We start from the raw sequence: 57,671 nt of genomic DNA on the forward strand, positions 1-57,671 counted from the left end.
GGCCATGATGGTGCGGCTTGCCAACAGCGGCGTGTGGGCCCGCTTCATCGATCAAGAGGTTTCGATGTATCGCGTCCAGGCGGACTCCGTCACCAATGCGGGCCGCGGCATGGATGTCCACCTTTACTACGAATTCACCAGGCAGCTCCGGGTACCGCCTGAGGGAACCGCGCTGAAGCAGGTCAGAGCCTCGCGCATCGCCCCGGTGGCAACGATTCGCTATGCGAGGGACGGCGACCGTCTCCATGCATGGAAATGCTATGTCTCGCGCGACTGGACCTGGCGCCAACGCCTTTCCAGGAGCGGCGTGATGGCCTTGATGGCGTTGTCGATGCCTCGGGCACTCTGGACCTGGGCGCTGCGCAACCGGGATTAGCGGCCCGCGGTGAAATCGGGAGCATGCGCCACCGTGCGACAAGTCTCTCCGCCGGGTTGAGCGAGCGACCCTTCGGACCGCGGTCAGCCATTGGTCAGCCTGACGGCGGCGCAGGCGTCAATCCGCTGGGATTCACGCCGTCAGCCGGATTTGGCTGACCCCAACATCGAGGCCCGTGTGCTAGGACTGCGCCCATGGCACAAGTCGTCGGGCAGCGCGCGGAGTTGGCGGTCAAGCTCGGCCTGCTGGCGGTGTTGGCCTGCACAGCATTCGCGCTGGTCCTGCTGTTGTGGCGCGGGCAGGAAGACACCACGCGCAATGAAGTGGTGACGCAGCCCATTCCGTTCAGCCACAAGCACCACGTGGGCGACGTGGGGCTGGATTGCCGGTTCTGCCATGCGCAGGTCGAGCGTTCCGCTTCGCCGGGCTTTCCTTCGACACAGGTGTGCCTGGGCTGTCACTCTCAATTGTTCGCGGGGCAGGCGATGTTCGAGCCGCTGCGCGAGAGCGCACGCACGGGAGCGCCCGTGGCATGGAAGCGCGTGCACAGGCTGCCGGACTTCGTCTACTTCGACCACAGCATCCATGTGGCCAAGGGCGTGGCCTGCATCGATTGCCATGGCCGTGTCGACCAGATGCCGCTGATGCGCCGCGTGTCCTCGCTGCGAATGGACTGGTGCATCGACTGCCATCGAAATCCGCAGCCGCACTTGCGCGACCCTTCGCATGTGTTCGACATGCGTCCCCTGGGCGCCGACGACATGGCCAGCGTGCAGATGCTGAGCCGCTTGCAGAGCCAGCAGCGGCTGACTGATTGCTCGACCTGCCACCGATGAACAAGCGACCGACGCCATGAAGCCCATCCAGCGTGTGATCGAGATCGTGCCGGCCCAGGGCGCGGCGCGGGAGGGCTTGACGCGGCGCCAGGCCCTGTCGTGCATGGCGGCTTCGATGGCGCTGGCGAGCGCTGGCTGCACGCGGCCCGACCCGGGCGAGGCGCATCCCTTCGTCCGCATGCCCGAGGCCGGCTACGGCGGTGAAGCGCTGTACTACGCGACGAGCTTCGTGCGTGACGGTTTTGCGCATGGCGTGCTGGTGGGTACGCGCGAGGGGCGGCCGGTGAAGGTCGAGGGCAATCCCGTGCATCCGGCAAGCCTGGGGCGAACCGATGTGTTTACGCAGGCCTCGGTGCTGGGGCTGTGGGACCCGGATCGGTCGCAGGTCGTGCTGCAACGCGCCGCCGGTGCGGGCGCCGCCGTGCCGTCCACATGGAGCAGCTTCGACGCGGCGTGGCAGCGTCAGGTGCACGACCTGCGTGCGCGCCAAGGTGCCGGGCTGCGCGTGCTGCTCCCGGCGAGCACTTCGCCCACCCTGAATGCCCAGCTCATGACGCTGAAGGAGCGCTTTCCGGAGTCGCAGTTGCATCGGCACGCGCCCCTGGCCGCGGCGCATGCGCCCATGCTGGTGTCGGGCCATGTCGGCCGTGCGGTGCCTGCTATCTCGCGGGCCGCGCTCGTGGTGGCTTTCGACGCGGACCCTTTCAGTGGCGGTGCGGACAGCGTGCGCTGTGCAGCCGACTGGGCGAGCGCCCGCGAAGCCGCGCCCAGCGGTGGCGCGACGCGACTGATCGCCATCGAGACCACGCCCGGCCTGTTCGGAGCACGCGCCGACGACCGGCTCGCGTTGCCGCCCGCGGCAATCGACGCGGTGATCGAGCGCCTGGCGCTGGCCTGCGGCGTGCCGGGCGCGGGCAACATCGCCATGGCCGACCCGCACCAGGCAGCTTTCGAGAAGCGGCTGCTCGCCGCCGTGCGGGCGGCCGGCCCCAACACCTTGTGCTTCGCCGGGCCTGCCCTTGCCGAACACAGCCATGCCCTTTTGCATGCACTGCACCGCCGGCTCGGCGCGGTGGGGCACACGGTCCGCCATATCGCCACACCCGAGGGCGACGCCCTGCCCGGCTTGCTCGCGCTGCGCGAGGCCATCGAGCGCGGGGAGGTCGACACGTTGCTGATCCTGGGCGGCAACCCAGCCTACGACGCGCCCGGCGCGCTGCGCATCGGCGACGCGCTGTCCCGCGTGCCCTTCAGCGTGCACCTGGGCCTCCACGCCGATGAAACCGCGCAGTGCTGCCGTTGGCACCTGCCGATGAGCCACATCTACGAGCAATGGAGCGACGCGCGCGCCTTCGACGGCACGGCCTCGTTGATCCAGCCGGTGATCGCGCCGCTGTACGACACGCGCTCCGTGCACGAGCTGCTCGCCTCGATGCTCGATGACGAGACGCGCAACGGACGGGAACTGTTGCGCCGCCAATGGCGCCGCGAAGGCCAGGACAGCGCGGGCTTCGAGGCCTTCTGGCGCGCCAGCCTGCGCAGCGGCGTGGTCGATGGCAGTGCCTTCGCCGATGAAGCGCTTGCAGACGCTTCACTGCCTTCCGCGCAACCAGCGCATCCAGCGCACGAGGCCGGCACGCTGACCGCCGTGTTCGTCTCCGACGCCGCGACCGCCGACGGCAGCTTCGCCAACAACGGCTGGCTGCAGGAACTCCCTCGTCCCTTCACGCAGATCACCTGGGGCAACGCGCTGCACCTCGGCCCGGGAACCGCTGCATCGCTCGGCCTGCGCAGCGGTGACGTGGTGCGCGCAAGCGCCGCCGGGCAAACGGTCGAGGCCCCCGTGTGGGTGCAGTCCACCCATGCCGAGGGCGCGGCGACCTTGCCGCTGGGCAACGGCCGCAAGGCCGGCGGGACGGTCGCGCGCGGCATCGGCTTTGACGCATACGCGCTGCGGCCCGACGGCCAGGCGACAGTGCAACTCACGTTGAAGCCGACCGGCCGGCATGTCGACTTCGCGCGAACGCAGCTCACCCTGTCGCAGGAGGACCGCGAACTCGCCCGCACCGTGCTCGCTTCGCGGCCCATCATCCAGCGCGAGGAAGTCGCGCCGACGCTCTACCCGCCCAAGGACGGCAAGCCCGCGCACGCCTGGGCCATGACCATCGACCTCGACGCCTGCACCGGCTGCAACGCCTGCACCGTGGCTTGCCAGGCCGAGAACAACATTCCCGTGGTGGGCGCCGAGCAGGTCGCGCTCGGCCGCGTCATGCACTGGATCCGCATCGACCACTACGAGGCCCCGCCCGATGCGGCACCCGGCGCGAGCGGCGTGTTCCAGCCCGTCCCCTGCATGCATTGCGAGAACGCTCCCTGCGAGATCGTCTGCCCGGTCGGCGCCACGGTGCATGACAGCGAGGGGCTCAACGTGCAGGTCTACAACCGCTGCGTCGGCACGCGCTTCTGTTCGAACAATTGCCCGTACAAGGTGCGGCGCTTCAACTTCCTGCAGTACAGCGACGAGGACACGGCCGCCTTCGCTGCGCAGCACAACCCCGATGTGACGGTGCGCGTGCGCGGCGTGATGGAGAAGTGCACCTACTGCGTCCAGCGCATCTCGCGCGCGCGCCTCATGTCCGAGAAGAGCGGCAAGCCGCTCGCCGACGGCGACGTCGTCACGGCTTGCCAGTCTGCCTGCCCGACCGCCGCGATCCACTTCGGCGACCTTGCCGACCCGGCGAGCGACGTGACGCGCACCAAGGCCTCGCCACGCCACTACGCGCTGCTGGGCGAACTCAACACGCGACCGCGCACCACCTACCTCGCGCGGGTGGTGCGGGACGACAGCAAGGACGCGGCATGAGTGCCGCACGGCCGCCCGAAGACACTCTCACCGCAGTGCGCAGCGCGGAGGCCTGTCCATGAGCGAAGCCGCTTCCGTCCTGCGCGGCCGCTGGGGCTATGCCAGCATCACCGACCACATCGCCGACCGCGTGCTGACGCAGCCGCCGGGACTGCTGTGGCGCCTCGGGTTCTGGGGCACCTTCTGCGGCATGGTGGTTTTCATCGCGGCGACCGTGCACCTCATGCGAACGGGCGTGGGCATCTGGGGCATCGACATCCCGGTCGGCTGGGGCTTTGCGATTGCCAACTGCGTCTGGTGGATCGGGATCGGCCATGCGGGCACCTTCATCTCGGCGGTGCTGTTGCTGCTGCGGCAGAAGTGGCGCACTTCCATCAACCGCTTTGCCGAGGCGATGACGCTCTTTGCGGCGACGATGGCCTCGATCTTTCCGCTGCTGCATCTGGGCCGCGCGTGGAAGGCCTACTGGCTCGCACCCTACCCGGACACGATGGGCCTGTGGCCGCAGTGGCGCAGCCCGCTGGTGTGGGACTTCTTCGCGATCGCGACCTACATCATCGTGTCCTTCCTGTTCTGGTACCTGGGCATGATCCCGGACCTGGCGACGCTGCGTGACCGCGCGCAGGGCCGCGTGCGCCAATGGGTGTTCGCGCTGGCGGCCCTCGGCTGGCGTGGCGAGGTGCGTCAATGGATGCACCACGAGCGCCTCTATCTGCTGCTGGCCGGTCTCGCGACGCCGCTGGTGGTGTCGGTGCATTCGGTGGTGTCGCTCGACTTCGCCATCGGCAACACGCCGGGCTACCACTCGACCCTCTTCCCGCCCTACTTCGTGGCCGGCGCCCTGTTCTCGGGTTTTGCGATGGTGCTCACGCTGGCCATTCCGCTGCGGCGCGCCTTCGGCTTGCAGGACTTCATCACCGAGGTGCACCTGGACCACGCGGCCAAGGTGATGCTCGCCACCAGTTCGCTGGTCGCCTATGGCTACCTCTGCGAGGTCTTCATGGCCTTCTACAGTGGCGACCGCTACGACATCGCCATGACCGTCGACCGCTGGACCGGCTTCTACGCGCCGGTGTACTGGGCCATGCTCGGCTTCAATGTGCTGGTGCCGCAGCTGTTGTGGTGGCGCCGGTGCCGCCGCAGCGCGCTGCTGCTCTTCGTGCTGAGCCTGGTGGTCAACCTCGGCATGTGGATGGAGCGCGTCCTGATCGTGGTGTCGAGCCTGCACCGCGACTACCTGCCGTCGGCGTGGGGCTACTTCATTCCCACGGCGTGGGACTGGACCTTTCTGTTCGGCTCGATCTGCACTTTCGCTTGGTTGTTCCTGGGCTTCATCCGCGTGCTGCCCGCGCTGTCGATCTCCGAGATGCGCGAACTCGCGCATGAAAAGCACGAGGCGACGGCGTGACCACCGCGAGCGCGCACCTGCCTTGGGCCCTGGCCGCCGAGTTCGCAGGCGCCGATGCCCTGCTGGCTGCGGCCCGTGCGGCGCGTGCGGCCGGGTATCGGCATGCGGAGGCCTATGCGCCCTTTGCCGTCGAGGGCCTGCCCGAGGCCCTGGGGCTGCGATCACGCGGCGTCGCGGGCGCCTGCCTGATCGGCGCGATGCTGGGTGCGCTGGGCGGCTTCTTCATGCAGTGGTACGCGGTGGCGGTGTCTTACCCCATAGACATCGGCGGGCGGCCCACGTTCAGCTGGCCGATGTTCGTGCCGGTGAGCTTTTCGCTGGCTGTCCTGTGCAGCGCTTTTGCAGGCGTCGGCATGATGCTCTGGCGCGCCGGCATGCCGCGCCTCTATCACCCGATCTTCAACATGCCGGACTTCGATCTGGCCACGCGCAACCGCTTCTTCCTGGCGCTGCGCAGCGACGATCCCGCATTCGATGCGCAGGCAACCCGGGCGCTGCTGCTGCGGCTCGCGCCGATGCGGATCTGCGAGGTCTTCCCGTGAAGCCGCGGGTGCCATGCGTGATGCTGGGCCTGCTGGTGGCGGTGGGCCTCGCCGCCTGCGACCGCTCGCGTTTCGACATGCTCACGCAGCCCAGGCTCGGCCCCGATGCGTCCAGCCCCTTGTTCGACGACCGCAAGGCCACGCGTGCGCCGCCGCCCGGCACTGTGGCGCATGCGATGGGCGATGCGGCACTGGTCAGCGGCGGTCGCAACGGCACGCAAGCCCTGCGTGCGCGCGACGAGGCCGAGGCCCGCGAGGCGCTGCCCGACCGCCCGCCCCGCGCCTTGATGCTGCGCGGGCAGGAGCGCTATGGAATCTATTGCATGCCCTGCCACAGCCCGGTCGGCGACGGCGACGGCCCGGTGGTGCGGCGCGGCTTTCCGGCACCGCCCTCCCTGCATGAGGAGCGCTTGCGCGCCGTGAGCGACCGCCACATCTACGACGTGATCTCGCAGGGCTTCGGCATCATGTACCCATTCGCTGACCGTATCGAGCCGGAGGACCGCTGGGCCATCGTCGCCTTCGTGCGTGCGCTGCAATTGAGCCGGCATGCGCCGATGGCCGAGCTGGCGCTGGCGCCCCAGCCTCCCACGGGGGCCAGTGGCGCCGCGCAATGGCACGCGGTTGTGCCACCTGTGGCGGAGACGACGCGATGACTGCGACCCTCCGTTTCGCCCGGGCCGCCGCGCAGCTGGACGTCGTGGGCGTACTGCTGCTCGCCATCGCACTGGCCTGCGGCGGATGGGCCGCACCGCGCGTGATGCTGGCTTGCTGGCTCGCCGCGTGGTGGTGTGCGTTGGGGCTGGTGATGGGGACCTGCATGACGCTGTGGATCCACGCGCTGACGGGCGGTCGCTGGGGCGCGTCCTTGCGCCCCGCGGCGGCGCTGCTTGTGCGTCGGCGCATGGTCCTGCTGCCACTGTTCATCCCGGTTGTGCTGGGCCTGCGCGTGCTCTATCCGTGGGCTGCCGCGGACGGCCACGCCTTCGACGCGCTCGATGTGCCGGACTTCGCGCGGGTGTGGTATAGCCTGCCGGCAGTGGCGTGCCGCGGCATCGTCTATGCCATCGCATGGTACTGGCTTGCCGGCGGCGCACTTCAACCAACGATCTCGCGCACGCAGGCCGCGCGGGGGCTGATCGTCCATGGGCTGCTGGGCTCGCTGGCCTCGGTCGATCTGCTGATGACGCTGGTGCCCGGATGGCGCAGCACCGGGTTCCCCTTGCTCGCGCTGGTGTCGCAGGCACTCGGCGGCGCCTGCGCGCTGGTCGCGTGGACGGCGTTCCGGCGACCGGGACTGCTGTCCGTCGAGGTCGCGCCGCGCGTGCCACTGGCGCGCGACCTGGGCAATCTGCTGTGGATGCTCGTGATGGTCTGGGGGTACCTCGGCTTCATGCAGTTCCTGGTGATCTGGGCCGAGAACCTGCCGCAGGAGATCAACTGGTTCGTGCCGCGCCTGCAGACCGGCTGGCATGCGGTGGGCATGGTGCTGGTGGCGACGCAGTTGGCGCTGCCGCTGGGGGCGCTGCTGTTCCGTCGAATCAAGGACCAGCCCCTGCGCCTGGCTGCCGTGGCGATGGTGGCACTCGCGGCACACGCACTGGACACCGTGTGGGTCATCGTGCCCTCGGTCGATGCCCACACGCTGTCCACATGGTGGCTTGCCCCCCTGTGCATGGCGGGCATGGGCCTCGTGATGTTCTCGCCGATGCTGGCGGCGGAGGACCGGCATGTCCGCGCTTGACTCGGCGCCCCGCCGCGCAGTGGCCGCATTGTGTGGTTTGCTCGTGCTCGCCGGCTTGGCCGTTGCCTGCGTGATGTGGCTGCTGCACCCGATGCGCGGCACTGCCACGGCCGATGCGCCGGTGCGCGACGATGCATCGCAGCCTGCCCTGCAGAGCGCACCGCAGCTCGACCTGACCGGCTACCGCGCGCAGAAGCAACGCGAGCTGGACAACACCGGCCCGGTGCCCGGTGAACCGGGTTACGCGCGCATTCCTTTGGCACAGGCGATGGACCTCATCGCCGCGCGCGGTTTGCATGCCGCGTCATCGGCAGACGCAAGGGCCAGGCCATGAGGCGCGCCATGGGGATCGCGACGGTGCTTCTGGCGTCCTGCCTGCATGCCGCGCCGCTGGCCTTGCCAGCGCCGCCCGGCGTCGCCCTCGCGCAGCACCTCGGCACGCTGCTGCCACTGGAGCTCGCCGTCACCGACAGCGACGGCATGCCGACTTCGCTGCGCGAAGCCTTCGGCACCGGCCGCGCCGTCGTGCTCGTGCCCGGCTACTACACCTGCGCCCGACTCTGCGGCCTCGTGATGCAGGGCGTGCTCGAAGGGCTGGCCGATAGCGGGCTTCCCCCATCGACGTACCGCGTCATCGGCTTCAGCATCGACCCGGCCGACACGCCGGCGAGCGCACGCCTGCGCGCCACCGACTATCGCGACTACGCCGCTGTCGTGGCGCAACGCCACGGCGCCGGTGCGCCGGTCATCGGCGTCGACCTGTTCACCGCGAGCAGCGATGTCTCTGCACGCCTCACCCACGCGCTCGGTTACGCCGTGCAGCCGACCCAAGGCGCCACCGACCCGCTAGCCCACAGCGCCGCCGTCATTGTGGCCACACCCGACGGGCGCATCGCCCGTTACTTCCCCGGCGTGCGCTTCGACGCCCGCGACCTGCGCGAGGCCATCGTCCAGGCCAATGAAGGCCGCGTGGGCAGCGCGACGGAACGCATCGCCTTGCTGTGCGGCCACTACGACCCGGTCACCGGCCGCTACGACGTGGCCGTGATGACGTGGCTGCGCCTGCTCGGCACAGTCGGTGCGGGCGCGCTGGCCCTCTGGATCTGGCGTCGCCGACGCGCCCCGCACGAGGCCGCTCCATGAACGACCAGCCCGCGCGCCTGGCCGATCCCGGCCTGCATCTTTTCAACGCGGCCTCGTCGGCGGCCGACGCCACCGACACGTTGTTCGTCGCCATGCTGCTCCTGTGCGGCGTGATGGCCGTGCTGCTGGCCGGCTTGATCCTCTGGATGTGCATCCGCTATCGCGCCGGCGCAACGGTTGACCGGAGCAATGCCCCCAATGACGCCGGCGGCCTCGAAGCCGCGTGGACCATCGCGCCCCTGCTTCTCTTTCTCGGCATCTTCGCGTGGGCCGCACGGGACTTCCTCGCCGAGCACCGCGCGACGCCCGACGCCCTGCCGATCCACGTGGTCGGCAAACAATGGATGTGGAAGCTCGAACATGGCAACGGCCGACGCGAGATCAACGAACTGCACGTACCACAGGGCCAGCGGGTCGAACTCATCCTGGCCTCCGAGGACGCGATCCACAGCTTCTACGTGCCGGCCTTCCGCCTCAAGCAGGACGCCGTGCCCGGCCGCCTCACGCACCTGTGGTTCACGGCGACCCGGCTGGGCGAGTTCCGGCTGTTCTGCTCCGAGTTCTGCGGCAGCGAGCATGCCGGCATGGTGGGCAAGGTCACGGTGATGCCCGCCGCCGAGTACGCCCGCTGGCTCGACGCCGGCCCGGCCGAACCGGGCATGGTGCAGCAGGGCTTCGCGCTCTACCGCAGCAGCGGATGCAGCGGCTGCCACGAGGCAGGCTCGACCGTGCACGCGCCGCTGCTCCAAGGCCTCTATGGCCGCATGGTTCCCTTGCAGGACGGCCGCAGCGTGACCGCCGACGACAACTACCTGCGCGACTCGATCGTCCTGCCCGCGCGCGACGTGGTCGCCGGCTTTGCGCCGGTGATGCCCAGCTATGCCGGGCAGTTCAGCGAGGAGCAGCTGCAACAGCTGGTCGCGTACTTGCGGGCGGGTGCGCCACCGGCCAACGCTCCGGAGCAGCCGAAATGAAGCGCCCGGTCACCACGCGCGGAGCGCCATGACGATGAACAGCTACCTCACCGACGGCCTCACGCTGCGCTCGTGGCTCACCACCCACGACCACAAGCGCATCGCCATCCTCTACGCGGTGGCGATCACCTTCTTCTTTTTCATCGGTGGCGCCGCCGCCACGCTGATCCGCCTGCAACTGGCCACGCCCACCGGCACCCTCATGGGCGCCGACAGCTACAACAAGGTCTTCACGGCCCACGGGGTCGTGATGGTCTGGTTGTTCCTGATCCCGTCGATCCCGTCGGTGATGGGCAACTTCCTGCTGCCGCTGATGATCGGCGCGCGCGACCTCGCGCTGCCGCGCATCAACCTGCTGAGCTGGTACCTCTACATCATCGGTGGCGTCATCACGCTGCTGGCCCTCTTCTTCGGTGGCGTCGACACGGGCTGGACCTTCTACACACCCTACGCCACGATGTTCTCCAACGGCTACGTCGTGCTCACGCTGGTCGGCATCTTCATCACCGGCTTCTCGTCGATCGCCACCGGGCTCAACTTCATCGTCACGGTGCACACCATGCGCGTCGCCGGCATGGGCTGGTTCAAGCTGCCGCTCTTCGTCTGGGCCATGTATGCGACCAGCGTCATCCTTGTGCTGGCCACGCCGGTGCTGGCGATCACGACCGTGCTGGTGGTGGCCGAGCGGCTGTTCCAGGTGGGCGTGTTCGACCCGGCCCATGGCGGCGACCCGCTGCTGTTCCAGCACCTGTTCTGGTTCTACTCGCACCCGGCCGTCTACATCATGGTGCTGCCAGCCATGGGCGTGGTCAGCGAGATCATTCCGTGCTTCGCCCGTCGGCGCATCTTTGGCTACCGGCTGATGGCGTATGCGATGCTGGCCATCGCGGGCTTCGGCTTCCTCGTGTGGGGGCACCACATGTTCGTGAGCGGCCAGTCGGTGGCGGCCAGCCTGGTGTTCTCGCTGCTGAGCTTCATGGTGGCCGTGCCCTCGGCCATCAAGGTCTTCAACTGGACCGCGACGCTCTACAAGGGCTCGATCCGCTTCGACGCGCCGATGCTCTACGCGCTGGGCTTCGTCGGGCTGTTCACCATCGGCGGGCTCACGGGGCTCTTCCTCGCCTCGCTGCCGCTGGACGTGCACCTGACCGACACCTACTTCGTGGTCGCGCACTTCCACTACATCATGGTGGGCGGGGCGGTGATGGCGTACTTCGGTGCGCTGCATTTCTGGTGGCCCAAGGTCACTGGGCGCACTTACCACGAGCTGTGGGCGCGCATCTCGGCGGTGCTGGTCTTCGTCGGCTTCAACCTCACCTTCTTCCCGCAGTATCTGCTCGGCGTGATGGGCATGCCGCGGCGCTACCATGCCTATCCGCCTGAGTTCCAGGTGCTCAACGTGATGTCCTCGGCCGGCGCGGGCGTGCTCGCTATCGGCTACCTGCTGCCCATCTTCTATCTCGCGTGGTCGCTGCGGCGTGGCGAGCGGGCCGGCGGCAATCCGTGGGACGCGCGCGGGCTCGAATGGCAGACCCCATCGCCGCCGCCCACCGACAACTTCGAGATGCCACCGCATCCGCCGGGCGAAGCCTACGACTACACGCCGCCATCGAGCGCGGAGGTGGCGCGGTGAACACCCTGGCCCGTGAAGCGCCGATCTCTCCAGAAGCGCCGCAGCGTGAGGCGATGGGCATGTGGGTCTTCATCGCGAGCGAGATGCTGTTCTTCGGCGCGCTGGGCGTGACCTACGCCTACGGCCGCGTGCTGTGGCCCGAGGGCTTCGCCGCCGCGAGCCGCCACACCGACGTGGTGCTGGGCACGCTCAACACCGCGCTTTTACTCACCAGCAGCCTGTGCGTTGCGCTGGCGGCCGAGGCGCCACGGCGCATCGCGGCACGCCTGCTGGCCGCCACCGCGTTGCTGGGCGTGGTGTTCCTCGCCATCAAGGGCATCGAGTACCGCCATGAATGGCAGGAGGGCCTGTTCCCCGGGCCGGCTTTTCAGCTCGGCGAGGGCGAAGCCGTCCCGCAAGGTGCGCAGCTCTTCTTCGCCTTCTACCTTGTCGCCACCGGCCTGCATGCCTTGCACGTCGGCGGTGGCATCGGATGGATGGGCGTGCTCGCATGGGGGCGCTCGAAAGGACGCGCATGGGCCAACGACGACGTGGTGCACGTGGCCGGGCTGTACTGGCACTTCGTCGACGTGGTGTGGATCCTGTTGTACCCGGCGCTCTACCTTGTGAGCCGGCATTCATGAACGCCAATGGAACATCGAGCGACTTCAGGCGTGCCGCGCGGCGTCTGTTGGGGGTGTGGCTCGCCCTGTTGCTGCTGCTTGCGGCGAGCCTTGGCAGCGCCTACCTGCGCCTGGGCGTGTTCAACACGGTCGCCAGCTATGGCATCGCATTGATCAAGATCGCCCTGGTCGTGGCCATCTTCATGCGCTGGCGGCGCGCCGATGGCTGGAGCCGCGCGGCGGGCTTCGCGGCCGCCTGCGCGCTCACGCTCCTCGCCGGCCTGACATGGTTCGAAAGCCGCACGCGCGAGCCTGCATCCGTGCCATGGCAAGCACCCGCACAACTGCCCCCGCTGCGCGCCGGTTCCGCAGCGTTGCAGGACAGAAGCACGACGCGGCAGCTTCCTACGCCGCCAGCAAAGGCCGGTCCCTACAGTTCACGATGAAACAGCCCGAAGGGCACGACCATGACGAAGATGACGATCGATCGCCGCCGCTTTCTCATCGGCGGCGCGGTGGCGGGAGTGATCGGTGCCAAGGCATCGGCGGACATCCATGACGGCGAGCTCGGCGCGCCGCCAGCCACCTACCGCGGCGAAGTCCCCTGGCAGGAAGGCGCTGCCGACAGTCCCCCGGCCGTGACCGATGCTGAAAGGGGATGGGTCTTCTTCACCCCCGCCGAGCAAGCCTTCGTCAACGCCGCGCTGGCCCGGCTCATTCCCAACGACGAGGTTGGCCCGGGCGCGGTCGAGGCCAACGTGCCCTTCTTCCTCGACCGGCAACTGGCCGGCCCGTATGGCCGCGGCGACCACTACTTCCTCGGCGGCCCGTGGCCCAAGGGCACCCCGCAGCAGGGCTACCAGAGCCGCTTCAGCCCCGCGCAGTTGTACCGCGCGGCCATTGCCGCGATCGAGCGCCATGTCGGCGCGAGCTTCAACGGCGCAACATTTGCCCGGCTCGGCGCTGATGAGCAGGACAAGCTCCTCAAGGGCCTGGAAAGCGGCGACGTGCTGCTTGGCGATGGCGTCGACAGCAAGGGCTTCTTCACGATGCTGCTGCAGAACACCAAGGAGGGCTACTTCGCGGACCCGATCTACGGCGGCAACAAGGACATGGGCGCGTGGAAGATGATCGGCTTTCCCGGCGCGCGCTACGACTACAAGGAATGGGTCACGCGCCACGGCGAGGCCTTTCCCAATCCACCGGTCGGCCTCATGGGCCGGCCCGGCTGGCGCGAGAAGGTTTGAGCATGGCCACGCCACTGCCCCCTGTGGACGCGGTGCTCGTCGGCTTCGGCTGGACCGGTGCCATCATGGCCCAGCAACTGTGCGACGCGGGCCTCAACGTCATGGCGCTGGAGCGCGGCCCGTGGCGCGACACTGCGACCGACTTCGCCACCGGCTTCGCGCAGGACGAGCTGCGCTACATGTGGCGCCACCACTTGTTCCAGAACGTCAGCTACGACACCCTCACAGTGCGCAACAACACGCGCCAGGACGCCTTGCCGATGCGGCACCTCGGCTCCTTCCTGCTGGGCACCGGCGTCGGCAGCGGGGGCGTGCACTGGAACGGCCAGATCTGGCGCTTCCTGCCCTCGGACTTCCAGACGAAAAGCCAAAACGAGCAACGCTACGGCAAGGATGCCGTGTCGAAGGACGAACTCACGGTGCAGGACTGGGGCGTGACCTACGAGGAACTGGAACCGTGCTACGACCAGTTCGACAAGCTCTGCGGCACGAGCGGCAAGGCGGGCAACCTGAACGGCAAGATCCAGTCCGGCGGCAACCCCTTCGAAGGCGCGCGCTCGGCCGAATACCCGAACCCTCCCATGGCGCAGACCTATGCGCCGACGCTCTTCGGCCAGGCCGCGGCGGGACTGGGGCACCACCCCTTTCCGCATCCCACCGGCAACCTCTCGCAGCCCTACACCAACCCGCTCGGCGCACAGCTGGGCGCCTGCACCTACTGCGGCTTCTGCGAGAAGTTCGGCTGCGGCAACTACTCCAAGGCCAGCCCGCAGACGACCGTACTGCCTTACCTCCTGCGCAAGCCCAATTTCACGCTCAAGACCGAGTGCGAGGTGCTGCGTGTGGAACTCACTTCAGACAAGAAGCGCGCCACCGGCGTCACCTGCGTCAACAGTGCCGGCGAGGAATTCTTCCAGCCGGCCGAGATGGTGGTGCTCTCCGCCTACGTGCTCCAGAACGTGCGCCTGTTGCTGCTGTCGGGCATCGGCAAGCCCTACGACCCCACGACCGGCGAAGGCGTGGTCGGCAAGAACTACGCGTACCAGACCATGTCCTCGGTCAATGTGTTCTTCGACGACAAGATTCTCAACCCCTTCATCGGCGCCGGCGCGCTGGCCACGGTGATCGACGACTTCAACGGGGACAACTTCGACCACGGGGGCCTCGGCTTCATCGGTGGCGCCTACATCGCCGGCATGGTGACGGGCGGGCGGCCCATCGAGATGATCTACACGCCACAGGGCACCCCCGACTGGGGCCTGCAATGGAAGCACGCCGCCGCGAAGAACTACCTGCGCTCCTTCTCGATCAGCGTGCATGGCTCGTGCATGAGCCACCGCGGCAACTACCTCGACCTGGACCCGACATATCGCGACATTCACGGCCGACCGATGCTGCGCATGACCTTCGACTTCGGCGAGAACGAGCACAAGATGTCCGACTACCTCACCGACCGCGCAGCCGAGGTCGCCAAGGCCATGAATCCGCGCGAGATCAAGCTCAACCGCCGAACGGGCTCGTGGAGCGTGACGCCCTACCAGACCACGCACAACACCGGCGGCGCAATCATGGGCGACAACCCGTCGACGAGCGTCGTCAACAAGTACCTGCAATGCTGGGACGTGCCGAACGTGTTCTCGCTTGGCGCGGGTGCGTTTCCGCAGAACGCGGGCTACAACCCGACCGGCACGGTGGCGGCGTTGACCTACTTCTCGGCGCGCGAGATCGTGGGGCGCTACCTCAAGAGTCCCGGTCCCCTCGTGCAGGCCTGACGCGATGCGACGTCCACGATCACGCTTCGCACTCGCAGGCCTCGCGGCGGCGCTTGGAGCGCTCGGCTTGGCCGCCCTGGCTGCAAGCGCCATCGGGCCGGCTTTGCCTGCGCATCCGTCGACTGCCATCACGCCGACGAGTCTGCTGACGCAAAGGATCGCCGACAGCACGCCCGACGCCGCGCGATTGCGCCGTGGCCAGTACCTCACGGCAGTGGGCGACTGCATGTCCTGCCACGTGCGCGCGGGTGGCGAGCCGCTGGCGGGCGGGCTCGGGTTGAACACGCCCTTCGGCACCATCTACTCGTCCAACATCACGTCGGACAAGGACACCGGCATCGGCGCCTGGAATCCCGATCAGTTCCACCGCGCGATGCACGATGGCATCGGCGCGCATGGCGAGAACCTGTATCCGGCCTTCCCGTATCCGTGGTTCCGCCGCGTGAGCCGCGAGGACACGGATGCGCTGTTTGCCTTCCTGCAGTCGACACCGGCCGTGCACTACACACCACCGCCCAACGACCTGCCCTTCCCTCTCAAGTTCCGTTGGATGGTCAAGGCGTGGAACCTGTTGTTCCTCAAGTCGGACACCTACCAGCCCGTGGCCGCGCAGTCGGCCGAATGGAACCGCGGCGCCTACATCGTCGAAGGCCTCGGCCATTGCGGTGCCTGCCATACGCCGAAGAACATGCTCGGCGCCGACAAGTCCGGGCAGGACTTCCACGGCGGCACGCTGGACAACTGGGTCGCGCCGGACCTCACCGGCAACACGCGCACGGGCCTCGGCCAATGGAGCGCCGAGGACATCGCGGCTTACCTGCACACCGGCCGCAACGCACGTGCCGGCGCCGGCGGGTCGATGGCGGACGTCGTGAACTACTCGGGTTCGCTCATGAACGATGCCGATGTGCATGCAGTGGCGGTGTACCTCAAGGGTCAGCCGGCCCGGCCCGACGAAGCGCCACGCACGCCGCCCGACTCGGGCGCGATGCGGCGCGGCGCCGCCATCTACTCGGACGTGTGCGCCTCCTGCCACCTGGAGAACGGCATCGGGCAGCCGAGGTACTTTCCGCCGCTGGGCCACGACGCGATGCTCCAGCAGACGGACTCCACCGGCCTGCTGCACATGTTGCTGGCCGGCTCGCGCATCGGCACCAGCAACGCCTTGCCTTCGCCCATGACCATGCCCGCCTTCGCATGGAAGCTCGGCGATGCCGAAATCGCCGACGTATCGACCTACATCCGCAACAGCTGGGGCAATCAGGCCGCCGCCATCGACGCGGCTTCGGTGGCCGACATGCGCAAGAAGCTGGACCTGATGCAAGCTCGGCTCACCGTGAATTCGGGCGACCGGAGGTAGCGGCGACGCGCTGTCCCGCGACCAGGCAGCATGCGGCGGCAACCCATAATGCGGTGCCCATGTCACAAGCTACGCAAGAATGAGTGCCGCAGATTTTCTCCTTGCGCCTGAGGTGCAAAAGCTCTTGAGGGTCGCGTACGCGGCACCCGGACAGCGATTCCCGACAAGTGAACTTGCCCAGCGTGCGAAGCTCGACGCGGACGACGTATCACGCACCCTGGAGCACCTCGTCAAGAGCGGCATCCTGAAGTGGAACAAGCCGAAGTCGGACTTGCCCGCAACCGTCGAGGTCGATCGTTCGTTTGTGTTCCACGACGAGCTGCGCAGCATCGCGCTGAAGTCGTTCGCCGCTGCAGAACCGATCCGGGCCATGCTGCGTTCCAGATTCAAGGAGTCGGTCTTGCGCGCTTTCGTGCTGGAAGAGGACGAGGACGCCAGCGTCGAGGTGTTGATAGTGCACGGCCAGCTGATGCCCGATGAAGCAGAAATGACCACCGCTTGTGAAAAGCTCTCGAAGACAATCGGCCGGCATCTGGAGGTGCACGTCATATCGAACGCCAGGTTCGGCAGACTCACGTCGCGCGATGCGCTCACGGCAAAGCTGGCGGCAGATTCGGCGCATGAGATCGTCGCGCTCGGAGATACCAAAGCAAAGTTGCCCGTTGAGCGGGCCGGCCTGATACAAAGCGCGGCGAGGAAATTGGCGACGCTCTACGGTCCGACCGCGTGAACGCGCGCATCCACCGCACGGAAGACATCAAGATCGCATTGGTCACGGCTCTCAACTGTCGGAACCATTGCCGCCCGGTTTCCTCCCGTTGGGTGGAAGGCTCCCGCTGCTGCCGTTCGTGGCAGGCGTGTCGGTCAGGTGCAGTTGCTGGCGCAACGAGATATACCCAGGCGATTCGCGCAGCAGGCGACCGCCGAGTGCACGCAGGCGGTCGATGGCTTCGTTGTCCAGGAAGAACGTGGTGGGAAGGTTCATGAAATACGCGCGCTCGGTCGGATCCTCGATGGCGTCGAAGCTCACGTCGATGGCGTCGACGACGAGGTTCGGCGCCGCCGCCTGCGCTTCGCTGACCGACATGCCGCTGAGCCTGTTCTCCGCGATCTCTAGGCGCCGGCGGTCGGCCCAGCGCTGCGCGATGTCCTTGAGCAGTTCGACGGACTCGTAAGAAAAATGATCGATAGGCACGCTGGAGGACTGCAGGATCTGGGCGATCGGGCCGGGCGGCGTCGCGCTCTTGTCCCAGTCGGTCACCGGCGCCGAGCGGGAGTTGACGACGACCACCACGATCCTGCGCAGCGACCGGAAGTCGATCTCGCGCTCGAATGCCGGGCTGGCTTCCACTTCTTCCAGCGCTTCCACCACGCCCCGCAGCCCCAGGTTGTCCGACACGCCGCCGTCGACCACGTGGATGTAGGGACGATTGGCGCTGTCCTGGTAGTTGCGGATGTCGCGCAGCCGCAAGAGAGCGCGTCCGGCGGGCCGGGCACCGGCGCTCACGTCCTGCGTCCAGACCGGTGCGCGCGCCCCGCAGGTGCCGCCGTAGTTGGCATAGGTGACGGGCGACAGCACCGCCGGCACGGCCGACGAAGTCGCTGCGGCACGCGACAGGCGAACCTTGCCCAGGTCCGAGCACAGCAGGTCGAATTGATCCTGCGAGAAAGCGAAGCGCGCGCCGGTGGAGATATCGGTGCCGGTGATCGCGGTGGCCGGCGTGGGCTTGGTCATCAGGTCCGAAAAGGTCGCGCCTTCGAAGAGGATCTCGTCGTAGTAGTCGGCCGCCAGCTCGGACCGGCCCCAGCCGCCGCTCGCGAGCTTGAGCCAGTTCAGCGGATTGAGCGCACGCTGGATCAGGTCGGCCTGTACATTGCGCTTGAGGAAGCGGCGCTCGTATTCGCTGAAAAGCCGGTCGCCGTAGAGCGCATAGGCCAATGCGGTGAAGCTGCCGCCTGAGACGCCCGCGACGATGTCGACCTCGTCCAGCACATTGCGCGTCTTCCCGCCCATCACAAACGCCTGCCGGCGCAGTTCCTCGAGCACGCCGTACGAGAACGCCGCAGCGCGCGTACCGCCGCCCGAGAAGGTCAGGATCGCCAGTGTCTCGGGGTTGTTCTTCGCCGGGCGAGTGCGCTTGAGCAGATTGACCGCGCGGTAGCCGCCATCCGGGTCGACTTGAGTGATCCGGGGATTGACGGGCGCCATCGACTGGCATCCGGCCAGAAGCCACGCCGAAGCACACGCAGTGGCCCATTGCACGATCCGGATCCGTCCACAGTCCATACGTCTCATCGAATGTCCTTCTGCGGCCCTCGCCGAGCCGTTACCTTGAGCGTTCAGTGCACCCTGCGCCGGACATGCCGGCTATCGGCCACGGCGCAATATCCATGCCGCGCAGCGTTCCTCTTCGACGCCCTGCGCTGATGCGCTCAGGAGATCCGGAGAACGTCTTCTGCGTCAACTGCCCTGCCAGGCAGGCAGTACCACGACCTCGACGCCGCGGAGGCGGCGGAGTCCGATCACAGCTTCCCGCGCCCCGACGCTTGCGGGTCGCGCACAGTTTGCGTGCCGCGATCCAGATCCACCAGCATGCCCGGCACTGTGGGCAGACGCTCGGCGTTGATCAATGTGTACTGTTGGTCGCCTGTCTCGAAGCGGATTTCGAAAGTGCCGATCCGGACCGCATCGCCATGCGCCAGGACCTGCCGGTCGATGCGCACGCCGTTCACGAAGGTGCCGTTGCTGCTTCCAAGATCCTCGATCGTGACAAAGGTCGGCTCCACCGTGATGCGCGCGTGTTTGCGGCTCGCACTCGACGAGTCGATGACGACGTCGCTCGTCGGCAGCGTCGCCACCGGATTCTGCGGCATGCTCCGCGGGCTTTCAAGCGCTCGAGAAGCTCGAAGACGGGATGCAATGGAGGATTCAACCACCCTTCATTCGTGTCCTGGGCTTCTTCGTCGATGCATGCGCAAGCGCGATGGCATCGAGCCCCGCGAGCACATAGCGGCACAGATCGTCGACCAGCGCCTGCGGATCGCTCGTCACGGCGGGCAGGACCTTCCCGATGATCTGCCGTGGCGCGATCAGCATCACGAGGCCGGGAAGGATGCACATGACCGCCGCCCGCTGCACCACGGGATCCTCGGGCGGCAGTCGCAGGATGCGGCCGAGCAAGCCCAGCACGAGCTGCGCCTTCGGCAGCACGGCCTTTTGCACCAGTGCCGGCACCAGTGCCGACGGCGACATGATTTCCCTCAACATCACCCGGACGCCCCAGGGCGGCGAGGTCGACGTCGCCAATCCGACGACGTGGGTCAGCAGCGCCCGCAGGTTCTCGCGCGGGTCGTCGAACTGCTGGGTCAGCGCCTGCAATTGCTCGATCCCGACGAGTTGACCATGGGCCTCCACCAGCACCGCCTCGTACAGCGCGTCGCGGCTGCCGAAGTGGTAGTTGATCGACGCCATCGGCGTACCCGCTCGCTCGGCGATGGCCTTGGTGGTGCCGTCCGCGAAGCCGCGTTCGGCGAACACCTGGCCCGCGATGTCGAGCAGGTGCTGGCGCGTGGCCTGCCCATGGGCTCGGGTGGCCCTGGCATTTGAGGGCCGTGCGGCGGGCTTGGCGGATTTGCGTGAGGTGGGCTGCATGGGACTGTCCCTGTCGGTGTCCGGGAAACGCGATTGGGGAAACAAATTCTGACTTGAATTTGAATTCACATTCAATCAAAATTCAGTCTACTTCAACGCCTGGATGCTTTCAAGTCCATCCCCCGGGTCCACCATGAACAAGAAACCCCTCATCGCCGGCGCCGTCCTGCTCCTCGCGGTGGCCGCTGGCGCCTGGTGGTACACCGGCCGCAAGCCCGCCGACACCAGCACGCTGCTGCTCTACGGCAACGTCGACTTGCGCCAGGTGTCGCTCGCCTTCGACCAGGCCGAGCGCATCGACAAGGTCACCGTGCAGGAGGGAGACCACGTCAAGGCCGGCCAGGTGCTGGCCACGCTGGACACGCGCAGCCTGCAACTGCGCGTCGCGCAGGCACAGGCGCAGATCCGCGTGCAGCAGCAGGCGCTCGGACGGCTCCAGTCCGGCAGCCGCCCCGAGGAGATCGCGCAGTCCCGTGCGCAGGCTGACGCGGCAACGGCCGATGCGGCGCTGGCGCGCCAGCAACTGGAGCGCCTGCAATCGATCCGCCAGACCACGGCCGGCCGCGCGGTGAGCCAGCAGGACCTCGACAGCGCGCAGGCCCGGGTGAAGGTCGCCCAAGCCCAGCTCGACAGCGCACGCAAGGGGCAGCAGCTGGTCGTCTCCGGTCCGCGCAAGGAAGACATTGCGCAGGCACAGGCGCAGCTGGACGTGTCGAACGCCGCGCTCGCATTGCTCAACCACCAGCTCTCGCAAGCCGAACTCAAGGCGCCGATCGACGCGGTGGTGCGTGCGCGCCTGATGGAACCGGGCGACATGGCCTCGCCGCAGCGGCCGGTCTTCACGCTGGCCATCACCGATCCGAAATGGGTGCGCGCCTATGTGACGGAAACCGACCTGGGCCGCATCAAGCCGGGCATGGCGGCCACGATCGCCACGGACAGCCATCCGGACGAGACGCTCAACGGCAAGGTCGGCTACATCTCCTCGGTCGCCGAGTTCACGCCCAAGACCGTGCAGACCGAGGAACTGCGCACCAGCCTGGTCTACGAGGTGCGCGTGCTGGCCGACGATGCGGCGGACAGGTTGCGGCTTGGCATGCCGGCGACGGTTCGCATCGCACTGGCGCCACGCGCCGACACGGCCTCGGCTGCCAATGGGGGAGCCAGGCCGTGAGCTCCGACGGCGCCGCGGCGCTCATCGCGACGAATCTGCACAGGCAGTTCGCCGTGAAGGGTCGCGCACCCGTCGTCGCACTCGACGACCTGTCGATCACCGTGCCGTCCGGATCGCTCACCGCCCTGGTCGGCCCGGACGGTTCCGGCAAGACGACATTGCTTCGACTGGCCGCCGGCCTGCTGCTGCCCGACAGCGGCGCGTTGCAGGTGCTGGGCGTCGATGTCGCGAAAGACCCGCAGGCCGTGCAGGACCGCATCAGCTACATGCCGCAACGCTTCGGCCTGTACGAGGACCTCAGCGTGCAGGAGAACCTCGACCTGTATTCAGACCTGCACGGCGTGCCGCTAGACGTGCGGCGCGAGCGCTACGCGCGCCTGCTCGGAATGACGGACCTCGCGCGCTTCACATCCCGCCTGGCCGGCAAGCTCTCGGGCGGCATGAAGCAGAAGCTCGGCCTCGCCTGCACGCTGGTGCGGTCGCCCGAATTGCTGCTGCTCGACGAACCGACCGTCGGCGTCGATCCGCTGTCGCGCCGCGAGCTGTGGGAGATCGTGCAGCAGTTGGTCGATGCGGAGCGCCTGAGCGTGATCGTGAGCACCGCCTACCTCGACGAAGCCGAGCGTTGCGCGCAGGTCTTCGTGATGCGCGAATCCAGGCTGGTGGCCGAGGGAACGCCCGGCCAGATCCGTGACAACGCGAAAGGCCTGTGCTTCGTCGCGAGGCCGAAGGAAGGAATGCACGCGCGCACGTTGCAGGCGCGGCTGCTCGATGCACCTGAGGCAGTGATCGACGCGGTGCCCGAAGGCGGCGAGGTGCGCTTCATCCGCCGGCCGGACATCGAGATGGGCGCGATCGAATCGTTGCTCGACGGCGCGCAAATCAAGCCGGCGCCTGCGCGGCTGGAGGACGGCTTCATGGTGTTGCTGCGCACGCAGCAGACCAACGAGAAGGCACCGAGGAATCCCGCGGCGCTGAACACCGTCGCAACGACGCCCGCAGCCGACAAGCAAGAGGTCGTCATCGAGGTGAAAGACCTGGTGCGCACGTTCGGCGATTTCACCGCCGTCGCCAGCACCAGCTTTGATGTGCGCCGCGGCGAAATCTTCGGCCTGCTCGGCCCCAACGGCGCAGGCAAGACGACGACCTTCCGCATGCTCTGCGGGCTGCTGCCCGCAAGCAGCGGCTTCCTGCAGGTAGCGGGTGTCAACCTGCGCCACGCCAGGGCGCAGGCGCGCGCAAAGATCGGCTACGTCTCGCAGAAGTTCGCGCTCTACGGCAACCTGACCGTGGCTGAGAACCTGAGCTTCTTCGGCGGCGCCTATGGCTTGCGCGGCAAGCGGCTGGCCGAGCGCATGCGCGCCGTCGTGCATGAATTCGACCTGGCGGGGCAGGAAGACGCCGCCAGCGGCCAGTTGCCCGGCGGCTTCAAGCAACGCCTGGCGATGGCAACCAGCCTGCTGCACGAACCGGAAATCCTTTTCCTCGACGAGCCCACCAGCGGTACCGATCCGCTCGCGCGGCGCGAATTCTGGCGGCGCATCACCGCGCTCGCGGCGGCCGGCGTCACCATCATCATCACCACGCACTTCATGGAAGAAGCGGAATACTGCGATCGCATCGTGATCCAGGACGCCGGCAAGCTGCTGGCCATCGGCACGCCGCAGGAAGTGCGGTCGCGTGCCGGGACCCAGGCCGGCAACATGGAGGACGCCTTCATCGGCATTGTCGAGCAGGCGCGTGAGAAGACCCGAGAGACGGCGCGCGAGAAGGCGCGCGCGCCGCAGGAGGCCGTTGCATGAGCCGCGGGGCGGGCGCGCGCCTCGTCGCGCTCACGCGCAAGGAAACGCGGCAACTGCTGCGCGACCCGAGCAGCCTGGCCATCGGCATCCTGCTGCCCATCCTGCTGATCCTGATCTTCGGCTTCGGCCTGTCGCTCGATGTCAAGAACGCGCCGCTGGCGGTGGTGATGGAAGACAGCTCGCCCACTGCCATGCAGGCCGTGTCGGGCCTGCAGCTCACGCCGTACCTTTCGCCCGTGTTGCTCGGCTCGATGAAGGAGGCCGAGGTATTGCTGGGCGCCCACAAGGTGGACGGCATCGTGCGCGTGCCCTCCGATTTCGCGAGCAGGTTGGGCGAAGGCCGTGCGCGCATTCAGGTGCTGGTCAACGGCGCGGACGCGGCCAAGGCCTCGATCATCCTGCGCTACGCCACCGCCGCGCTGGCACAGAACGCGGTGCGCCAGGGCGATTTGGACGGTGTGGCCGCGGGCGCGCCCAACGCGTCGGGCATCGGCGCGGTCACCATCGACGAGCGGCTGTGGTTCAACAGCGCCAACACCAGCACCTGGTATCTGGTGCCGGGGCTCATCGTGCTCATCATGACGCTGGTCGGCGCCTTTCTCACGGCGCTGGTGATGGCGCGCGAATGGGAGCGCGGCACCCTGGAGGCCTTGTTCGTCACGCCCGTGCGACCGGTGGAGATCCTGCTGGCCAAGATCATTCCGTACTTTGGCATCGGCATGCTGGGGCTCGCGCTGTGCCTGCTGGCGTCGAAGTTCCTCTTCCACGTGCCGATGGTGGGCTCGCTGGCCGTGCTCGTGTTCAGCTCGATGCTGTACCTGATCGTGGCGGTGGCGGTGGGGCTGGTCATCTCGTCGGTGACGCGCAACCAGTTTCTCGCGAGCCAGGTGGCGCTGATCTCCAGCTTCCTGCCTTCGCTGATGCTGTCGGGCTTCCTGTTCGACCTGCGCAACGTGCCCACTGTCGTTCGCATCGTGGGACAGGCCCTTCCTGCGACCTACTACATGGAGCTGATCCGCTCGCTCTTCCTCGCCGGCAACATCTGGCCGATGGTGGCGCGCAACTGCGCCATCCTGCTCGTCTATGCGGTGGGCCTCCTGTCCGTCGCGCGCTTCGTCACGCGCAAGCGCCTTGACTGAGGACAAACGCCATGGACTTTCAGGCCTTCAAATTCGATCACGTCCAGCGAAGGGGTGAAGGCGCCGTGCACCCACTGCTTTTTCCAGGCTGACCCATGTCCTCCTCGCTCATCGATTTCATCCTGCGTGTGGCCAACCTGTGCCGCAAGGAACTACTGGCCATCCTGAAGGACCCCGCCACGCGCGTGATCCTCATCGTGCCCTCGATCATGCAGAGCCTGCTGTTCGGCTATGCGGCCACCTACGACCTGAGCCGCATCGACTACGCGCTGCTCGACCAGAACCACAGCGGCGCGTCCACTGCGCTCATCGCCAAGCTCGACGGAACGGGCGTGTTCCATCGCACCATGACGCTGCGCACGCAGGCAGAGATCGCCGAGCCGGTCAACGCCGGCAAGGTGCTGCTGGTGGTCGGCATCGGCCCGCGCTTCGAGCAACAGTTGCAAGCCGGCGAGAACGTGTCGATCCAGCTCATCGTCGACGCGCGCAACTCCAACACCGCCGGTTCCGCCGTGGGCTATGTGTCGCAGGTCGTCAACTCCTTCAACGCCGAATGGCGCGAGCGGCACGGCGCCGGCCCGCCGCCGGTCAGCATCGAGACGCGCGCCTGGTACAACCCCAACCTCACGACACGCTGGAACTTCATGCCCGGCATGATCGCCGCGCTCAGCATGATCCAGACGCTGCTGCTCACTGCACTTTCGGTGGCGCGCGAGCGCGAGCAAGGCACCTTCGACCAGTTGCTGGTGACGCCGCTATCGCCCACCGAGATCATGATCGGCAAGGCCATTCCGCCCGTGCTGATCGGGCTGCTGCAATCGACGCTGGTGCTGCTGGTGACGGCGCTGTGGTTTCGCATACCGATGGCCGGCTCGCTCTTCACGCTGTACGCGGGCCTGGCCTTCTTCACGGTGGCCAGCGTGGGCATCGGCCTGTCGATCTCCGCCGTGTCGGCCAACATGCAGCAGGCCATGCTCTACACCTTCGTGCTGATCATGCCGATGATGCTGCTGTCGGGCCTCACCACGCCGGTGAGCAACATGCCTGCTGCACTGCAGATCGCCACCATGGCCAACCCGCTGCGCTTTGCGATCGACCTGGTGCAGCGCGTGTACCTCGAAGGCGTCGGCATGGCCACGGTGTGGACCAACCTGATTCCGCTTTTCATCATTGCAGTCATCACGCTGCCTTTGGCGGCGTGGCTCTTTCGCAATCGTCTCGTCTGACGAAGGTATGAATATTTCTACTGCGGCCTCGCTACGAAATCTTCACACCTTCTCGCGCCAGGAGAACCATCATGAATCCTTACATTCCTCTCTTGCGCGCCGTGAGCCTGGCGGCGCTCGTGCTGGCCGCCGGCTGCGCCGTGGGACCCGACTACAAGGCAGCGGCCGCCGACGCGCCTGCTGATTTTTCGGTGTGGCACGGCGGCAGCGCCGAGCTTGCCGCCGCGCCGCAACAGACGTCTGCCGCTCCATTCAGCTGGATCAGCTTTGCCGACCCAACGCTCGATGCCCTGCAAGCCAGGGCCATGGCCGCCAACAACGATCTGAAGACTGCTGCCCTGCACTTCGCCCAGAGCCGCGTGCAGGGCGATGTGGCGCGTTCGCAGCAATGGCCGCAGGTGAATGGAAGCGGCAGCGTGCAGCGTGTTCGCGAGAGCGAGAACGGCGACTTCCGCCGCATCATCGGTACGATCAATCCGGGCTCCGTCGATGAATTGGTCAAGGTGTTGAGCGACCCGCACGATATGTTCCAGGCCGGTTTCGATGCGTCGTGGGAGCTGGACTTCTGGGGCCGGGTGCGCCGATCGATCGAGGCCGCGACGGCCGACGAAGCCGCGTCGAAGGCGATGCTGGCGCAGGCACAGCTCAGCGTGCAAGCCGAGCTGGCGCGCCACTACTTCCAACTGCGCTCGGTGCAGAGCCAGCTGCGCATTGCGCGCTCCGATATTGCCGCAGGCGAGGAGACGCGCAGGCTGGTCTCGGCGCGGGCGGATGGCGGCCTCACGACCGACCTCGACGTGACGCGCCAGGACGCGCAACTCGCCGACATTCGCGCCCGCTTGCCGCAACTGCTGTCGCAGGAAGCGCTGGAGATCAACCAGATCACCCTGCTGGTCGGCGAGCGCCCCGGCGCCTTGCAGGCAGAACTGGCAGCGCGGCCCGACACGGTCGGTGCTGCTGCTGCGGCGCTGCCTGACCTGTCCCTGGGCCTGCCATCGGACGTGGCGCTTCGCCGTCCCGACATACAACGTGCGGAAGCACAGTTGCATGCAGCCACCGCCAGCATCGGCGTCGCCGTGGCGGACCTGTATCCGCGCATCACCATCGGCGCCAGCGCCGGACTCAGTTCGGTGGACGCGAGCACCTTCACCGACTGGGGCAGCCGGCAATGGTCGATCGGACCGAGCCTGCAACTGCCCGTCTTCGACGGCGGCCGCCGACGCGCCACGGTGACGCTGCGCAAGCTCCAGGAGCAGGAGGCGGCCGTTGCCTGGCAGCAGACGGTGCTGAAGGCGTGGCACGAGATCGACGATGCGCTGAGCGCGTACACGGCAGAGCGCCAACGCAACGCCCAGCTCGCCCTGAAGGAGCGCAGCAGCCGCGATTCGTACCAGCTCGCCAGCGTGCGCTACGAACACGGGCTCACTGACTTCCTGGTTCAGTTGGATGCACAGCGCACCCTGCTGCAGGCGCAGCGCGAATACGCGGAAAGCTCGGGAAGACTGGCTGTGTCGCTGGTTTCGATCGCCAAGGCGCTGGCCTTGCCTGCGGCTTCGCCCGAGCCGGCGGTGGCGGTCAGCGCGTTGGAAGTTCAGCGCAGGTAGCGGCCGATTGAGCCTGCGCTTGCCACTTGTCGGGAAGCTGAAGGTCATGACAGGAACGAAGCTGGCGCGGCGGACAGGACGGCTGCTACCAGCTTCCTTCGGCGGAGCATTACCTATCGATACAGAGCTTGACCAGATCAGGTTCTGCTGGACGGCCTCACGCTGCAGGCATCATGTGCTTCCTGTCCAAACGTCCGCTTCGCAGAAATTCGTACAGCCGGTTTGGGCCCGAAGGACTAAACCGCTCGCGCGGTAAGCGCTTCGCGCAACCCGCTGGCGACTGATCGGCCCGTTGGTGCCACCGTCGATGTCGAGGCAATCCGCCTCGTTCACCGACGGAGCAGTAACCATGGACACGATCACATCGGCGGTCACCCCGCTGCGCCAGCGCATGCTCGAAGACATGCGCATGCGCAAACTGGAACCACGCACGCAGGAAGCCTACATCCGCGCCGTGCGCAAGCTGGCGGCCTGGCTGCACCGCTCGCCGGACACGGCCACCGTGGAAGACCTGCGCAACTTTCAGCTCCACTTGGTCGACGAAGGCGCCTCGCCGATGACGTTGAACGTCACGCTCACCGGTCTGCGATTCTTCTTCGACGTCACGCTGCAGCGGCTGGAACTGATGGCCCGCATTCACCCGGTCAAGCTGCCGCACAAACTGCCGGTGGTGCTCAGCCCGCAGGAGGTCTCCCGCCTGATCGCCGCTGCCTCCAACGTGAAGCACCAGGCGGCGCTGTCGGTGGCTTACGGCGCCGGCTTGCGTGCCAGCGAAGTCATCCACCTGAAGGTCACCGACGTGGACAGCGAGCGCATGACGCTGCGGGTGGAGCAAGGCAAGGGCCGCAAGGACCGCTACGCCATGCTCAGCCCGGTGCTGCTGCAGCGCCTGCGTTCGTGGTGGCGCATTGCCAACAGGCAGGGCCGCATGCTGCCCGGCGGCTGGCTGTTCCCTGGCTTGGATCCGACCGACCCACTGACGCCGCGCTAGCTCAACCGCGCCGTGCACGCCGCCGCCGAGGCCGCCGGCATCGACAAGCGAATCTCCACGCACAGCTTGCGCCACGGGTTCGCGACACACCTGCTGGAGCGCAAGGTGGACATCCGCGTGATCCAGGTGCTGCTGGGCCACAAGCGGCTGGAGACGACGGCGATCTACACCCACGTGGCCACCGATCTGCTGCGCGAGGTGATCGGCCCGCTGGAGCCTGTGCCGTCATCCTGAGGTCGCTGTGCAGCGGCCCGTCCTGGAGGTCGCCGACGTCTTTCATCAGCACGGCCCAGCCTGGCGTGCCGCCCAGCGCGGCCACGTGAGCCTGGGCCAGCTCAAGGTCATGTCGGCCATCGAACAATGCCGCAGCGCGGCGCTGGGTGGACATGTGCTGCGCTGCGAGGGGTGCGGCACGGACCAGGTTTCCTACAACTCGTGCCTTATGGGGAGACTCCCAATACGGGGAGTTCGGCGATCAAAGGCGCGTCAAGTCGTGGCGCTCGCATCCATTCGCTCCCCATTTAATGCCTCGTCCTGAGCAGCGCAATGAGTCGGTCCGGCGGCCTGAACTTGCCCTTGCGCAGATGCGGCGGCACGACGGCCTCGATGGCCTCGAGCTTTTGGCTGGGGTCGGCTCGAACGTAGATCTCGGTCGTGGCCAGGGTGCTGTGCCCCAGCCACAGAGAGACCTTGCGGATGTCCTGCGTCGCCTGCAGCACGATCATCGCGCAGGTGTGCCTCAGGACATGGGGCGAGATCTGCTTGCCGCGCAACGACGGGCAAGCGGTACTTGCGGTATCGGCGTGGCTGCGCAGGACGTACGCGACGCCCCAGCGACTGAAGGGCTCGCCGCGCGCGTTGACGAACACTTCAGGTGCGGCGACCTCGCCGCGCACGGACAACCAAGCTCGCAATGCCGACGCTGTCGGCTTCCAAAGGGGCAAGGCTCGCTCGCGACGGCCCTTCCCAAGCACGTGAATGCTCTTGCACTGCGCCGCGACGCCGGACATACGCAACCCCGTCAATTCCGAGACCCGCAGCCCGGCGCAGACCGCCACATGGAGCATGGCCCGATCGCGAATTCCTTCGCGGGTCGTCGGATCCGGCGCATCGAGCAAGGCTTGGAGCTCCGCTTTGTCCAAGTGGGCAACCAGCCGGGTGTCGGTCTTCTTGTAGGGGATCGCGAGGATGCGGCGGGTCTGCTCGAGCGCGCCGGGTTCGCGATGCTGCACAAAGCGGAAGAACGATCGGATCGCCGCCAGACGGATGTTGCGCGTTTGCGCCGAGTTGCGGCGTGCACTCTCGAGATGCTCGAGAAACGCGGCGATCAAAGGCGCGTCCAGCTGCTCCAACATCAGAGCCGATGGCACCGTCTTGAGCCTGCGGGCAGCGAACTCGAACAGCGACTGGAAGCTGTAAGCGTACGAATCGCAGGTGTGCGCACTGGCGGCACGATGGCGAGGAAGGTGCTCGCGCAGAAAGGCCTCGATATGCGGCGCCAGGGAGCTCATGGGTGACCTCCGCTCAGATAGGCCTCGCCGGCTGCGGCGATGTCGGTCAACAGTTCCGGCGTCGATTCCAAGTACCAATAGGTCGAGTCGATGCTGACGTGGCCGAGATAGGTGGTCAGCGCCAGCATGTGCTGTCCAATGCGTTGGCGGCCGGCGGGCGTTGACTGCAGTGCACGCAGGGCGAACGTGTGCCTGAGCTCGTGGAGCCGTGGGCGATGCCCGCGCAATGGCGCTATACCCGCAGACTGCGCCAGCCTGCCGAAGACTCGGTACACGGTCCCGTATTCCAGTGGCCGACCGTCTTCGTTGACGAACACGTGGTCCGTGGCGAGACGCAGGGCGCGACGCTGCGCCAGATACCGCCCGAGTCCCGCCACTGCGGTCTCATGCAGCGGCACCAACCGGGTCTTCTGGAACTTGGTCTTGCGGATCAGGAGACCGTCCGGCGTCACGTCGCCGTAGCGCAAGTGCAAGGCCTCGGAGATCCGCAGACCGGTTGCGGCAAGCAGGCTGATCAGCGTCGCATAGGTCTGCGGCCGAAGGGCGTCACCTGCAGACAACTCCGTCGCAGCCATGATCAGTCGATCGATCTCTGCGGCTGTGTAGATGCGAGGGACGCGGCGGGACTTGCTATGGCCGAAGTGATTGGGCGGCGGCAGGTCGTGTTGGGGGTCTTCCATCCGCACGTGCTCTGCAAACTGGCGGACGGTCTGGTAGCGGGTATGCCGTTGAGCCGATGACGGCGCTCGACTGGCCCAGTCGATCACCGTTGCCGTGCGGATGTGTGGTTGCTGACGGTCGGAGGCGAAGGCCGCAAAGCTGCGCAGCAGGTACTGCGCGTTGCTCAAGACGAAGCCTGCACTGCGTCGCAAGGCCAAGTACCGGTCGATGGCGGCGATCATGGATGCGTCCCCGGCCATGGTTGAGCGACGCCGCGAAGCAAGACGACATCGACCTTGGCGTAGTAGGCGCTCATGTCGATGCTGCGGTGGCGCAGGACCAAGCCGATCTGGTCGAGCGGGACGCCACTGCGCAACATCTGCGTGGCCGCCGTGTGCCGCAGCAGATGGGCGCCCTTGACCGGAGCCTTCACGCCGGCGCGCTGCAGGGCGTGCCTGACCACAGAAGAGACGCCGTCGCCGTTGGCAAACGGGGTGGACGGCGCCCGGCTGCGCAGGAACACGTGATCCGAATCGCCGCCCGGCAGGCGGCGTGCAAGATAGGCGAGCAGCGCATCACCGACTTCTTGCGGCAAGGGAAGTCCCACTTCATAGCGGCCCTTGCCCGTCACCCTCAAGATGCCATTGCGCCAGTCGATGTCGCCGAGACGAAGTTGAGCCACGTCCCCCGCGCGCAGGCCCAGCCGCGACAACAGCAACACGATCGCGCGGTCGCGCAGCCGCCCTCGCGTCATCCCATCGCACGCCGCGATGACGCGCGCCAGTTCGTTTTGCGACAGACAGCCTGGCAACCGTGCCAGCCGCCAGCTGGCCACGGCGGGAACAGCCAGAGCAAGGTCGTCACGCGACTCGCCCGCGAAGCTGACGTAGCGCAGGAACGCCCGCAGCGAGGTGATGAGCTTCTGCGTGGTAGGAGGCCCGCACCTGGCGGCACGCCCGAGAAGGAAGTCCCGTACTGACTGCGCAGTCCAGCTCGCGACATTGGCGCCGAGTTCGTGGATCAATTCGATGGCGCCGCGGCTGTACTGCCTCAGCGTCGGGTCGCTTGCCCCGCGATGCACACGCAGCCAATCCCTGAAGGCGGTCACGATCGCCGGCTCTGCGAGATCAGCGTCTGAGATCACAGGGTCCTTGCAGACTCCGAGTCGAACCAAATGTCGGCGGAACAGCTTCGCGCCGAAGCTCGCGTGGTACCCGGTCGCTCCGCCGTTCGATCGCGGACAGCGACAGCGAGCAAAGTGGCGCCCGAATGCCGCCAACGTTCCAGCATCGACATCGGCCCAGGCGTCACCCTCGAGATAGACGAACCAGCCCAGGTGAGCTGCCGACCTCAGGTAGCGAACCGCGCTCGCGTGAGCGTAGCCATCGCGTTCGAGCGAGTCTGCGAAGCCGTCGATGTACGGGGCACTCGGGCCGGCACGCAGGCGACGGAGCGTCTTGGGGGCGCGGAAGTAGCTGTCAAGCATTGAGATCTCCTGGGTTGGGTTGAGCCATGAATGGCTCGATGACCGTACCCAGGTCGCCGAAAAAATGGTGAGCTGCGCGCGGCAAGCGCTCGCTCGAGTCCAGGGAAACACCACGCCTCGACTTCCTCGAACTCCCCGTATTGGGAGTCTCCCCATAATGCACGTTCTGGAGAGCTCTCCAGAACGTGCAGCAATCGGCACTGCCCCAAGTGCCAGAGCGCGGCGGCGCAGCGCTGGCTGGAGGCCCGGCAGGTCGATCTGCTGCCGGTGGATTATTACCACGTGGTGTTCACGCTGCCGGCGCAAGTGGCAGACCTGGCGTACCAGAACAAGGCCGCGCTGTATGGGCTGTTGTTCGATCTGGCGGCCGAGGTATTGCAGACCATCGCTGCCGATCCGAAGCACCTGGGCGCCAGGATCGGCGCCACGCTGGTGTTGCACACCTGGGGCTCGGCGTTGACCCACCATCCGCATGTGCACGGCATCGTGCCCGGTGGTGGTCTCGCGACCGACGACAAGACCTGGGTGCCGTGCCGACCTGGCTTCTTCCTGCCGGTGCGGGTGCTGTCAAGACTGTTCCGGCGGCGCTTTCTCGAAGAGCTGGGGCGGCTGCACGCCGGTGGCAAGCTGCGGTTCTTCGGCGAGCTCGCCGCACTGGCCGATGCGCGCACTTTCAAAAACTGACTGGCACCGCTGCGCAAGGTCGAGTGGGTGGTCTACGCCAAGCGTCCCTTTGCCGGCCCGCAGGCCGTGCTGGCCTACCTGTCGCGCTACACCCACCGGGTGGCGATCTCCAACAGCCGGCTGCTTGCGATGGACGCGCGCGGCGTGACGTTCCGCTGGAAGGACTACCGCGCCAAGGGCAGGACGCGCCACAAGGCCATGACGCTGGAGCCGGCGGAGTTCATGCGCCGGTTCCTGTTGCACGTGCTGCCTGCAGGCTTGCACCGCATCCGGCACTACGGCCTGCTGGCCAACGGCTGTCGCAAAGCCAGCCTGGCGTTGGCGCGCGAGCTGCTGCAGGTTGCCCCAGAGCCAGTCGCGCCGGACAGTGACACTGCTGCGTCGGCCCCGCCAGCTGCCACCTTCATCTGCCGGCACTGTGCAAGCCCGATGTGCATCGTGCAGATCTTCACGCGCGGCATGGCCATTCGCGCACCGCCACCGCGATGACCGCCGACAAACCAACACCACGCCTCGCGCCGATCAGCCAGTGGCTTGCATCGGCTGGGCACGCACGCGCGTGGCGGTTCAAACAAGAGCCGCGGCCGCCTGCACGAGCTGCTGCGCTGGGACTCCTCGCGCAACGGTTGGGCTCCAAGCGAGCCCAGCAACCTCGTCAATCACCACGGCGTGCCCGTCCAGCACCGCACCGTGCTGCTCAAATCCCCATAGACCCCTGCGTCTAACAACCGCTGCGCCTTGGTCCGCGGTTTCCTCCCTCGAGGCTTGTGCGACACCTGCCCTCAGGCCGTGGCCGATCCACGCCCGGCTGGTTGCCGGGCAGGTATCCCACAACCCTAAACAGTTGCAGTCTGTCAATCTTGAGTGCTGCACTGCGGCTATGTGGGCGAAAGCGGCTCTTCATCGCGCTCATCCCAAAGGTTCCAGCTCGGTAAGCTGGTTGCCCCAAGACTCCACCAACTCCTGGATGACTTCGGCGACCACGCGACAGGCCGGCGAGAGCTTGCCCTGCTTTGGAAACGCCAGCGTGACGTGCCGGATCATGTCGGGCTTGACGAGCTTGCTGGCTTGCAGCAGGCCGTCTTGAATCTCGGCGGTGATCGAGTACGGGCCCAGTACCGTATACAGACCCCGGCTGTGGGCCACCAGTTCTTTCTGCACCGTCAATGAATCCGCCTCCGCGATCGGTTCGAGTTTGAACCCCTGGCTGCGCGCGGCCTCGTCGAGCGCATTTCGCCAATGGCTGGGGCGCCGGGGCAGTATCAGCCGCAGGCCCGACAGCCGCGAGAAGTTCACCGTGGGCCCTTGCGTGATCTCGTCGCCCGGTGCCGACACCAGGTAGGTGTGCGCGACGCTCAACAGCTTTTCGTCGCGCGCGTTCGGGCGGTTGAAGCGAAATAGGATGGCGAGATCGACGGCTCCGCTGTCCAGCATGGTGTCGAGTTCAGTGCCTTGAGACTCGGCAATGTTGAGACGAATGCCGGGATGCTCGACTTGCAATCGCTCGAACAAGCGCGTCATTAGCGGGTGCGCGGCTGAGGGAATGACGCCGAGCCGCACTTCCCCGAGCAGCTTGCCCGACTCGGCGCGCAATTCCTCCTCCACACGCTCTGTTTCCTGAAGCCAAGAGCGCAGCCGCAATGCCGCGCGCGCGCCGAGTTCGGTAAGCGCCACGCCCCGACCTGTGCGCCGGAACAACGCCCCGCCAAAGGTCGATTCAAAGTCGCTGATCTGCCGACTGATGTGCGACTGCACCGTCTGCCTTCGCGCCGCGACCTTGCTGAGACTGCCCGCATCAACGACTTCAAGGAAGAGCCTGACGTTCGAGATGTTCATAGGGAATACCCGCGCGTGCCATGCCAAATATGGCAAGTCTGATTCCTCTGGATTCTATCTATGCGAAGAGCTGGCCGATTTCTACATTTGCTCTACGCGCTGAGGGCACACGACTTACCCCGAGTCGACCCGCAGCGATGCATCCGAGGAGACACCTTGAAACTTGTCAGCTTCCAACACGCCGGCCAGGCCACTTACGGTGTGGTCCAGGGCGACCGCTACCTGCAGCCGCCAGCCAAATTCCTGAGCCGCTTTCCGGACCTCGCCTCGGTGCTGCGCGCCGACGCGCTGGTCGAACTAGAGAAGGCCGTCGCCGCCGATGGCACCGCGATCCAGCCGTCAGCCACGCAGGCGCTGCCGGTTATCCCAAATCCGGGCAAGCTCATCTGTGTGGGCCTGAACTACAAGACCCACGTCGCCGAGACCAAGCGCGCCGACAGCGAATACCCATCGCTGTTCCTGCGCTTCAACGACACGCTGGCAGCGAACGAGGACGTTGTGCTGCGCCCCTCGTTCTCTGAGCGTTTCGACTGGGAAGGCGAGTTGGCCTTCGTGATCGGCAAGGGCGGGCGCCACATCCCGAAGGCGCAGGCGTTCGAGCACATCGCCGGCTATGCCTGCTTCAACGACATCAGCGTGCGTGACTGGCAGCGCCACACGCACCAGTTCACGCCGGGCAAGAATTTCCCCGGCACTGGCCCCTTCGGACCCTACCTCCTCACGCGCGACGAAGTACCCGATGTCACCCAACTGGCGCTGGAAACGCGCGTCAACGGCGCTGTGATGCAGAAGGCCACCTTGGGCGACCTGATCTTCGACATTCCCGTGCTTGTCGAATACATCTCGCGCTTCACGCCGTTGTCGCCCGGCGACGTGATCGCCACCGGCACGCCCGGTGGCGTCGGCGACCGACGCGAACCACCGCTGTACATGAAGGACGGCGACGTGGTCGAGGTCGAGATCACCGGCCTGGGCGTACTGCGCAACCGCATCGGCGTCGAAGCCTGAAACCCGGAGACACCAAATGAACACTCATCCCGCACTGCGCATCGCCGTTGACATCGGTGGAACCTTCACCGACATGGCGTCCTTCGACGAGGCCAGCGGCAAGCTCTTGTTCGGCAAGGCCCTGTCTACGCACGGCGCGCTCGTCAACGGTATCCAGGCGACCATCGACAGCGCAAAGATCGATTGGCGCGACGGCCACCTCTTCTTGCATGGCTCAACCATCGCCATCAATACGCTGCTGGAGCGCACGGGCGCCAATACGGCGCTGCTGATCACCGAGGGCTTTCGCGACATCTACGAGATCGGGCGCGTGAACCGGCCAGACGCCTATAACCTCTTCTTCAACAAGCACCAGCCGCTGGTCAAGCGTTCCCTGCGCTACGAAGTGGCCGAGCGCCTGCGCGCAGATGGCAGCACCCACAAGCCGCTGGACGAGGCTGCAGTTCGCGAACTGGCACGTGAACTGAAAGGGCAGAACGTAGACGCCGTGGCAGTGCTACTTCTGCACTCCTACCGCAACCCGACGCACGAGCAGCGCGTCAAGCAGATCCTGCAGGAAGAAATTCCGGGCGCCTTCGTGTGCGCCTCGCACGAGTTGAGTCAAGAGTACCGTGAATTTGAGCGCGTCTCCACAGCAGTAGCCAACGCCTATGTCGGCCCGCGCGTGTCCGAGTATCTGGGCCAACTGGAGACACATCTGTCTGACAAGGGCTTCGACGGCGACTTCTACATCGTGCAATCGACCGGCGGCCTGTTCCCCGTCGAGCACGCCAAGGTCGGTTGCGTGCGCATGCTGGAATCTGGCCCTGCGGCCGGTGTGATCGGTGCACAGGCCATCTGCGAGCAGCTCGGCATGGGCGATGCGATCGCTTTCGACATGGGCGGCACGACTGCCAAGGCCGGCGTGATCAGCGAAGGCCGCCCGCTCACGACGGGCTCGGCGTTGATCGGTGGCTACGAGCGCGCACTGCCAATCCAGATTCCGATGATGGACATCCACGAAGTCGGCACTGGTGGCGGCTCGATTGCCCGCGTAGAGACAGGCAACGCGCTGCGCGTAGGACCGCAGAGCGCCGGCTCCATCCCCGGCCCGGTGGCGTATGGCCGTGGTGGCAAGGAGCCGACGGTAACCGACGCCAACCTGTTGCTCGGCCGGCTGGATGCCGAACATTTCCTGGGCGGCGAACTCCAGCTTGACCTGGACGCCTGCACGCGCCAGATGGCCGAGCGTGTGGCGGGGCCGTTGGGCCTGGACCCTACCGAGGCGGCCGACGGCATCCTGCGTATCGCGGTGACGCAGATGTCGCACGCCGTGAAGGCCGTGACCACCGAGCGCGGCCTGGACGCCGGCAGCTTCACGATGGTGGTGTATGGGGGCGCCGGCCCGCTGCACGCCTCGGCCATCGCTCGCGAAATCGGCATCCGCAAGGTGCTGATCCCCTACGCGCCGGGCTACTTCTCGGCCTACGGCATGTTGTTCTCCGACTTGCGCTACGACTACGTGCGCTCGGTGTTCCGCAAGCTCAATGACGTGTCCTTCGAGGAGATCGAAGAGGCGTACAAGAAGATGGAAGACGAGGGTCGTGCGGCCCTCGCGCAGTCCGGCATCAAGGCCGACGGCGTGGTGATCGAACGCGCAGCCGACATGCGCTATGTCGGACAGGAGCACGCCGTCACGGTGGACCTGCCGCTGGCTTACTTCGAGGGTCGCGACCGTTCGGCCATCAAGCAGCAGTTCGACGAACTGCACAAGGTGCGCTACGGCACCTCGGCGCCAAAGGAACCAGCCGACCTGGTGAGCTTGCGCGTGACCGTGCTGGGCACCATGAAGAAGCCGCCGAAGCACAGCGTCGCAAAGGGCACCGCTACGCCGGACAAGAAGGCCGTGCGCGCCACAAAGCCGGTCTACTTCCGCTCGGGTAACTGGGCCGACACGCCTGTCTACATCCGCGACCTGCTGCTGGCAGGCAACGAGATCGCCGGCCCGGCACTGATTGAGGAGCACGCCTCCACCACTGTCGTGCAGCCCGGAGACTCGCTGCGCGTGGACGAACTCGGCAACCTTCAAATCGCCATCGGGAGCGACAGATCATGAGCACCAACCAAAGCAGCAACGTCAATGTGGCGATCGACCCGATCACCGTCGAGATCATCCGCAACGGCCTCTACGCCGTGACGGAAGAGATGAAGACAAACCTCACGCGCACCGCCTACAACCTCATCATCTACGAGGCGTTGGACTTCACGGTCGGCCTGTTCACGAAGGAAGGCGACACGGTCTCCATCGGTCTGGGTCTGCCGATGTTCATCCGGGGCATGTCCGAGACCGTGAAGGCCAAGATCCGCCACTTCGGCTACGAGAACATCCTGCCGGGCGACATCCTCGTCACCAACGACGCCTACACCACGGGCAGCCACCTGAACCACTTCACGTTCACGATGCCGGTGTTCCACGAGGGCAAGCTCGAAGGCTTCACATGCTGCATGGCGCACTGGCTGGACGTGGGCGGCACGCTGGGCAACGTGACGACCGACATCTTCAGCGAGGGAATCCAGATCCCGATCATGAAATACCAGCGCGAAGGCGTGGTCAACCAGGACCTCATCGACATCATCGCGATGAACGTGCGGCTGGCTGAGCGGGCGCTGGGCGACCTGCGCGCACAGATCACGGCGATCACCACCGGCGAGCGCCGCTACGCCGAATTGCTGCAACGCTACGGGATTGACGCAGTAAATGGCTCGATCCGCCAGATCATGGATTCGTCGGAGGCGGTGGCTCGAAAGAACACGCTTTCCATCCCTGACGGCGTGTACGAGGCTGAATCGTTCATGGACGACGATGGTCTCGAGATCGGCAAGCGCATCCCGATCCGAGTGAGGGTCACGGTCACGGGCGACGAGATGACCGTGGACCTGTCGGAAGTGAGCAAGCAGGTGCGCGGCTTCTACAACTCGGGCTTCACCACCGGCATCGCCTGTGCGCAGGTGGCCTACAAGTGCCTGACCACGCCGACCGACTATCCAGTCAACGACGGGAGCTTCCGGCCGCTGAAAGTCATCATGCCGATGGGCACCGTGATCAGCGCCGAACGACCGTACCCGATGCGCGTATGGATGACCTTCCCGATGACGGTGATCGACACCATCTTCAAGGCCCTCGCCCCTGCGATTCCACACCGCTCCATCGCCGGCCACCATGCCGACCTCGTGTTCCCGAACATCCACGGGATCTCCCCGGAGGACGGTCGCCTGTTCATCGTGGGCATCGGCCCGCTCGGGGGTGGGTGGGGCGCAAAGTCGGGAGAGGACGGCGTATCGGTCACGGTGTGCATCAACGACGGCGACACCCATAACAGCCCGACCGAACAGCTCGAAGCCAAGTACCCGGTGCTCGTGGAGAAGTACGAGATCCGCCAGGACAGCGCCGGAGCGGGCCGCCAGCGCGGCGGGCTGGGTGCGGAGATGGTGGTGCAGGCGCTCTCGCCCTTCACCGTGACCACCCGCATCGACCGCGTGCACTGCAAGCCTTGGGGCCTCGAAGGCGGCACCGACGCCATGGGCAACGGCCTGGCCGTGCGCCACAAGGGCGAGTGGAAGACCGACCACCTGAACGCCAAGATCTTCAACGTGCGCCTGGAACGTGGCGACGCCTACAAGATGCTCTCGGGCGGCGGCGGCGGCTTCGGTGATCCCCTGGAGCGTGATGCGGAATTGGTTGCCGAGGACGTTCGCGAAGGCTACGTGAGTGCCGGCGTGGCACGCGAGGTGTATCGCGTCGCACTGGACTCGCACGGACAGGTTGCCCAAGAAGCTACGAAGGCGTTGCGCAGTTCGCCGCGCTCGGTGCGCAACGGCACGACAGAAACGCTCGCCTGGGACGGGCAATGAGCTCCGCCGCCGTCATGGCCGACGACATCGCACAGCGCGCAGACGCGATGCTGAGCCTGTGGAGCTCACTGTCGATGCGCCACATCGCGCTGGGCTCGGCCTGCGCCTGTGGCACCGGCGGCGTCAGCCTGCGGCTCGACGACTTCGAGCTCGACATCGTCGGCTACCTGGAGGACGCGGGCTTGCGTTCTGGCCTGGAAGAGGTCGTCGGCTTCTTCAATGCGCTGCAGCAGGCCAGTCAGCAGGCACAGCCGTTGCGCCGCTTGTTGGAAGACGCCATGGAAGAGCGTCTGCCGGAAGCGGTCGGCGAATGGCTGCTGCCGAAAGTGGAGCGGACCCTGCGTTCCTTCGCCGAGCTGCACGGCCCTGGCGAGCGGGGCTGAACATGGCCGGCCATTTCTCATCCCTGCTCACGGCGGACGCGCAGACCGGCGAACGGGTGCCGGTGACGGTGCTCACCGGCTTCCTCGGCAGCGGTAAGACGACGCTGCTGAACCGCCTGCTGCAGCAGCCGGACCTGCATGGCATGGCGGTAATCGTCAACGAATTCGGCGAGGTCGGCATCGACAACGATCTGATCACGAAGACCAGCGACGACACCATTCTGCTGGCAAACGGCTGCATGTGCTGTTCTGTGCGAGGGGACCTGGTGGCGGCAATGAATCGCCTTGGCGAACGCACTGATCCGCCGCTCCAACAGGTGCTCATCGAGACCAGCGGACTGGCAGACCCCGGCCCGATCCTGCGCACACTGATGGGCGACGCGGCAATCCGCGGTCGCTTTGCGCTGGCCGGCGTCGCATGCACGGTGGACGCCGTGCTCTGCATGGGAACGCTGGACCGGCATGCCGAATCCGTCCAGCAAGCGGCTGTCGCGGACCATCTGTTCTTGACCAAGACCGATTTGCTGGAAAGCGGCGCCCCCTCGCCTGACCTACTGGCGCGTCTTCGCGAGATCAATTCCGTGGCGAAGCTGCATGTGGAGCGCGACGCACAGCCACAGGCACTGCGCGGGCTGGTGCAGTCACCGAAGGACAGCAGCGAGGTGCCGGCGGGTGCGATGTACTACCGGTCCTCTCAAACCGCCGCGGACGCGCCGAAGGATGCAACACCGGCCCACCGAGACGGCATCTCGTCCTTCGTCGTGGAGCGTGAACAGCCATTGCCGCGCGATGCCTTCTTTGCCTGGCTGGACATGGTGATCGCGATGCGCGGCGAAGACCTGCTGCGCGTCAAGGGCCTCGTGCATTTGGCAGATGAGCCGGAGCGTCCCATGGTGATCCATGGCGTGCAGCACCTGTTCCATCCGCCCGAGTTCCTGCAAGCGTGGCCGGGACAGGACCGGCGAACCCGAATCGTCTTCATCACCCGCGGCGTCGATGCGCAATCGATGAACGAGACCCTCGACGTGCTGGTGCGCAGGCACATGCGCCGAGCCTCGCAGATCGACGCATCCGCATCAACCCAAACCCATCCGTGATAACAACAACTGAGAAAGCCCGAGACATCATGAAAGTCGATTCATTCGCATTGACGCCTGATCAGGGCGCCGCCAGGCAGGCAGCTCATCTGCTGTTCCGGATCGAGAACGTGCCGTTCAGCCGATGGCACACCAAGGCGCGCATCATCATGGGCAGCGCGACGTTCTTCGATGCCTTCGACGCGCTGGCGCTGGCCTTCGTGCTACCGGTGCTGATCGGCCTGTGGCACCTCAGTCCGCTGGAGGCGGGCATGCTCATCGCCGCGGGCTACGTGGGCCAAGTCATTGGCGCTCTGGTCTTCGGCTGGGCCGCCGAGCGTTTCGGCCGCGTCCCCAGCATCACGACCACTGTGGGGGTGATGTCGGTCATGAGTATCGCCTGCGCATTCGCGGGCAACTTTCAGATGCTTTTCGCCCTGCGCTTCCTGCAGGGGATCGGCGTCGGCGGCGAGGTCCCTATCGCGGCCGCCTACATCAACGAGCTGTCGCAGGCCAAGGGGCGCGGGCGCTTCTTTCTCCTCTACGAGTTGATCTTCCCGCTCGGCCTGCTCGGCGCTGCGCAGGTGGGGGCCTTTGTCGTGCCACGCTTCGGCTGGGAATACATGTTCCTGGTCGGCGGCATCCCAGGCTTGCTGATCCTGTTTTTCATGGCGCGCTTGCCGGAGTCGCCGCGCTGGCTCACATCGAAAGGCCGTTTTCAGGCGGCCGAGCGCGTGATAGAGGGGCTCGAGTCGAGCACCGCCAAGCGCAGTCTCGACGTCGAGCGCGACAAGCTCGAAATCGAATCGCGGGTCACCGCGCTCGCCGTCGGCCTCGTGGATCGCAAGAAGAGCTCCTGGAAGGAACTGTTCTCGCCGCTGTACCGGCCACGCACGCTGGTCGTGTGGGTGCTCTGGGCCTCGTCGTACTTCGTCGCCAACGGCATCAACAACTGGTTGCCCACGCTGTACAAGACTGTCTACAACATGCCGCTGCAAGAGGCGCTGAGGATGGCCTCGCTAACGAACGTGCTCAGCACCTGCGCTGTGCTCGCCTGCGCGCTGCTGGTGGATCGCGTCGGCCGGCGCCGGTGGGCGATGGCCAGCTTCCTGCTCAGCGGCACGCTGCTCGGGGTGCTTGGGCTGCTTGGCGCCAGCAGCGCCTGGTCAGTCGTGATCCTCGCGTCCTCGGCCTATGCGGTGATGGGCACCACCACCGTACTGCTGTACCTCTACACGCCGGAGATCTACCCGACACGGATGCGGGCGATCGGCACCGGGCTGGCCACGTCCTGGCTGCGCGTGGCATCGGCGATCGCTCCCGCGCTGGTCGGCGTGGTGCTATCGACCAACGGCATCGCGACGGTGTTCCTGATGTTCGCGGCCGCCACCATCGTCGGACTCATCGCATCAATGCGCATGGTCGAGACCACCAATCGCGCGCTGGAAGACATCTCACCCTGAACAGACTGCACCTCTTCGCAGGCGCCGTTCATAGGCGTCATGGCGCAGCACTGCCCACTTCTTCACTTGCATTGATCGGAGACACCATGAAACTGCCGAGAAGAGCCATCTTCGCGACTGCCGCGCTTGTCGCATTCGCCGTCGCACCGGCTTGGGCACAGCCCGCCAAGTTCCCTGATCGCATGATACGGATCGTGGTGCCGTTTGCCGCCGGCGGGGGCGTGGACAGCATGGCGCGGCTGCTGGCCAACCAGTTGACGACCCAACTCGGCGTCGCCGTCATTGTCGAAAACCGCGCCGGGGCCAACGGCATGCTGGGCGGCAAATCCGTTCAGACTGCGCCGGCCGACGGCTATACCTTGCTGTTCTCGGCCGCCACGCACGTGTTGGCCAAGCAGGTCATGAGCAACGCCTCCTACGATCCGCAGGCCGATTTCGCGCCGATAGCGCGAGTCGGTGAGGCGCCCTTGATACTCGTGATTTCGCCGCAACTCGAGCCGCGCAAGCTGGGCGACGTGCTTACCGCGGCGAAGCAGCAGCCAGACAAGTGGTCCGCCGCGATTCCCGCCGCCGGCGCGCCGAGCCACCTGGCGACCTTGCTGATGGCCAAGCAGGCCAACGTCAAGCTCACCTACGTTGCCTACAAGGGCACGCAGCCCGCGCTGGTGGACGTAGCGGGCGGGCACGTGCAACTGCTGCTCGATTCGATGATCTCCGTTCACCCACTCGCCAAGTCGGGCAAGGTCCGGCCGATCGCCATCACCTCCAGCAAGCGCAGCCCGCTCGCGCCGGACGTGCCGACGGCGCAGGAGAGCGGCTTTCCGGGACTGACCTACGCCTCTTGGTACGGCGTCTGGGCACCCAAGGACACCCCCGCCGATCGCGTGCAGCTTCTCAACACGGCCATCAACCTGGCCGTCGCCGAGCTTGCGAAATCGGGCGCGCTCCTGAACCTCGGCATCGAACCCGTGGCGCAAGACCCCGCGCAATTCAAGCAATTCATCGCGACTTACGTCGCCCAGAGCGCCGAGCTCCTCAAGGGCGCCGGGTTCAAGCCCGAGTAATAAACAACATCACACGGAGATCCCATGAAAAAAACCATCCTCGCCGCGTCCCTCATCATTTGGGCCGCTGGCGCTTCCGCGCAATCATCGGTGACGCTCTTCGGTGTCCTGGACACAGGCGTCAGCTACTACAAGACGACGAGCGAGTTCTACAACAACACCACCCGGGTCATTCTTCCTCCAGCGTTGGCCAACGAAGTGGGTACGCATCAGACGGTCCTGTCGAACAGCAATACGCTGAACAGCCGCCTCGGCTTTAGGGGTACGGAAGATCTCGGCGGGGGCTTGTCGGCAGGCTTCTGGCTAGAGTCTGGCCTCGCCACCGACTCTGGTCTTGGCAACGGGCCCGGGGGGACGATCATTTTCAACCGTCGATCGACTGTGAGCCTCTCCGGAGGATTCGGTGAAGTTCGTTTGGGTCGCGACTTCACTCCCACTTTTTGGAATGACTCGATCTTCAGCCCCTTCAGCACCATTGGGGTCGCCGCAAACGTGATCTCGACGGTAGGCACCAACCTCGCTGTCGTCAAAGGCCCTGGATCCGCAGTGGCCGCCTCCGATAACTATCTGCGCACAAGCAACAGCATCGGCTACTTCCTGCCTCCAGATTTGGGCGGCTTCTATGGTCAACTCCAGTACGCATTCCCGGAAAACATCAGTCAGAGCAATGTTCCAGGAACTCCGTCTAACAAAGGTCAGTTCTACGGCGGTCGCGCGGGCTACGCCTCGGGAGGGCTGGATGTCGCTGTCGCCTATGCCGTGAGCGATGCTGCGAACACGACGGGCTTGAATCCAGCTGGACTTCCGACATTCATCAATCTCGACGAAAAGATCAAGACCCTCAATCTCGGTGCCTCGTACAACTTTCAGTTTCTGAAAGTCTTTGGCGAATTTTCACAAGTGAAGGATGAATCCAGATCGACAACTCCCAATCCATTGCTTGGTCTGCTTGTGACACGTGGCAGCGGCAAGTACACGGGCGGTCTCCTTGGAATTACTGTTCCCGTGGGGCCTGGCCTGATTAAGGCTGCATATTCGACGGTCAAGTTCGACAACGCCTCAGGTTCCGCGACGCCTTTCGCTCCGAAGCGGGACGCCTCGGTTGACAAAGTTGGCCTCGGCTACGAATACAACTTCTCGAAGCGAACCGCTGTCTATGCAACTGCCGCCTATATCCGCGTCAAGGACGGCCAGAACAACTCGAGCATCATGGGCGCAACCACAGGGACCGCGCCCTATATATCAACCGGAGCCGGCGTTTCCGGCTATGCCCCGAGCAAATCAACGGGTTATGACTTTGGCATTCGGCACTCCTTCTAGCACCGTTTCGCAGCTCGATCACGGAGTAGCCGTTACAAGGACCCTTCGGGCGCGGTTCGGTAGCTGGGCTGCGTTGCCGGAGTGGTGAGTTCGATCAACGCCAGCTTTGAACCGAACCGGCAGTTCGGTCCATAAGTTTGAACGGCGGTTCATGGCCGCATGCTGCCGCCCGAGTGAACGCCGTGTCGGGGACGAGCCGCCCCAAATTCACGAAGCCAGGAACTCAAGGCCGTATTTCTCGGCGATATCCTTGGCCTCCTGCGATGCCTGGCGCGTCGGGCTGCCCGTATCGAGCGCTGAGACTTCGGCTATCAAAGCATCGAAGACTCCACCGGGCGAACTGATGATGAGCTGGCGGCCTACTTCCGGCCCTGTGCTCAAGAATCCGTGCGGTGTGCCCCGGGGCACAAACACAACGTCCCCAGGGCCCAGCTTGAGCAGCTTGCCGTCGAGGCGAAAGTCGTAGTGCCCTTCGCAAATGACAAATGTCTCGTCGTATGTTGCGTGGCGGTGATAGCCAGCACCAGAGTCCGGCGGCTCGATGGCTTCGCAGACCGTATATGCATTCCAGCCCCCTGCAGCGGTCGTCTTGAAGGTCATCGTCATCCTGCCGAGCTTGTAGCTCCTACCTTCGCCCGGCTGAAAATGCGTGGGATGCATCGCTCTTTCCATCGTCACCTCCGGTTGGACTGGATACGAAAGCGCTTCAAGAAGGAAGCTGCACCGAGTATGCGCCGGATGCCAGCGGCCGGTGTTTGAGGCGCGGGCGACAAGCGGCGCGGCAGGAGCGAGACTTGTCCGTTGGTCGCGTTCTTGCGCTCCGCGACGAGGTTCCACGCCTTGTCCGCACCCGCCTGGGGCAGTCCCCCGCCTGCTTACCCCGCCTCGCACCAGATCGCCAGCGCTGAATAATTGTCCTGGTCGCTGCGCCCCGCCCGCCGCACGCCCTCTTCCAGGCGCTCCAGCCAGGCCTGCACGCCATCGCAGCCGACCACGCTGCCCGCCATCGCCCCATCGTCGAAGGCCGACCAGAGGCCGTCGGAGCACAGCAGCACCGCATCGCCACACGCAAGCACTTGCGGCGTCAGCAGGCACTCCATGTCGAAGCCGCCCGGCGTGCCCAGTGCGGAGGTCAGCTGCCCCGCCTCGGCGGTGCTTGCGGTGAGCCCGGCGTCACGCAGGGACTGTTCGAGACTCTGGTCGCGCGTGCGGCCCAGCAAGCGGGCGCCATGCCAGCGGTACAGACGCGAGTCGCCGGCATGGGCCCAGAGCGCCTCGCCGCTGTGCAGGTCGAGCAGCAGCACCACGATGGTGGTGCGCATGTCGGAGGTCGCGGTGCCGGCCACCTGTTGCGCGATGACGGCCTGGTTGGCCCCCTCCACCAGCGACTGCAGCGTCTCCAGGCTGACCTCGGGCCGCATCGCGAAAGATTCCAGCACATGCGTCACCGCGGCACGCGACGCCACCTGCCCTCCGCCATGGCCGCCGGCCCCGTCGCACAGGGCGGCCACCAGCGAGTCGGCGCCCAGCCAGTAGCCGAAGGCGTCCTCGTTGCGCTCGCGCCGCCCCACCTCCGACAGCGCCGCCAGCGAGACGCTCAGCGCGCCGGCGGCCATGGGGGTTCCAGCGGCGATGGGTTGGTGTCGTCGTCGTCGCGCGACTGGGCTTCGTAGGCGCGCACGAACTCGCGGCCGAAGATGGTCTCGAAGTCATCGTCCAGGTGCTCGAGCAATTGCGCATGCTGCGTGCAGTGGCGCTGCCAGAGGGCCGCGGCGCGCAAGGAAGGCAGGCGCCGCGTCATGCCGTGCGCCGGGCCTTCCATGGTCTCGGCCGCCTCGGGGCTCAGCCTGGAGAAAAGCTCGAACACCGCGGCGCGCATGCCGGCCACCATGGCCACCTGGTGCACCAGCAGGTCGTGATGCGCATCCTGCAGCGCCGCCACCGGATCGAGGAAGCCCGGGCTGGGCTCGCGATGCAGCATGCGCGTCAGGGCTTCGGTCGCGTTCGGCGAGAACTTCAGCGGGTTGTTCTGGCGCGGCGCGATCACCGTGCCCTCGGCGCGCATGTGGCGCTTGGCGACCGCGCGGCTCTTCAGCAGCGCGAGCGTGCCCTCGGCGGTGGTGCGCAACAGCTCGCCGAGATGCTCCATCCACTCCGGTGTCATCGGCGCCACCTCGGGGCTGAGGCCGGCGCCGCGACTGAAGGCCTCCGCAAGTTCGTGCAGTTCCGGCGAACGGGGCGCGGCGGCCGGCGCCGGCCTCGGCGTCGCCATGGGCGCCGGGGCCTGCAGGGGTGGCGGCGCAGGCGTTGGCGCAGTCGATGGCGTAATCGTCGGCGCACATGCCGGCGATGCCCGCGGCGTGCCCGCGAGGGTGCGCAACATGCCCGGTGTTCCGGTGCGCACGAAAAGCCGGCTGGTCTGCCACGACACAACCGCGCTGTCCGACGACGACTCCGGCTGCGCCTCCGACGCTGGCTGCGCCGTCGATGACGGTGCGGCCCGCAACGGCTGCGGCGCCCCCACGCGCGCCTGCGCTACCGGAGGCGATGGTTCGGCCGCCGACGGCGCGAGGGCCGGCAACGGCGAGGCTGAAGCGAGCGGATCGCGCACGCTCTCCAGATCGAACCAGCGGTCCAGCCGCGCGCGCGGCGCAGCCGGCGCCGCGACGGTCTCCACGGCCAGCTCGAAGCCGCCCAGGCGCATCCTGTCGCCCACCGCCAACGACATCTCCCCGCCCGGTGCGACCTGCGCCTCATTCACCCACAGCGGCGAATGGCTGCTGACACAGCGCACGCGCGCGCCCTCCCCGATCGCGACCACCATCGCGTGCTGGCGCGACACCATGCGCAGCGGATCGGCCAGCACCAGCCCGCAATCGACCGAGCGGCCGATGACGAGTCCCTTGGTCGGCAGCGCCAGCGCCGTCTCGTCGGGGACCGTGGCGCCGGGGCGGCGTGTGACGCGCAGTGCGATCACGGCGGGCTAACCTTCAGCCGAGGGCGCGCCACAGGTCGGCCTGCACACGGCGGGCGTCGACACTGGGCGTGAGTTGTTCGAGGACCTGGGCGACGAACTGCTCGCGCGTCGCAGACTTCGCGGCGCAGCGCTTGGCGACGATGCGCGCGATCGGTCCCATGGAGGAAACCAGCGCGGCAGCCGCCTTGTCGACGTCGCCCTGGCGCATCGGTACGCCGATGGGCGCGTCGACCTGGGGCACGGTCGCCTGGAAGTGGGTGGCCGCCACCGTCGCCGTGGGGTGGGTCCGTGGCCCGGCGGCGCGGGCCAAAAAGCGCTCCCGCGCCTCGAAATCGACGATCGCGCCGGCCACGGCATGCCGCACTTCCGATTGCGAGCTCAAGCCGCGCGCGGCGCGGCGCACCAGCACGCGCGCCACCGCGCCCACGTGTTCGGCCAGCTCGCGTTCGATTTCCGCCAGCGCCGCCGTGTCCCACCCGGTGGGCGCCGGAACCGATGGCGGGCTGGTGCCGGGCAGCGATGCGACTGGCGCATGCAACGGCGGTATCGGGCTCGTCCGCGGCTGCAAGGATGGCGGCGAGGACGAGGATGGCGGCGGCGTGTACGGCAAGGGCGAGTCCCGCACCTTCGGGGCGGCCCGCGTGGCGTCCGCGTCTTCGAGCAGCGGCGGCAGCAGCAGGTGGGCCGGAAGCACCTCCGGCAAGGTTTCCGTGGCCAGCGCGAGCAGCGCCGTGCGCATCGCCAGCGCGCTTGCGTAACGCTCCGCCGGATTCTTCGCCAGCGCCCGGTCGAGTACCGCATCGAAGGGCGCGAGCGCGGGCTCCTTCGCCTGTTCGCTCAGCGGCTTGTGCGCTTCGTACACGATCTTGTACATGATCGCGTCGTCCGTGCCGACGAAGGGCGTGGTCCCGCTCAGCATGCGGTAGAGCAGCACGCCCGCGGAGAAGACATCGACGCGGCGGTCGATCTCCCGGTCGGTGTACTGCTCGGGCGCGATGTAGCCGGGCGAGCCGATGATCGAGGTGGCCCGGGTCAGGTTCGAGGATTCGGTGCGCGCGATGCCGAAGTCGGTGATCTTGAGACGCCCGTCGTCGGCAATCAGCAGGTTCGCCGGCTTGATGTCCCGGTGGACGATGCCGCGCTCGTGCGCGTAGTGCAGGCCGTCGAGCAGCTGCAGCATCACGCACAGCACCTGCGGCACCTCCAGCTTGCGCGGCGCCTGCACATACTCGCGCAGGTTCCGTCCGGCCACGTACTCCATGACGATGTAGGCGCAGTCGTCGTCTTCGCCGAACTGGTAGACCGGCACGATGTTGCGGTGGGTCAGCCGCCCCGCCGCCTTGGCTTCCACGCGGAAGCGCGCCGCCACGCTGGTCTCGTCGTTCGATTCGAGCAGGCGGCGATGGATCGTCTTGATCGCCACGGGGCGGTCGATCACCGGATCGTGCGCCAGGTACACCATGCCCATCGCGCCCTGTCCGATAACGCCGCGGATCGGGTACGGACCAACATTGGAGGGCACGGACATAGGGCTGGCGGACCTCAGGCCTCAGGTATCGATCATCTTGATGGCCTGGTCGAGGCTGTTGCGCATGCGCGCGAACGACTTCGCCAGCGTCCCGATCTCGTCGCGCCCCTTCGAGTTGAATTCCGGCACGTCGGCTTCGCCCAGGCTCACGCGGTTGGCCACCTTCGACAGCGCCGTCACCGGCCGGATCACGAGCAGGTAGAGCATCACGTTCAGCACGACGCCGATGGCCACGAAGATGCCGATCAGCGATCCCATGAACACCTTGAAGGTCTGCTCGGCGCGCGCCAGCGGCAGCGCCATGGGCACCGAGACCACCTGCGCGCCGATCACCTCGTTCAGCTGCCAGCCGAAGCCATTGGCCGGGCCGTACTTGTCGATCAGCGTGCGCGGCGCCGCTTCCACGGTGCTGTGGCAGGCCAGGCAGGCGCCGTTGGTGATGCGCAAGGGCCGCGCGATATAGAGCGCCCGCCCGGTGCCCGACTCGCGTTCGCCCACGAACTCCTTCTGGTCGGCCTGGGTGCGGAAGCGGTTCACGATGTCGGCCTCCCAATCGACCGCCCGGTCGCGCGGGTTGGTCGGGTTCAGCGTGGCTTCCTTGTAGGTGTAGTCGGGGAAGGTCTTGGACAGGGTGGCCAGCACCTCGGTGGCGGAATAGGCGGGGACCGTCTGCGGCAGGAAGGTGTACTTCATCTGCGTCTCGAGCAGCGGGCGGATCTGGTCGTTGGTGTAGGCGCGGATTGCTACCGCTTTTTCCATCGTCAGGCGGGCGTGATTCAGCACTTCCTGCTTCGCATTGCTTTGCAGCAGGTCGTGTGAAATCTTGCCTGCGCCGAGCACGCCGGCAATGAAGACAACCAGGAAGATCAGGTTGAACTTGAACAGTAGGCGCATGGAATTCTCCGGTCAGTGGTCCGCTGAGTTGCGGCTCGACGTGCAACGGTTCACTGGGTTTTGTCCCGCGCGGCGTTGGCGTCCCTGGCATCCCTGGCTGCGGCAGCGGCCGCGGCTGCTGCCGCAGCGGCCTTGGCCCGCGCCGCTGCTGCAGCTGCCTCCCGCGCGCGGCGGCGCTCGGCCTCTTCGGCCAGGCGGCGCGCATAGCCTTCGGGGTCGGCGTATTGCTCCCATTCCGGGTGCTGCGCCAGGTCGGCCTTGGCGCCCGCGCGGAAGGCCGGGTCGGCGGCTGCGCGCGCCTTCCACAGCGGCAGCAGCGGAAGCCGCAGCGCCGGTTCGGTGCGCAGCCACGGAGCGACATCGGCATAGGCAATTTCGCCGAGCGCCTTGGGTGGCACGTTGCGCCTGGCGAACTGCTCGCCGCGCGAGGGCAACTTGTCGCGGAACTGGCGCGGCACCTTGCTCAGGAACTCGGGCGTGGCGCGCGACGCTTGTGTCGGCGAGGCGCCTTCACGCCGTTGCGCGAAGTCGCCGGCGGCCAGTTGTGCGCTCGGGCCGTCGCGCACCGAGAGCTTGGCGGCGCCGCCTTCCAGGAACACCTCGTATTCCGCGCCCTTGGTGTAGACCACGGTGGTGCCGGCCTGCGTCGCCAGTTCAAAGGCGGGGCTCATATAGCCGAAGGGCGCAGGGGCAGTCGTCTTGAGCCAGCCCTCCAGCAGGTACAGCGGTTGCGCCGTCATGCCCTTGCCCACGCGAGGGCGCAGCATCAGCCGCGTCGACTCGCCGATGCCGACCAGAACGCCCCCGGGCAACTCGATCTGGGCGAATCCGCCCGGCGCCGTCTCGATGACGTCCTGCTCGTTGAGCTGCACACCCTCGGCCAACGTGTAGCGCGTGGTCTGGCGGACCAGCGTGGCGCCGCCCTCGACGATGCCGACGAAGCTGGCGGCTTGCGCCGATGGCGGCGTGGCGCCAGGGGCTTGCGCAAATGCCAATGACGCCGCGAGCAGGTTCGCGACGCACAGAAGCAGGAACCCTGACAAGAACTTCGTGGGCCGCAACACCTGACTCCGCTGGCATCGAAACAATCGATTGAATCTGGTTGTAAGCCAGATTGACTAATGTCAATATTAGCCAAGTACCCCTCGGAATGTGCGTCTTTTTAAGGCAGACGGCCAGATGGCCAGTCCCTGCCTCACGCGCGTCTGCCGTCAGGCCAGCGGCGCGGGCGGGCGCTCCGCGGGCCGCTCGAATGCGGTCTCTGCCTCCTGCAGCACCGGCACCACCGTCAGCAGCCGGCGCGTGAGCCAATAGAGGCGGGAGGCATCCACGGGATTCGGCAACTTCAGTGCGTCGATCAACCGCTGCGGCAGCGGCCCCAGGGAAAGCGCCGCAAGGGGTTCCAGCACCGTCACCAGTTCGGCCCGCACATGCTCGTCCACGAGATCATGCGCATCGAGGCAGCGCCAGATGGTCTCGATGGCGTGTTCGCACAGCACGGCATCCGGGGGTGGCGCCGTCGCGCCAGGCTGGCCGAATGCGGCCGGCGGCATGGGCGGAGCGCCGCGCGCGGCTGCGGGGTCGAGGCTTCCGGGTGAAGGCATGGCTGTCTCCTTCCTTCGTGCCAACCACGATACGCCGCGCGAATGCGAAGGGCAAACTGTCTGGCGGCCTAGATATGAAGTTCTAGTGGGTTGTACGGGTGTCCACCCGGATGGGCCTCTTGCAGGCCCTCCAGGCCTATGCGCGTCGGCTGGCCTGGCGCGCCCAGTAGGCAAAAGTCGCTTCAACGATCGAGGGCTGCAGCAGGAAGTCGTGCGCCTCGCGCGCTGCGGCCGGCTCCACCGGCTTGAGGCTGCCGGCCGCCATGGCATCGAGCACCATGCGTGCATTGCGTTCGGCAAACACGTTGAGATAGACCGCCTCCTGAAGGCTGGCGCCCGTGCACACCACGCCGTGGTTCACGAGCATCGCCGAACGCTTGTTGCCAAGCGCCTGCGAGATCAGCATGCCTTCATCGTCGCCCGTGGGCACGCCGGGCCAGTGCGCCAGGAATCCGCAGTCCTCATGGAACATGGCAGCGTCCATGTGCGCCACCGGCATGGGGATGCCCAGCATGGACAGCGCGGACGTCGCCGGCGGATGCGTGTGGACGATCGCCTTCACGGACGGGTGGTTCCGGTAGATCCAGCCATGGAAGCGCACGCCGGGATTCGGTCGGCCGCGACCTTCCAGGATGTTCAATCCCTCATCGAGCCGCAGGACGTCGGCAGCCGTCGCCTCTTCAAGCCCGACGCCCAGCGCGAGCGTCCAGAACCGGCACGAATCCCCGTCCCGCAAGGTGATCTGGCCCGCGAGGCCGACCGCGTGGCCTTGATGGGCCAGGATGCGCGCCGCTTCGACGAGGACACCGGAAGGCGGCTGTGCCTTGTTGTCGTCGGCGAGGATCGAGTTCAGTGCAAGCGTCTTTTCCATGGGGGTGAAGAATATCTGGAGGCTGGGGCCTGCGCACCCCGGGTTGAATGCAACTCCACCATGGCCGCACTTGAAATCACGTCAACTCCGGGTTGCAATGCCCTCGACTTCACCCGGCCGAACTCGTCGCTCCCGCAGCACACCAAGGAATTCCAAATGGACAGTACTTCCCCCTCCTCCCCCGCCCCGTCGACCTCACAGATGCTGGAACTGAGCGCGGTGGAGGTGCTTGCCGCCTTCAGGCGCGGCGACTTCAGTTCGCAGGACTACGTCCGGGCCTTGCTGGCGCGCGCGAACGAACTCCGTTCGCTGAACACTTGGGTGACGCTCAACGGCGCCGCGGCGCTGGAGGCGGCCCGCGAGATCGACGAGGCACGCGCGCGGGGCGATGCGCTGGGTCCCTTGGCCGGCCTGCCCCTCTACGTGAAGGACAACATCGATACCAAGGGCATCGAGACCACGGCTGCGACGCCGGCCCTGCGTGGCTTCCTGCCGGCACGCAATGCCCCGGTGCTCGATCCCCTGTTGCGGGCCGGCGCCATCGTGCTGGCCAAGGCGAACATGCATGAGCTCGCCTTCGGCAGCACGTCGAGCAACGCGGCCTGCGGCTTTGTCCAGAACCCGTACGACATCACGCGCATCCCCGGCGGATCGTCCGGCGGGACCGCTGCCGGGATTGCGGCGCGCATCGCGCCGGCCGGGCTGGGCACGGACACTGGCGCATCGGTGCGCAACCCGGCCTCCTTCTGCGGCATCGTCGGCCTGCGTCCTTCCGTCGGGAACGGCGGCAAGGATCGCCGCTATCCGGGCGCGGGCGTGGTGCCGATCTCCCGCACACGCGACACGGTCGGCCCGATGGCGCGCAACGTCGCCGACGTGGCGTTGCTCGACGCCGTCATCACAGGCACAGAGGGGGTTTCACCGGCCTCGCTGGCAGGGCTGCGACTGGGCCTGCCACGCGGTGGTTTCTGGGAGAACCTGGATTCGGAGGTCGAGGCGGTGACGAGTGCCGCAGTTGAGAAATTGCGTGCCGCCGGCGTGGTCTTTGTCGAGGCCGATCTCGAGGGCTGGGCGGCACTCAACGCGCAGGTCTCGATGCCAGTCGCGCTCTACGAGTTCTATCACCGCGACCTGCCTGCCTACCTGAAGGAAAGGGATATCCCGCTGGGCATCGAGGACGTGATCGCCCAGGTTGAAAGCCCCGATGTGAAGGGCATCTTCGGCTTCGCCAGGGACATGCCCGCCGAGGTCTACGAGCAGGCGATGCGCGTGCACAGGCCGCAACTGATGGCGCTCTACGCCCGGTACTTCGAAAAGCACGCGGTCGAAGGCGTGCTGTTCCCGACCGTGCCGATACTGCCGCCGCCGATCGACCCCGGGTTCTCGGGTGCGGTGTCGATCAACGACGTGCCCCAGGATGGCGGGCCGGCGGCCCAGTTCCAGGTCCTCATCCGCAATGTCGACCCAGGCAGCAACGCCGGCCTGCCGGGGCTCGCGCAACCGGCGGGCATGTCCGCCAGCGGGCTGCCGGTCGGCCTGGAGATCGATGGGCCCTTGGGCAGCGACCGTCGCCTTCTCGCCATCGGGCTGGCGATTGAAGCGGTGCTGGGGCTGCCACCGGCGCCTGACATCTGATCGCGGCGCGGGCCGCAAACGCTGAACGGCTGCCTCGGGGCCTCAGCAGCGGGCCAGGTCCTGGAAGTTGAGCTTCAGCCCGGGCCGGGGCCAGCGCATGCGTGCCAGCCGCCCGGTGGACGACAGCGTGATCCAGGCCGTGCGCATGTCGTCGCCGCCGAAGCACAGGTTGGTGACCATGCGGTCGTCGAGCGCATCGAAGGTCTCGTTGCCACCGTCGGGATCGACTGTCGTGATGCCGCCGCGCGACAGCGTGGCGACGCAGACGCGCCCGTCCTGCTCGACCTTGAGCGAATCGAAGCGCTGGTAGTGCGACGAGCCGAACGCGTAGCGGCCGCCGTTGGGCGACGGATACGGCAGCAGCCTCAACTGCCCCGGCGCGACGATGTCGAACGCCCAGAGCCGGCCGGTCTCGGTCTCGGCCACGTACAGCAGGTCTTCCGCGGGCGAGAGGCCGACGCCGTTGGGAAAGAAGATGGGGAAGATGACCTCGCGGATGCTGCTGCCGTCGGGCAGCGCGTAGTACACGCCGCCGCGGTCCGCCTCGCGCGGCCGCCGCTTGCCGTTGCAGGTGAAGTAGAAGCCGCCGTGGCGGTCGAAGACCAGGTCGTTCGGGCCAGCCAGCACGTGGCCGTCGCAGGCGTCATAGAGCGTGTCGACCTGGCCGGTGCGAAGGTCCACGCGCTGGATGCTGCCGCCGCGGTAGTCGGCCGGCTGGCCTGCGGGACGCAGCAGGCCGTCGCCGCGGGCCCATTCGAAGCCGCCGTTGTTGCACACGTAGATCGCGCCGTCCGGACCGACGGCCGCGCCGTTCGGGCCACCGCCCGTCTGCGCCGCGACGGAGGCCGCGCCGTCGGGCTGGATGCGCGTGAGGCAGCCCCGCTCGATCTCGACCACCAGCACCGAGCCGTCCGGAAGCGCCACCGGCCCTTCGGGAAAGCGCAGGCCGGTGCAGACGATGTCGTGCGCCGCGTAGGGGCCGGGCGGGACGATGGAATCAAGCGATGGGTTCTTCATTCTTTCTCCGTTGACTGCATGCCGCGGCGCGTGGTGGATGGGCGCGCCGCAAAGACTTCGAAATCGTTGATGACCGTGCCCAGCAACTCCACCAGTTCAAGCAGGCCCTCGCCCATCTCGCTGGTCTGGTAGCAGAGGGAGATCCGGTGGGCCGGGATCTCGGGTGACACGCGCAGCAGCCTGACAGTTCCCGCGGCGAGTTCGTCGCGGACCACGCGCAGCGGCAGCAGGCCGATGGCTGCCCCGTGCTGCACGGCCAGCAGCGTCACGCCGACGTTGTTGCAGGTGCTGATGCGCGCCGGCGTGACGCCGGCGTGCGAGAACCACTGGCCGATGGTGCTGTGCTGGCGCGAGCCCGGCGGCGCGATCATCAGGTGGTCGTGCGCCAGGTCCGCCGGCGACAGCACGTCGCGCGTAGGCCGGAAGCCCGGGTGCGCGAACCAGCCGAGCAGGCTGTAGCCGGCCGGCTGCTGTGCCACGTGCGGCTCGAGGCCGGGCTCGGCCACGATGCCAATGTCCAGTTCGCAGGCATTGAGCTTGGCGCTGAGCTGGCCGGAGTCACCGACGAACAGCAGCGTGCGGATCGCCGGGTAGCGCTGCTCCAGCCGGCGCAGCAGTTCGCCGAGCGCGAGCAGCGCGAAGTTCTCGCTCATGCCGATGCGCAGCGTGCCCCTGAGCGGGTTGCGGCTGCCGAAGCGCTCGCCCATCTCCTGCGCCGTCGAGACCATGCGCTCGGCGTAGACCATCAGCGCATGCGCCTCGGCCGTGAGCGAGATGCGCGGCCCGCGGCGCACGAACAGGCGGGTGCCGAGCTCGGCCTCCAGCTCGCGCACGCGCTGGGAGATGCTGGGCTGGCTCAGGTGGAGTTCCTGCGCGGCGGCCTGGAAGCTGCCACCGCGCACGATGGCCAGGAAGGCCCTCAGCTGGTTCAGCGTCGCATTCATCATAGGAATATTCTATTTTTATCCACCATAAAAACTAGTTTTTCTTTTTCTTCGACTCTCTTTACGCTTCAGCACGCCCACAACAAACCAAGCATGCAATGACTTCCAACGGTGCCAGTCCCTCTCAGCTGGAAGCGCTCAAGCGCTTCGGCACAGCCACCATCCACGAGGCCCAGGGCCAGAAAGGTGCCGTCGACGGCGCGATCCGCGCGCTCGACCCGGGCATGCGCGTGGCCGGCCCTGCCCTCACGGTCAAGTGCCGCCCCGGCGACAACCTGGCGCTGCACTACGCGCTGACCAAGCTGGTGCCCGGCCAGGTGCTGGTCGTCGATGCCGAGGGCTTCGTCGAGGCCGGTCCCTGGGGCGACGTCATGTCCTGCGCGGCCATGCAGCGCGGCGCGGCCGGGCTGATGATCGACGGCTCGGTGCGCGATTCCCACACCATCGTCGAGATGGGCTTCCCGGTGTTTTCGCGCGGCATCTCCATCAAGGGCACCAACAAGCGCCAGCCGGGCCAGATCGGCGTGCCGGTGGTCTTCGGCAGCATCGTGGTGCGGCCGGGCGACGTGGTGGTCGGCGACCGCGACGGCGTGGTGGTCGTGCTTGCCGAAGAGGTGGCCCACGTCGTCGATGCCTGCCAGGCGCGCGAGGACAAGGAAGAGAAGTTCCGCGAGCAATTGCGCAGTGGCAAGACGACGGTCGAACTGCTCGACCTCGGACCGCTGCTGCATTCCTACGGCATGGATTAGCCGGGCGATCTTTCGCCAGCCCAACAAAAAACCAGAACCGGAGACATCGATGACACAGCCTGGATTCTCTTGGCGCCAGTCGCTGCAAGCCCTTCTCGTGGTGGCCGCGGCCGGGCTTGCGCCGCTTGTGGCGAACGCGGCGGGCCCGCTCGATTGCCGCGCCGTCCACCTCGTCGCGCCCAATCCGCCGGGCGGCGCCACCGACGTGCTCTCGCGCATCATCGGCGACCCGCTCTCACGGCGCCTCGGCGTGCCGGTCATCGTGGACAACAAGGGCGGCGCATCTACCAGCATCGGCAACGAGTTCGTCGCCCACTCGGCGCCCGACGGTTGCACCCTGCTGATGGGCAACATCTCGATGGCGCTCAACAAGTCGCTGATGAAGCTGAACTACGAGGTCGAGCGCGACCTGCGCGCCGTCATCCAGGTGGCGGCGGTGCCGCTGGCACTGTTCGTCAACCCGAAGGTCGACGTGAAAACGGTGCCGGAACTCGTGGCCTACGCCAAGGCGCATCCGGCTGAGGTGAACTTCTCCAGCGCCGGTCCGGGCACGCCCACGCACCTTGTCGTCGAGATGCTCAACGAGCGCGAGGGGACGAAGATCGTCCACGTCCCCTACCGCGGCGCGGGCCCGGCCACGATGGACGTCATTGGGGGCCTGATCATGAGTTCGTCCGATTCGCTCATCGTCGTCCTGCCCCATATCCGCAGCGGCGCGCTGCGTGCGCTCGCGGTCAGCGGTCCGAGGCGGTCGATGCTGATGCCGGAGGTGCCCACCTTCGCGGAAGCGGGCATCGGCTTTGCCGACATCTCCCTCTGGTACGGCGTGATGGCGCCCAGCAAGGCGCCCGACGCGGTGGTGCAGTACCTCAACAAGGAGATCGCCGAGGTGCTGCGCCAGCCGGACACCATGCGCAGGCTGCAGGACCTGGGCTCCGATCTCCCGCCGGACGGCACGCCCCAGCAGTTCCAGACGCTCCTC

General features: G+C 66.8%; 50 protein-coding genes and 3 pseudogenes (2 of these 53 running past the window's edge). 36 read left to right on the forward strand and 17 right to left on the reverse strand.

Annotated elements, in window-relative coordinates; translation table 11 throughout:
- The 17 genes from HB681_RS16345 to HB681_RS16425 form a co-directional block, all read left to right on the forward strand.
- Positions 1–376: the 3' portion of a glycosyltransferase gene (locus HB681_RS16345; protein ID WP_213955900.1), read on the forward strand. The gene continues 575 nt to the left of window position 1, outside the view; only the last 376 of its 951 coding nucleotides appear in the window; its start codon lies beyond the left edge, outside the window; the stop codon is at positions 374–376.
- Positions 377–570: 194 nt separating this feature from the next.
- Complete coding sequence (locus HB681_RS16350) at positions 571–1,212, forward strand: cytochrome c3 family protein (RefSeq protein WP_213955901.1); 642 nt, start codon at positions 571–573, stop codon at positions 1,210–1,212.
- 16 nt (positions 1,213–1,228) lie between these two features.
- Positions 1,229–4,075: a 4Fe-4S dicluster domain-containing protein gene (locus HB681_RS16355; protein ID WP_213955902.1), complete on the forward strand. Its 2,847-nt coding sequence runs from the start codon at positions 1,229–1,231 to the stop codon at positions 4,073–4,075.
- Between the two features lie 58 nt (positions 4,076–4,133).
- Positions 4,134–5,483, forward strand: a complete 1,350-nt coding sequence (nrfD, locus tag HB681_RS16360) for an NrfD/PsrC family molybdoenzyme membrane anchor subunit (RefSeq protein ID WP_213955903.1) — start codon at positions 4,134–4,136, stop codon at positions 5,481–5,483.
- Positions 5,480–6,025 carry a DUF3341 domain-containing protein gene (locus tag HB681_RS16365; protein WP_345944692.1) on the forward strand — a complete coding sequence of 182 codons (546 nt, stop codon included), beginning with the start codon at positions 5,480–5,482 and terminating at the stop codon, positions 6,023–6,025. Before nrfD ends, HB681_RS16365 begins: the two co-directional genes overlap by 4 nt.
- Complete coding sequence (locus HB681_RS38745; RefSeq protein WP_213955904.1) at positions 6,022–6,681, forward strand: cytochrome c; 660 nt, start codon at positions 6,022–6,024, stop codon at positions 6,679–6,681. The genes HB681_RS16365 and HB681_RS38745 overlap by 4 nt, the downstream gene beginning before the upstream one ends.
- The gene (locus HB681_RS16375) at positions 6,678–7,769 is read left to right on the forward strand and encodes a hypothetical protein (RefSeq protein ID WP_213955905.1); all 1,092 of its coding nucleotides are present in this window, start codon (positions 6,678–6,680) and stop codon (positions 7,767–7,769) included. Before HB681_RS38745 ends, HB681_RS16375 begins: the two co-directional genes overlap by 4 nt.
- Positions 7,756–8,103, forward strand: a complete 348-nt coding sequence (locus HB681_RS16380) for a hypothetical protein (RefSeq protein WP_213955906.1) — start codon at positions 7,756–7,758, stop codon at positions 8,101–8,103. Before HB681_RS16375 ends, HB681_RS16380 begins: the two co-directional genes overlap by 14 nt.
- Positions 8,100–8,912: a hypothetical protein gene (locus tag HB681_RS16385; RefSeq protein WP_213955907.1), complete on the forward strand. Its 813-nt coding sequence runs from the start codon at positions 8,100–8,102 to the stop codon at positions 8,910–8,912. Before HB681_RS16380 ends, HB681_RS16385 begins: the two co-directional genes overlap by 4 nt.
- A complete protein-coding gene (coxB, locus tag HB681_RS16390) occupies positions 8,909–9,886 on the forward strand; it encodes a cytochrome c oxidase subunit II (protein WP_213955908.1) in 978 nt (325 codons plus the stop codon). The genes HB681_RS16385 and coxB overlap by 4 nt, the downstream gene beginning before the upstream one ends.
- Positions 9,887–9,914: 28 nt before the next feature.
- On the forward strand, positions 9,915–11,519 hold the full coding sequence (gene ctaD / locus HB681_RS16395) for a cytochrome c oxidase subunit I (RefSeq protein ID WP_213955909.1): 1,605 nt from the start codon (positions 9,915–9,917) through the stop codon (positions 11,517–11,519).
- On the forward strand, positions 11,516–12,142 hold the full coding sequence (locus HB681_RS16400) for a cytochrome c oxidase subunit 3 (protein WP_213955910.1): 627 nt from the start codon (positions 11,516–11,518) through the stop codon (positions 12,140–12,142). The genes ctaD and HB681_RS16400 overlap by 4 nt, the downstream gene beginning before the upstream one ends.
- Positions 12,139–12,567, forward strand: a complete 429-nt coding sequence (locus HB681_RS16405; RefSeq protein ID WP_213955911.1) for a hypothetical protein — start codon at positions 12,139–12,141, stop codon at positions 12,565–12,567. Before HB681_RS16400 ends, HB681_RS16405 begins: the two co-directional genes overlap by 4 nt.
- A 21-nt stretch (positions 12,568–12,588) precedes the next feature.
- Complete coding sequence (locus tag HB681_RS16410) at positions 12,589–13,368, forward strand: gluconate 2-dehydrogenase subunit 3 family protein (protein WP_213955912.1); 780 nt, start codon at positions 12,589–12,591, stop codon at positions 13,366–13,368.
- 2 nt (positions 13,369–13,370) lie between these two features.
- The gene (locus tag HB681_RS16415) at positions 13,371–15,140 is read left to right on the forward strand and encodes a GMC family oxidoreductase (RefSeq protein WP_213955913.1); all 1,770 of its coding nucleotides are present in this window, start codon (positions 13,371–13,373) and stop codon (positions 15,138–15,140) included.
- A 4-nt stretch (positions 15,141–15,144) separates the two neighbouring features.
- Positions 15,145–16,500: a cytochrome c gene (locus HB681_RS16420; RefSeq protein ID WP_213955914.1), complete on the forward strand. Its 1,356-nt coding sequence runs from the start codon at positions 15,145–15,147 to the stop codon at positions 16,498–16,500.
- A 79-nt stretch (positions 16,501–16,579) separates the two neighbouring features.
- Positions 16,580–17,230 carry a hypothetical protein gene (locus tag HB681_RS16425; RefSeq protein WP_213955915.1) on the forward strand — a complete coding sequence of 217 codons (651 nt, stop codon included), beginning with the start codon at positions 16,580–16,582 and terminating at the stop codon, positions 17,228–17,230.
- 51 nt (positions 17,231–17,281) lie between these two features.
- Here the strand turns inward: HB681_RS16425 and HB681_RS16430 are convergent, their stop codons facing one another.
- From HB681_RS16430 to HB681_RS16440, 3 genes are all read right to left on the reverse strand, one after another.
- Positions 17,282–18,796 carry a patatin-like phospholipase family protein gene (locus HB681_RS16430; RefSeq protein ID WP_213955916.1) on the reverse strand — a complete coding sequence of 505 codons (1,515 nt, stop codon included), beginning with the start codon at positions 18,794–18,796 and terminating at the stop codon, positions 17,282–17,284.
- 227 nt (positions 18,797–19,023) lie between these two features.
- On the reverse strand, positions 19,024–19,359 hold the full coding sequence (locus tag HB681_RS16435; protein ID WP_213955917.1) for an FHA domain-containing protein: 336 nt from the start codon (positions 19,357–19,359) through the stop codon (positions 19,024–19,026).
- Positions 19,360–19,429: 70 nt separating this feature from the next.
- A complete protein-coding gene (locus HB681_RS16440; protein WP_213955918.1) occupies positions 19,430–20,152 on the reverse strand; it encodes a TetR/AcrR family transcriptional regulator in 723 nt (240 codons plus the stop codon).
- A 133-nt stretch (positions 20,153–20,285) separates the two neighbouring features.
- On the opposite strand from HB681_RS16440, the gene HB681_RS16445 reads away from it, so the two are divergent.
- From HB681_RS16445 to HB681_RS16475, 7 genes and pseudogenes are all read left to right on the forward strand, one after another.
- Entirely contained in the window at positions 20,286–21,326 is a 1,041-nt protein-coding gene (locus tag HB681_RS16445) for an HlyD family efflux transporter periplasmic adaptor subunit (protein WP_213955919.1), read from the forward strand.
- Between the two features lie 23 nt (positions 21,327–21,349).
- On the forward strand, positions 21,350–23,128 hold the full coding sequence (locus HB681_RS16450; protein WP_345944693.1) for an ATP-binding cassette domain-containing protein: 1,779 nt from the start codon (positions 21,350–21,352) through the stop codon (positions 23,126–23,128).
- Positions 23,125–24,267, forward strand: coding sequence for an ABC transporter permease (locus tag HB681_RS16455; protein WP_213955921.1), 1,143 nt, complete (start codon positions 23,125–23,127; stop codon positions 24,265–24,267). Before HB681_RS16450 ends, HB681_RS16455 begins: the two co-directional genes overlap by 4 nt.
- 95 nt (positions 24,268–24,362) lie before the next feature.
- On the forward strand, positions 24,363–25,493 hold the full coding sequence (locus HB681_RS16460) for an ABC transporter permease (protein WP_213955922.1): 1,131 nt from the start codon (positions 24,363–24,365) through the stop codon (positions 25,491–25,493).
- A 71-nt stretch (positions 25,494–25,564) separates the two neighbouring features.
- Positions 25,565–27,097, forward strand: a complete 1,533-nt coding sequence (locus HB681_RS16465; RefSeq protein ID WP_213955923.1) for an efflux transporter outer membrane subunit — start codon at positions 25,565–25,567, stop codon at positions 27,095–27,097.
- 349 nt (positions 27,098–27,446) lie between these two features.
- Positions 27,447–28,322 (forward strand): annotated as a pseudogene (locus HB681_RS16470) (site-specific integrase).
- Positions 28,323–28,329: 7 nt separating this feature from the next.
- A pseudogene (locus HB681_RS16475) lies at positions 28,330–28,527 on the forward strand (transposase zinc-binding domain-containing protein); the annotation flags it as partial.
- An 82-nt stretch (positions 28,528–28,609) separates the two neighbouring features.
- Here HB681_RS16475 and HB681_RS16480 read toward each other — a convergent pair.
- The 3 genes from HB681_RS16480 to HB681_RS16490 are packed head-to-tail and all read right to left on the reverse strand — an operon-like array spanning position 28,610 to position 31,745.
- Positions 28,610–29,599: a tyrosine-type recombinase/integrase gene (locus HB681_RS16480; protein WP_213955924.1), complete on the reverse strand. Its 990-nt coding sequence runs from the start codon at positions 29,597–29,599 to the stop codon at positions 28,610–28,612.
- Entirely contained in the window at positions 29,596–30,501 is a 906-nt protein-coding gene (locus HB681_RS16485; RefSeq protein ID WP_213955925.1) for a tyrosine-type recombinase/integrase, read from the reverse strand. The genes HB681_RS16480 and HB681_RS16485 overlap by 4 nt, the downstream gene beginning before the upstream one ends.
- Positions 30,498–31,745: a site-specific integrase gene (locus tag HB681_RS16490; protein WP_213955926.1), complete on the reverse strand. Its 1,248-nt coding sequence runs from the start codon at positions 31,743–31,745 to the stop codon at positions 30,498–30,500. The genes HB681_RS16485 and HB681_RS16490 overlap by 4 nt, the downstream gene beginning before the upstream one ends.
- Positions 31,746–31,928: 183 nt before the next feature.
- Between HB681_RS16490 and HB681_RS16495 the strand changes: the two are divergent.
- A pseudogene (locus tag HB681_RS16495) lies at positions 31,929–32,918 on the forward strand (IS91 family transposase); the annotation flags it as partial.
- Positions 32,919–33,338: 420 nt separating this feature from the next.
- Here the strand turns inward: HB681_RS16495 and HB681_RS16500 are convergent.
- Complete coding sequence (locus HB681_RS16500; RefSeq protein WP_213955927.1) at positions 33,339–34,265, reverse strand: LysR family transcriptional regulator; 927 nt, start codon at positions 34,263–34,265, stop codon at positions 33,339–33,341.
- 156 nt (positions 34,266–34,421) lie between these two features.
- Between HB681_RS16500 and HB681_RS16505 the strand changes: the two genes are divergently transcribed.
- The 8 genes from HB681_RS16505 (at position 34,422) to HB681_RS16540 (ending at position 44,470) form a co-directional block, all read left to right on the forward strand.
- Complete coding sequence (locus HB681_RS16505; protein WP_213955928.1) at positions 34,422–35,273, forward strand: fumarylacetoacetate hydrolase family protein; 852 nt, start codon at positions 34,422–34,424, stop codon at positions 35,271–35,273.
- Between the two features lie 16 nt (positions 35,274–35,289).
- On the forward strand, positions 35,290–37,368 hold the full coding sequence (locus HB681_RS16510; RefSeq protein WP_213955929.1) for a hydantoinase/oxoprolinase family protein: 2,079 nt from the start codon (positions 35,290–35,292) through the stop codon (positions 37,366–37,368).
- Positions 37,365–39,164, forward strand: a complete 1,800-nt coding sequence (locus HB681_RS16515) for a hydantoinase B/oxoprolinase family protein (protein ID WP_213955930.1) — start codon at positions 37,365–37,367, stop codon at positions 39,162–39,164. The genes HB681_RS16510 and HB681_RS16515 overlap by 4 nt, the downstream gene beginning before the upstream one ends.
- 14 nt (positions 39,165–39,178) lie before the next feature.
- Positions 39,179–39,547 carry a hypothetical protein gene (locus HB681_RS16520; protein WP_213955931.1) on the forward strand — a complete coding sequence of 123 codons (369 nt, stop codon included), beginning with the start codon at positions 39,179–39,181 and terminating at the stop codon, positions 39,545–39,547.
- Positions 39,548–39,549: 2 nt separating this feature from the next.
- Entirely contained in the window at positions 39,550–40,644 is a 1,095-nt protein-coding gene (locus HB681_RS16525; protein ID WP_213955932.1) for a GTP-binding protein, read from the forward strand.
- Between the two features lie 29 nt (positions 40,645–40,673).
- Positions 40,674–42,086 carry an MFS transporter gene (locus HB681_RS16530; RefSeq protein WP_213955933.1) on the forward strand — a complete coding sequence of 471 codons (1,413 nt, stop codon included), beginning with the start codon at positions 40,674–40,676 and terminating at the stop codon, positions 42,084–42,086.
- Positions 42,087–42,172: 86 nt separating this feature from the next.
- Positions 42,173–43,150 (forward strand): tripartite tricarboxylate transporter substrate binding protein, encoded by a 978-nt coding sequence (locus HB681_RS16535; protein ID WP_213955934.1) that lies wholly within the window; start codon positions 42,173–42,175, stop codon positions 43,148–43,150.
- Between the two features lie 24 nt (positions 43,151–43,174).
- On the forward strand, positions 43,175–44,470 hold the full coding sequence (locus HB681_RS16540) for a porin (RefSeq protein WP_213955935.1): 1,296 nt from the start codon (positions 43,175–43,177) through the stop codon (positions 44,468–44,470).
- Between the two features lie 207 nt (positions 44,471–44,677).
- On the opposite strand, the gene HB681_RS16545 is transcribed toward HB681_RS16540, so the two are convergent.
- From HB681_RS16545 to HB681_RS16580, 8 genes are all read right to left on the reverse strand, one after another.
- Positions 44,678–45,142, reverse strand: a complete 465-nt coding sequence (locus tag HB681_RS16545) for a cupin domain-containing protein (RefSeq protein ID WP_213955936.1) — start codon at positions 45,140–45,142, stop codon at positions 44,678–44,680.
- 203 nt (positions 45,143–45,345) lie between these two features.
- The gene (locus HB681_RS16550; RefSeq protein ID WP_213955937.1) at positions 45,346–46,086 is read right to left on the reverse strand and encodes a protein phosphatase 2C domain-containing protein; all 741 of its coding nucleotides are present in this window, start codon (positions 46,084–46,086) and stop codon (positions 45,346–45,348) included.
- Complete coding sequence (gene tagH / locus HB681_RS16555; protein ID WP_213955938.1) at positions 46,068–47,447, reverse strand: type VI secretion system-associated FHA domain protein TagH; 1,380 nt, start codon at positions 47,445–47,447, stop codon at positions 46,068–46,070. Before tagH ends, HB681_RS16550 begins: the two co-directional genes overlap by 19 nt.
- Positions 47,448–47,460: 13 nt before the next feature.
- The gene (locus HB681_RS16560; protein ID WP_213955939.1) at positions 47,461–48,969 is read right to left on the reverse strand and encodes a serine/threonine-protein kinase; all 1,509 of its coding nucleotides are present in this window, start codon (positions 48,967–48,969) and stop codon (positions 47,461–47,463) included.
- 27 nt (positions 48,970–48,996) lie between these two features.
- Positions 48,997–49,869, reverse strand: coding sequence for a DUF3365 domain-containing protein (locus HB681_RS16565; protein ID WP_213955940.1), 873 nt, complete (start codon positions 49,867–49,869; stop codon positions 48,997–48,999).
- Between the two features lie 50 nt (positions 49,870–49,919).
- Positions 49,920–50,912, reverse strand: a complete 993-nt coding sequence (locus tag HB681_RS16570; RefSeq protein WP_213955941.1) for a FecR family protein — start codon at positions 50,910–50,912, stop codon at positions 49,920–49,922.
- Between the two features lie 168 nt (positions 50,913–51,080).
- Entirely contained in the window at positions 51,081–51,473 is a 393-nt protein-coding gene (locus HB681_RS16575) for a hypothetical protein (RefSeq protein WP_213955942.1), read from the reverse strand.
- Between the two features lie 136 nt (positions 51,474–51,609).
- Positions 51,610–52,344, reverse strand: coding sequence for an aldolase (locus HB681_RS16580; RefSeq protein ID WP_213955943.1), 735 nt, complete (start codon positions 52,342–52,344; stop codon positions 51,610–51,612).
- Between the two features lie 156 nt (positions 52,345–52,500).
- Between HB681_RS16580 and iaaH the strand changes: the two genes are divergently transcribed.
- Positions 52,501–53,979, forward strand: a complete 1,479-nt coding sequence (gene iaaH / locus HB681_RS16585; protein ID WP_213955944.1) for an indoleacetamide hydrolase — start codon at positions 52,501–52,503, stop codon at positions 53,977–53,979.
- Between the two features lie 42 nt (positions 53,980–54,021).
- Here the strand turns inward: iaaH and HB681_RS16590 are convergent, their stop codons facing one another.
- Entirely contained in the window at positions 54,022–54,996 is a 975-nt protein-coding gene (locus HB681_RS16590) for an SMP-30/gluconolactonase/LRE family protein (protein WP_213955945.1), read from the reverse strand.
- Positions 54,993–55,943, reverse strand: coding sequence for a LysR family transcriptional regulator (locus HB681_RS16595; protein ID WP_256354648.1), 951 nt, complete (start codon positions 55,941–55,943; stop codon positions 54,993–54,995). Before HB681_RS16595 ends, HB681_RS16590 begins: the two co-directional genes overlap by 4 nt.
- A gap of 95 nt (positions 55,944–56,038) precedes the next feature.
- On the opposite strand from HB681_RS16595, the gene HB681_RS16600 reads away from it, so the two are divergent.
- Entirely contained in the window at positions 56,039–56,689 is a 651-nt protein-coding gene (locus tag HB681_RS16600; RefSeq protein WP_213955946.1) for a 4-carboxy-4-hydroxy-2-oxoadipate aldolase/oxaloacetate decarboxylase, read from the forward strand.
- A gap of 49 nt (positions 56,690–56,738) precedes the next feature.
- Positions 56,739–57,671 carry the 5' portion of a tripartite tricarboxylate transporter substrate binding protein gene (locus tag HB681_RS16605; protein WP_213955947.1) on the forward strand. The gene runs 60 nt beyond the window's last position, so the window shows 933 of its 993 coding nt (coding positions 1–933); its start codon is at positions 56,739–56,741; the stop codon falls past the right edge of the window.

It is taken from the genome of Variovorax sp. dw_954 (assembly GCF_018449755.1).
In the GTDB taxonomy this organism is placed as follows: domain Bacteria; phylum Pseudomonadota; class Gammaproteobacteria; order Burkholderiales; family Burkholderiaceae_C; genus Variovorax.

What these genes read in the sequence shown, in the direction of transcription:
- HB681_RS16350 (WP_213955901.1), top strand. Translation starts at nt 571, where the DNA reads ATGGCACAAGTCGTCGGGCAGCGCGCGGAGTTGGCGGTCAAGCTCGGC.
- HB681_RS16355 (WP_213955902.1), top strand. Translation starts at nt 1,229, where the DNA reads ATGAAGCCCATCCAGCGTGTGATCGAGATCGTGCCGGCCCAGGGCGCG.
- nrfD (WP_213955903.1), top strand. Translation starts at nt 4,134, where the DNA reads ATGAGCGAAGCCGCTTCCGTCCTGCGCGGCCGCTGGGGCTATGCCAGC.
- HB681_RS16375 (WP_213955905.1), top strand. Translation starts at nt 6,678, where the DNA reads ATGACTGCGACCCTCCGTTTCGCCCGGGCCGCCGCGCAGCTGGACGTC.
- HB681_RS16380 (WP_213955906.1), top strand. Translation starts at nt 7,756, where the DNA reads ATGTCCGCGCTTGACTCGGCGCCCCGCCGCGCAGTGGCCGCATTGTGT.
- HB681_RS16385 (WP_213955907.1), top strand. Translation starts at nt 8,100, where the DNA reads ATGAGGCGCGCCATGGGGATCGCGACGGTGCTTCTGGCGTCCTGCCTG.
- coxB (WP_213955908.1), top strand. Translation starts at nt 8,909, where the DNA reads ATGAACGACCAGCCCGCGCGCCTGGCCGATCCCGGCCTGCATCTTTTC.
- ctaD (WP_213955909.1), top strand. Translation starts at nt 9,915, where the DNA reads ATGACGATGAACAGCTACCTCACCGACGGCCTCACGCTGCGCTCGTGG.
- HB681_RS16405 (WP_213955911.1), top strand. Translation starts at nt 12,139, where the DNA reads ATGAACGCCAATGGAACATCGAGCGACTTCAGGCGTGCCGCGCGGCGT.
- HB681_RS16410 (WP_213955912.1), top strand. Translation starts at nt 12,589, where the DNA reads ATGACGAAGATGACGATCGATCGCCGCCGCTTTCTCATCGGCGGCGCG.
- HB681_RS16415 (WP_213955913.1), top strand. Translation starts at nt 13,371, where the DNA reads ATGGCCACGCCACTGCCCCCTGTGGACGCGGTGCTCGTCGGCTTCGGC.
- HB681_RS16420 (WP_213955914.1), top strand. Translation starts at nt 15,145, where the DNA reads ATGCGACGTCCACGATCACGCTTCGCACTCGCAGGCCTCGCGGCGGCG.
- HB681_RS16425 (WP_213955915.1), top strand. Translation starts at nt 16,580, where the DNA reads ATGAGTGCCGCAGATTTTCTCCTTGCGCCTGAGGTGCAAAAGCTCTTG.
- HB681_RS16430 (WP_213955916.1), bottom strand. Translation starts at nt 18,796, where the DNA reads ATGAGACGTATGGACTGTGGACGGATCCGGATCGTGCAATGGGCCACT.
- HB681_RS16440 (WP_213955918.1), bottom strand. Translation starts at nt 20,152, where the DNA reads ATGCAGCCCACCTCACGCAAATCCGCCAAGCCCGCCGCACGGCCCTCA.
- HB681_RS16445 (WP_213955919.1), top strand. Translation starts at nt 20,286, where the DNA reads ATGAACAAGAAACCCCTCATCGCCGGCGCCGTCCTGCTCCTCGCGGTG.
- HB681_RS16455 (WP_213955921.1), top strand. Translation starts at nt 23,125, where the DNA reads ATGAGCCGCGGGGCGGGCGCGCGCCTCGTCGCGCTCACGCGCAAGGAA.
- HB681_RS16460 (WP_213955922.1), top strand. Translation starts at nt 24,363, where the DNA reads ATGTCCTCCTCGCTCATCGATTTCATCCTGCGTGTGGCCAACCTGTGC.
- HB681_RS16465 (WP_213955923.1), top strand. Translation starts at nt 25,565, where the DNA reads ATGAATCCTTACATTCCTCTCTTGCGCGCCGTGAGCCTGGCGGCGCTC.
- HB681_RS16480 (WP_213955924.1), bottom strand. Translation starts at nt 29,599, where the DNA reads ATGAGCTCCCTGGCGCCGCATATCGAGGCCTTTCTGCGCGAGCACCTT.
- HB681_RS16485 (WP_213955925.1), bottom strand. Translation starts at nt 30,501, where the DNA reads ATGATCGCCGCCATCGACCGGTACTTGGCCTTGCGACGCAGTGCAGGC.
- HB681_RS16490 (WP_213955926.1), bottom strand. Translation starts at nt 31,745, where the DNA reads ATGCTTGACAGCTACTTCCGCGCCCCCAAGACGCTCCGTCGCCTGCGT.
- HB681_RS16500 (WP_213955927.1), bottom strand. Translation starts at nt 34,265, where the DNA reads ATGAACATCTCGAACGTCAGGCTCTTCCTTGAAGTCGTTGATGCGGGC.
- HB681_RS16510 (WP_213955929.1), top strand. Translation starts at nt 35,290, where the DNA reads ATGAACACTCATCCCGCACTGCGCATCGCCGTTGACATCGGTGGAACC.
- HB681_RS16515 (WP_213955930.1), top strand. Translation starts at nt 37,365, where the DNA reads ATGAGCACCAACCAAAGCAGCAACGTCAATGTGGCGATCGACCCGATC.
- HB681_RS16520 (WP_213955931.1), top strand. Translation starts at nt 39,179, where the DNA reads ATGGCCGACGACATCGCACAGCGCGCAGACGCGATGCTGAGCCTGTGG.
- HB681_RS16525 (WP_213955932.1), top strand. Translation starts at nt 39,550, where the DNA reads ATGGCCGGCCATTTCTCATCCCTGCTCACGGCGGACGCGCAGACCGGC.
- HB681_RS16530 (WP_213955933.1), top strand. Translation starts at nt 40,674, where the DNA reads ATGAAAGTCGATTCATTCGCATTGACGCCTGATCAGGGCGCCGCCAGG.
- HB681_RS16535 (WP_213955934.1), top strand. Translation starts at nt 42,173, where the DNA reads ATGAAACTGCCGAGAAGAGCCATCTTCGCGACTGCCGCGCTTGTCGCA.
- HB681_RS16540 (WP_213955935.1), top strand. Translation starts at nt 43,175, where the DNA reads ATGAAAAAAACCATCCTCGCCGCGTCCCTCATCATTTGGGCCGCTGGC.
- HB681_RS16545 (WP_213955936.1), bottom strand. Translation starts at nt 45,142, where the DNA reads ATGGAAAGAGCGATGCATCCCACGCATTTTCAGCCGGGCGAAGGTAGG.
- HB681_RS16550 (WP_213955937.1), bottom strand. Translation starts at nt 46,086, where the DNA reads ATGGCCGCCGGCGCGCTGAGCGTCTCGCTGGCGGCGCTGTCGGAGGTG.
- HB681_RS16565 (WP_213955940.1), bottom strand. Translation starts at nt 49,869, where the DNA reads ATGCGCCTACTGTTCAAGTTCAACCTGATCTTCCTGGTTGTCTTCATT.
- HB681_RS16575 (WP_213955942.1), bottom strand. Translation starts at nt 51,473, where the DNA reads ATGCCTTCACCCGGAAGCCTCGACCCCGCAGCCGCGCGCGGCGCTCCG.
- HB681_RS16580 (WP_213955943.1), bottom strand. Translation starts at nt 52,344, where the DNA reads ATGGAAAAGACGCTTGCACTGAACTCGATCCTCGCCGACGACAACAAG.
- iaaH (WP_213955944.1), top strand. Translation starts at nt 52,501, where the DNA reads ATGGACAGTACTTCCCCCTCCTCCCCCGCCCCGTCGACCTCACAGATG.
- HB681_RS16590 (WP_213955945.1), bottom strand. Translation starts at nt 54,996, where the DNA reads ATGAAGAACCCATCGCTTGATTCCATCGTCCCGCCCGGCCCCTACGCG.
- HB681_RS16595 (WP_256354648.1), bottom strand. Translation starts at nt 55,943, where the DNA reads ATGATGAATGCGACGCTGAACCAGCTGAGGGCCTTCCTGGCCATCGTG.
- HB681_RS16600 (WP_213955946.1), top strand. Translation starts at nt 56,039, where the DNA reads ATGACTTCCAACGGTGCCAGTCCCTCTCAGCTGGAAGCGCTCAAGCGC.